General features: G+C 67.9%; 53 protein-coding genes (2 of these 53 cut by a window edge). 23 read left to right on the top strand and 30 right to left on the bottom strand.

From position 1 onward, the window contains the following. The 4 genes from dnaJ to AB0E63_RS19060 form a co-directional block, all read right to left on the bottom strand. Window positions 1-370: the beginning of a molecular chaperone DnaJ gene (gene dnaJ / locus AB0E63_RS19075; RefSeq protein ID WP_360367401.1), read on the bottom strand. The gene continues 773 nt to the left of window position 1, outside the view; the window shows 370 of its 1,143 coding nt (coding positions 1-370); its start codon is at window positions 368-370; its stop codon lies off the left edge, out of view. 25 nt (window positions 371-395) lie between these two features. After that, the gene (hrcA, locus tag AB0E63_RS19070; protein ID WP_360367398.1) at window positions 396-1,418 is read right to left on the bottom strand and encodes a heat-inducible transcriptional repressor HrcA; all 1,023 of its coding nucleotides are present in this window, start codon (window positions 1,416-1,418) and stop codon (window positions 396-398) included. Between the two features lie 106 nt (window positions 1,419-1,524). After that, complete coding sequence (locus AB0E63_RS19065; protein WP_360367395.1) at window positions 1,525-2,628, bottom strand: Gfo/Idh/MocA family oxidoreductase; 1,104 nt, start codon at window positions 2,626-2,628, stop codon at window positions 1,525-1,527. Continuing rightward, a complete protein-coding gene (locus AB0E63_RS19060; protein WP_360367392.1) occupies window positions 2,613-3,254 on the bottom strand; it encodes a ThuA domain-containing protein in 642 nt (213 codons plus the stop codon). The genes AB0E63_RS19065 and AB0E63_RS19060 overlap by 16 nt, the downstream gene beginning before the upstream one ends. A gap of 122 nt (window positions 3,255-3,376) precedes the next feature. Between AB0E63_RS19060 and AB0E63_RS19055 the strand changes: the two genes are divergently transcribed. From AB0E63_RS19055 to AB0E63_RS19040, 4 genes are all read left to right on the top strand, one after another. Continuing rightward, the gene (locus AB0E63_RS19055) at window positions 3,377-3,724 is read left to right on the top strand and encodes an EF-Tu/IF-2/RF-3 family GTPase (protein WP_360367389.1); all 348 of its coding nucleotides are present in this window, start codon (window positions 3,377-3,379) and stop codon (window positions 3,722-3,724) included. A gap of 10 nt (window positions 3,725-3,734) precedes the next feature. After that, the gene (locus AB0E63_RS19050) at window positions 3,735-4,505 is read left to right on the top strand and encodes an MBL fold metallo-hydrolase (RefSeq protein WP_360367386.1); all 771 of its coding nucleotides are present in this window, start codon (window positions 3,735-3,737) and stop codon (window positions 4,503-4,505) included. A 224-nt stretch (window positions 4,506-4,729) separates the two neighbouring features. After that, window positions 4,730-6,265 (top strand): NCS1 family nucleobase:cation symporter-1, encoded by a 1,536-nt coding sequence (locus tag AB0E63_RS19045; protein ID WP_360367383.1) that lies wholly within the window; start codon window positions 4,730-4,732, stop codon window positions 6,263-6,265. 564 nt (window positions 6,266-6,829) lie between these two features. Next, window positions 6,830-7,654 (top strand): DUF3097 domain-containing protein, encoded by an 825-nt coding sequence (locus AB0E63_RS19040; protein ID WP_360367380.1) that lies wholly within the window; start codon window positions 6,830-6,832, stop codon window positions 7,652-7,654. Here the strand turns inward: AB0E63_RS19040 and AB0E63_RS19035 are convergent. Next, window positions 7,629-10,214, bottom strand: coding sequence for a DUF3376 domain-containing protein (locus AB0E63_RS19035; protein WP_360367377.1), 2,586 nt, complete (start codon window positions 10,212-10,214; stop codon window positions 7,629-7,631). The genes AB0E63_RS19040 and AB0E63_RS19035 overlap by 26 nt on opposite strands. Before the next feature lie 130 nt (window positions 10,215-10,344). Between AB0E63_RS19035 and AB0E63_RS19030 the strand changes: the two genes are divergently transcribed. From AB0E63_RS19030 to AB0E63_RS19005, 6 genes are read left to right on the top strand one after another with little or no spacing between them, the layout of a single operon-like run. Continuing rightward, complete coding sequence (locus AB0E63_RS19030) at window positions 10,345-10,926, top strand: hypothetical protein (RefSeq protein WP_360367374.1); 582 nt, start codon at window positions 10,345-10,347, stop codon at window positions 10,924-10,926. 20 nt (window positions 10,927-10,946) lie between these two features. Next, window positions 10,947-11,774 (top strand): hypothetical protein, encoded by an 828-nt coding sequence (locus AB0E63_RS19025; RefSeq protein ID WP_360367371.1) that lies wholly within the window; start codon window positions 10,947-10,949, stop codon window positions 11,772-11,774. Beyond that, a complete protein-coding gene (locus AB0E63_RS19020) occupies window positions 11,767-12,603 on the top strand; it encodes a hypothetical protein (RefSeq protein WP_360367368.1) in 837 nt (278 codons plus the stop codon). Before AB0E63_RS19025 ends, AB0E63_RS19020 begins: the two co-directional genes overlap by 8 nt. A 57-nt stretch (window positions 12,604-12,660) precedes the next feature. Then, window positions 12,661-12,954 (top strand): hypothetical protein, encoded by a 294-nt coding sequence (locus AB0E63_RS19015; RefSeq protein WP_360367365.1) that lies wholly within the window; start codon window positions 12,661-12,663, stop codon window positions 12,952-12,954. Then, window positions 12,951-14,936, top strand: a complete 1,986-nt coding sequence (locus AB0E63_RS19010; protein WP_360367362.1) for a TOMM precursor leader peptide-binding protein — start codon at window positions 12,951-12,953, stop codon at window positions 14,934-14,936. The genes AB0E63_RS19015 and AB0E63_RS19010 overlap by 4 nt, the downstream gene beginning before the upstream one ends. Window positions 14,937-14,945: 9 nt before the next feature. Further along, complete coding sequence (locus AB0E63_RS19005) at window positions 14,946-15,731, top strand: SagB/ThcOx family dehydrogenase (protein WP_360367359.1); 786 nt, start codon at window positions 14,946-14,948, stop codon at window positions 15,729-15,731. On the opposite strand, the gene AB0E63_RS19000 is transcribed toward AB0E63_RS19005, so the two are convergent. The 6 genes from AB0E63_RS19000 to hemW form a co-directional block, all read right to left on the bottom strand. Beyond that, the gene (locus AB0E63_RS19000) at window positions 15,688-18,696 is read right to left on the bottom strand and encodes an AAA family ATPase (RefSeq protein ID WP_360367356.1); all 3,009 of its coding nucleotides are present in this window, start codon (window positions 18,694-18,696) and stop codon (window positions 15,688-15,690) included. The genes AB0E63_RS19005 and AB0E63_RS19000 overlap by 44 nt on opposite strands. Before the next feature lie 19 nt (window positions 18,697-18,715). After that, window positions 18,716-19,078 (bottom strand): hypothetical protein, encoded by a 363-nt coding sequence (locus AB0E63_RS18995; RefSeq protein WP_360367353.1) that lies wholly within the window; start codon window positions 19,076-19,078, stop codon window positions 18,716-18,718. A 39-nt stretch (window positions 19,079-19,117) separates the two neighbouring features. Beyond that, entirely contained in the window at window positions 19,118-19,498 is a 381-nt protein-coding gene (locus tag AB0E63_RS18990; protein WP_360367350.1) for a hypothetical protein, read from the bottom strand. 141 nt (window positions 19,499-19,639) lie between these two features. After that, a complete protein-coding gene (locus tag AB0E63_RS18985) occupies window positions 19,640-20,647 on the bottom strand; it encodes a LacI family DNA-binding transcriptional regulator (protein ID WP_360367347.1) in 1,008 nt (335 codons plus the stop codon). Between the two features lie 93 nt (window positions 20,648-20,740). Then, the gene (locus AB0E63_RS18980; RefSeq protein ID WP_360367344.1) at window positions 20,741-22,060 is read right to left on the bottom strand and encodes an extracellular solute-binding protein; all 1,320 of its coding nucleotides are present in this window, start codon (window positions 22,058-22,060) and stop codon (window positions 20,741-20,743) included. Window positions 22,061-22,277: 217 nt separating this feature from the next. Further along, a complete protein-coding gene (gene hemW / locus AB0E63_RS18975) occupies window positions 22,278-23,483 on the bottom strand; it encodes a radical SAM family heme chaperone HemW (protein WP_360367341.1) in 1,206 nt (401 codons plus the stop codon). A gap of 86 nt (window positions 23,484-23,569) precedes the next feature. Here hemW and AB0E63_RS18970 point away from each other — a divergent pair, with 86 nt between their 5' ends. Together AB0E63_RS18970 and AB0E63_RS18965 are read left to right on the top strand one after the other, a co-directional pair. Continuing rightward, window positions 23,570-25,585, top strand: a complete 2,016-nt coding sequence (locus tag AB0E63_RS18970) for an MDR family MFS transporter (RefSeq protein WP_360367338.1) — start codon at window positions 23,570-23,572, stop codon at window positions 25,583-25,585. A gap of 107 nt (window positions 25,586-25,692) precedes the next feature. Further along, on the top strand, window positions 25,693-26,160 hold the full coding sequence (locus AB0E63_RS18965) for a carboxymuconolactone decarboxylase family protein (protein ID WP_360367335.1): 468 nt from the start codon (window positions 25,693-25,695) through the stop codon (window positions 26,158-26,160). Between the two features lie 55 nt (window positions 26,161-26,215). Here AB0E63_RS18965 and AB0E63_RS18960 read toward each other — a convergent pair whose 3' ends face one another. The 3 genes from AB0E63_RS18960 to AB0E63_RS18950 all read right to left on the bottom strand — a co-directional run bounded on the left by AB0E63_RS18960 (window position 26,216) and on the right by AB0E63_RS18950 (window position 28,836). Continuing rightward, on the bottom strand, window positions 26,216-27,085 hold the full coding sequence (locus AB0E63_RS18960; protein WP_360367332.1) for a hypothetical protein: 870 nt from the start codon (window positions 27,083-27,085) through the stop codon (window positions 26,216-26,218). A 74-nt stretch (window positions 27,086-27,159) separates the two neighbouring features. Further along, window positions 27,160-28,017: a hypothetical protein gene (locus tag AB0E63_RS18955; RefSeq protein WP_360367329.1), complete on the bottom strand. Its 858-nt coding sequence runs from the start codon at window positions 28,015-28,017 to the stop codon at window positions 27,160-27,162. A gap of 105 nt (window positions 28,018-28,122) precedes the next feature. Next, window positions 28,123-28,836, bottom strand: a complete 714-nt coding sequence (locus tag AB0E63_RS18950) for an IPT/TIG domain-containing protein (protein WP_360367326.1) — start codon at window positions 28,834-28,836, stop codon at window positions 28,123-28,125. Window positions 28,837-29,453: 617 nt separating this feature from the next. Here AB0E63_RS18950 and AB0E63_RS18945 point away from each other — a divergent pair. The 4 genes from AB0E63_RS18945 (at window position 29,454) to AB0E63_RS18930 (ending at window position 33,545) form a co-directional block, all read left to right on the top strand. Next, on the top strand, window positions 29,454-30,140 hold the full coding sequence (locus AB0E63_RS18945) for a Crp/Fnr family transcriptional regulator (RefSeq protein ID WP_360367323.1): 687 nt from the start codon (window positions 29,454-29,456) through the stop codon (window positions 30,138-30,140). A gap of 111 nt (window positions 30,141-30,251) precedes the next feature. Then, on the top strand, window positions 30,252-31,139 hold the full coding sequence (locus AB0E63_RS18940; RefSeq protein ID WP_360367320.1) for an MBL fold metallo-hydrolase: 888 nt from the start codon (window positions 30,252-30,254) through the stop codon (window positions 31,137-31,139). Then, window positions 31,136-31,564, top strand: a complete 429-nt coding sequence (locus AB0E63_RS18935; RefSeq protein WP_360367317.1) for an SRPBCC family protein — start codon at window positions 31,136-31,138, stop codon at window positions 31,562-31,564. The genes AB0E63_RS18940 and AB0E63_RS18935 overlap by 4 nt, the downstream gene beginning before the upstream one ends. 91 nt (window positions 31,565-31,655) lie before the next feature. Beyond that, window positions 31,656-33,545 carry a M6 family metalloprotease domain-containing protein gene (locus AB0E63_RS18930; protein ID WP_360367314.1) on the top strand — a complete coding sequence of 630 codons (1,890 nt, stop codon included), beginning with the start codon at window positions 31,656-31,658 and terminating at the stop codon, window positions 33,543-33,545. A gap of 88 nt (window positions 33,546-33,633) precedes the next feature. Here AB0E63_RS18930 and AB0E63_RS18925 read toward each other — a convergent pair whose 3' ends face one another. From AB0E63_RS18925 to AB0E63_RS18900, 6 genes are all read right to left on the bottom strand, one after another. Next, on the bottom strand, window positions 33,634-35,469 hold the full coding sequence (locus tag AB0E63_RS18925; protein WP_360367311.1) for a long-chain fatty acid--CoA ligase: 1,836 nt from the start codon (window positions 35,467-35,469) through the stop codon (window positions 33,634-33,636). A 134-nt stretch (window positions 35,470-35,603) separates the two neighbouring features. After that, a complete protein-coding gene (locus AB0E63_RS18920; protein ID WP_360367308.1) occupies window positions 35,604-36,221 on the bottom strand; it encodes a hypothetical protein in 618 nt (205 codons plus the stop codon). A 206-nt stretch (window positions 36,222-36,427) separates the two neighbouring features. Continuing rightward, the gene (locus AB0E63_RS18915; protein WP_360367305.1) at window positions 36,428-37,453 is read right to left on the bottom strand and encodes an aspartate-semialdehyde dehydrogenase; all 1,026 of its coding nucleotides are present in this window, start codon (window positions 37,451-37,453) and stop codon (window positions 36,428-36,430) included. A 124-nt stretch (window positions 37,454-37,577) separates the two neighbouring features. Continuing rightward, on the bottom strand, window positions 37,578-37,766 hold the full coding sequence (locus AB0E63_RS18910; protein WP_360367302.1) for a tautomerase family protein: 189 nt from the start codon (window positions 37,764-37,766) through the stop codon (window positions 37,578-37,580). A gap of 46 nt (window positions 37,767-37,812) precedes the next feature. After that, window positions 37,813-38,064 (bottom strand): hypothetical protein, encoded by a 252-nt coding sequence (locus tag AB0E63_RS18905; RefSeq protein WP_360367299.1) that lies wholly within the window; start codon window positions 38,062-38,064, stop codon window positions 37,813-37,815. After that, window positions 38,016-38,189, bottom strand: a complete 174-nt coding sequence (locus AB0E63_RS18900; protein ID WP_360367297.1) for a hypothetical protein — start codon at window positions 38,187-38,189, stop codon at window positions 38,016-38,018. Before AB0E63_RS18900 ends, AB0E63_RS18905 begins: the two co-directional genes overlap by 49 nt. 148 nt (window positions 38,190-38,337) lie before the next feature. On the opposite strand from AB0E63_RS18900, the gene kduI reads away from it, so the two are divergent. The 3 genes from kduI to AB0E63_RS18885 are packed head-to-tail and all read left to right on the top strand — an operon-like array spanning window position 38,338 to window position 40,707. Then, window positions 38,338-39,174: a 5-dehydro-4-deoxy-D-glucuronate isomerase gene (gene kduI / locus AB0E63_RS18895; protein ID WP_360367294.1), complete on the top strand. Its 837-nt coding sequence runs from the start codon at window positions 38,338-38,340 to the stop codon at window positions 39,172-39,174. Then, entirely contained in the window at window positions 39,171-39,932 is a 762-nt protein-coding gene (locus tag AB0E63_RS18890; protein ID WP_360367291.1) for an SDR family oxidoreductase, read from the top strand. Before kduI ends, AB0E63_RS18890 begins: the two co-directional genes overlap by 4 nt. A 10-nt stretch (window positions 39,933-39,942) precedes the next feature. Next, on the top strand, window positions 39,943-40,707 hold the full coding sequence (locus tag AB0E63_RS18885; protein ID WP_360367288.1) for an IclR family transcriptional regulator: 765 nt from the start codon (window positions 39,943-39,945) through the stop codon (window positions 40,705-40,707). On the opposite strand, the gene AB0E63_RS18880 is transcribed toward AB0E63_RS18885, so the two are convergent. From AB0E63_RS18880 to lepA, 7 genes are read right to left on the bottom strand one after another with little or no spacing between them, the layout of a single operon-like run. Then, on the bottom strand, window positions 40,686-41,897 hold the full coding sequence (locus tag AB0E63_RS18880) for an MFS transporter (RefSeq protein ID WP_360367285.1): 1,212 nt from the start codon (window positions 41,895-41,897) through the stop codon (window positions 40,686-40,688). The two genes, AB0E63_RS18885 and AB0E63_RS18880, sit on opposite strands and share 22 nt — an antisense overlap. A 24-nt stretch (window positions 41,898-41,921) precedes the next feature. After that, a complete protein-coding gene (locus AB0E63_RS18875) occupies window positions 41,922-43,097 on the bottom strand; it encodes an MFS transporter (protein WP_360367282.1) in 1,176 nt (391 codons plus the stop codon). A 50-nt stretch (window positions 43,098-43,147) separates the two neighbouring features. After that, window positions 43,148-43,774, bottom strand: a complete 627-nt coding sequence (locus AB0E63_RS18870; protein WP_360367279.1) for an MOSC domain-containing protein — start codon at window positions 43,772-43,774, stop codon at window positions 43,148-43,150. Window positions 43,775-43,814: 40 nt separating this feature from the next. Continuing rightward, window positions 43,815-45,191 (bottom strand): MFS transporter, encoded by a 1,377-nt coding sequence (locus AB0E63_RS18865; RefSeq protein ID WP_360367276.1) that lies wholly within the window; start codon window positions 45,189-45,191, stop codon window positions 43,815-43,817. Beyond that, a complete protein-coding gene (locus AB0E63_RS18860; RefSeq protein WP_360367273.1) occupies window positions 45,188-45,769 on the bottom strand; it encodes a TetR/AcrR family transcriptional regulator in 582 nt (193 codons plus the stop codon). The genes AB0E63_RS18865 and AB0E63_RS18860 overlap by 4 nt, the downstream gene beginning before the upstream one ends. 58 nt (window positions 45,770-45,827) lie before the next feature. Beyond that, a complete protein-coding gene (locus tag AB0E63_RS18855) occupies window positions 45,828-46,712 on the bottom strand; it encodes an aminoglycoside phosphotransferase family protein (RefSeq protein ID WP_360367493.1) in 885 nt (294 codons plus the stop codon). A gap of 27 nt (window positions 46,713-46,739) precedes the next feature. Beyond that, on the bottom strand, window positions 46,740-48,626 hold the full coding sequence (gene lepA, locus AB0E63_RS18850) for a translation elongation factor 4 (RefSeq protein ID WP_360367270.1): 1,887 nt from the start codon (window positions 48,624-48,626) through the stop codon (window positions 46,740-46,742). A gap of 131 nt (window positions 48,627-48,757) precedes the next feature. Between lepA and AB0E63_RS18845 the strand changes: the two genes are divergently transcribed. Next, window positions 48,758-49,657: a hypothetical protein gene (locus tag AB0E63_RS18845; RefSeq protein ID WP_360367267.1), complete on the top strand. Its 900-nt coding sequence runs from the start codon at window positions 48,758-48,760 to the stop codon at window positions 49,655-49,657. Between the two features lie 38 nt (window positions 49,658-49,695). Here the strand turns inward: AB0E63_RS18845 and AB0E63_RS18840 are convergent, their stop codons facing one another. Next, window positions 49,696-52,698: a S8 family serine peptidase gene (locus AB0E63_RS18840; RefSeq protein WP_360367264.1), complete on the bottom strand. Its 3,003-nt coding sequence runs from the start codon at window positions 52,696-52,698 to the stop codon at window positions 49,696-49,698. A 177-nt stretch (window positions 52,699-52,875) separates the two neighbouring features. Here AB0E63_RS18840 and AB0E63_RS18835 point away from each other — a divergent pair, with 177 nt between their 5' ends. Continuing rightward, window positions 52,876-53,604, top strand: coding sequence for an SRPBCC family protein (locus AB0E63_RS18835; RefSeq protein WP_360367261.1), 729 nt, complete (start codon window positions 52,876-52,878; stop codon window positions 53,602-53,604). A 143-nt stretch (window positions 53,605-53,747) separates the two neighbouring features. Next, entirely contained in the window at window positions 53,748-54,008 is a 261-nt protein-coding gene (rpsT, locus tag AB0E63_RS18830; protein WP_360367258.1) for a 30S ribosomal protein S20, read from the top strand. A 353-nt stretch (window positions 54,009-54,361) separates the two neighbouring features. Here rpsT and holA read toward each other — a convergent pair whose 3' ends face one another. Continuing rightward, on the bottom strand, window positions 54,362-55,345 hold the full coding sequence (holA, locus tag AB0E63_RS18825) for a DNA polymerase III subunit delta (RefSeq protein WP_360367255.1): 984 nt from the start codon (window positions 55,343-55,345) through the stop codon (window positions 54,362-54,364). 182 nt (window positions 55,346-55,527) lie between these two features. Here holA and AB0E63_RS18820 point away from each other — a divergent pair, with 182 nt between their 5' ends. Further along, a complete protein-coding gene (locus tag AB0E63_RS18820; RefSeq protein ID WP_360367252.1) occupies window positions 55,528-56,097 on the top strand; it encodes an isochorismatase family protein in 570 nt (189 codons plus the stop codon). A 190-nt stretch (window positions 56,098-56,287) separates the two neighbouring features. On the opposite strand, the gene AB0E63_RS18815 is transcribed toward AB0E63_RS18820, so the two are convergent. After that, on the bottom strand, window positions 56,288-57,671 hold the 3' portion of the coding sequence (locus AB0E63_RS18815; protein ID WP_360367249.1) for a ComEC/Rec2 family competence protein. It continues 1,133 nt past the right edge of the window; only the last 1,384 of its 2,517 coding nucleotides appear in the window; its start codon lies off the right edge, out of view — the gene reads right to left on this strand; the stop codon is at window positions 56,288-56,290.

Below are 57,671 nucleotides of genomic sequence, written 5' to 3'. Positions count from 1 at the left end.
CGATCCGCAGCGGGATCAGCGCGTCCTGGCCGCGCCGGGTCCGCGGCCGCGGCCCGCGGGTGGCCCCGCCGGTCTGGCCGAAGAAGGCGTCCATGATGTCGGTGAACGTGAAGGCCTGGCCGAACCCGGCACCGCCGGCGCCGGCTCCCGCGGTCGCGAACGGGTCACCGCCGAGATCGTGCATCTGCCGCTTCTGCGGATCGCTCAGTACCTGGAAGGCGCGGCCGATCTCCTGGAACTTGTGGTGCGCGTCCTCGGAGTCGTTCACGTCCGGGTGGTACTGGCGTGCCAGCTTGCGGTACGCCTTCTTGATCTCGTCCGGTGTCGCGTCACGGCTGACGCCCAGGACGGCGTAGTAATCGGTGCTCATACTCCAGACCAGGGGGTTGGTGTTGTCATGAGTCGGCCAGGATCTGACTGACGTAGCGCGCGACGGCGCGGACAGCGCCCATCGTGCTCGGATAGTCCATGTGGGTCGGGCCGACGATGCCGAGGGTGGCCAGCGCCTCCGACTTCGACCCGTACGCGGTCGCGACCACCGAGGTGGTGGCCAGCTCCTCGAACGGGTTCTCGTGGCCGATACGGACGGTCAGAGTCTGTGGGTTGGTCGCCTCGCCGAGCAGCTTGAGCAGAATGACGTGCTCCTCCAGCGCCTCCAGCACCGGCTTCACGTTCCGCTCGAAGTCGTCGCCGTACCGGGTCAGGTTGGCCGCGCCGCCGACCGCGATCCGCTGCTCGACGAGGTCGTCGGTGAACGCCTCCAGCAGCGTCGTCACGATCGCCGCCACCAGTGGGCGGTCGGCCGGCGCGAACATCTCGGTGACCTGTACCAGCGACGTGGTCGCGTCGGTCAGCCGCTGGCCGGCCAGCACGGTGTTCAGCCGGGAGCGCAGGTCGGCGATCAGCTGCTCGTCGACGTCCTGTCCCTGCTCGACGATCCGTTGCTCGACCCGGCCGGTGCTGGTGATCAGGACCAGCAGCAGCCGGCGAGGGGTCATCGTGACGACCTCGATGTGCCGGACGCTCGACCGGTTCAGCGACGGATACTGCACGATCGCGACCTGGCGGGTGATCTGGGCGAGCAGCCGGACAGTACGGCGTACGACGTCGTCCAGGTCGACCGCGCCGGCCAGGAAGGAGGTGATCGCCTTCTTCTCGGCCGGCGTCAGGGTCTTGACCGTGCTCAGCTTGTCCACGAACAGCCGGTAACCGGCGTCGGTCGGGATCCGGCCGGCGCTGGTGTGCGGCTGGGTGATATACCCCTCCTCCTCCAGCGCGGCCATGTCGTTGCGCACGGTCGCCGGCGACACCCCGAGGTTGTGCCGGTCGACCAGCGTCTTGGAGCCGACCGGCTCGTGGGTCGCCACATAATCCTCGACGATGGCGCGGAGAACATCGAGCTTTCGTTCGTCCAGCACGCGCACCACCCTCTCTCACCGTCGACCCTTGGCACTCCGGAGTTCAGAGTGCCAGTCTACCGAGCCGTAGTAGCTCGCACCGACGCGCGACGGCGTGGGGCGGGTCTCAGGCGGATTCGGGAGACGCTCCCAACGGTACGGCGCTGGGGCGGTCGACCGTGCTCGCCACGTCCACCGGCTGGTCCTGAACGGCCGCTTCCAGCAGCGACTCGAGTACGTCGAGCACGTGGTAAGCCAGCGCGCCGTCGGCCCGGTGCGGCTCGCCGTTGCGCAGTGCGCGAGCCATGTCCGCGACCCCGACGCCCCGACCGGCTCCGGCGTACCCACCGGCGACAGGGACCTCGGTCCAGTCACGGTTCGTGGCCGTGGCGATCTCCACCGTGCCGTCGAACCCGTTCGGGTCCGGCACCGACACACTGCCCTCGGTCCCGTGCACCTCGATCCGCGGCAGCCTCGCCGCCCAGGTGTCGAACGACATGAACACAGTGGTCAATGCACCCGACTCGTGCTCCAGTACGCCGGTTACGTGCGTCGGCACCTGCACTGGGAAGGTCTCACCAGCCCGCGGACCGGTGTGGACCTTGCGCTCCTGCTTGGACTGCCCCGCTCGCGCCGTGACCCGGCGCACCGGCCCCAGCAGGGTCACCAGGCTGGTCACGTAGTACGGACCCATGTCGAGGACCGGACCGCCACCAGGCTGGTAGTAGAACTCCGGAGCCGGGTGCCATAGCTCGTGTCCGGGCGTGAAGAACGACGCAGTCGCAGCATGCGGTACGCCGATGTCGCCGCGGTCGATCACCGCACGCGCGGTCTGGGTGCCGGTGCCGAGGACAGTGTCCGGCGCACAGCCGACCCGGAGGTTGTTGGCGGCGGCGTACTTGAGCAGCGGCTCGGCCTCGGCGCGGTCGACGGCCAGCGGCTTCTCGCCGTACACATGCTTGCCCGCTTCCAGCGCGGCCTGGTGCACCGGCGCGTGGGCGGCAGGGATGGTCAGGTTGACCACGATGTCCACGTCGTCGGCGGCGTACAACTCGTCCGGGGACAGCGCGCGGATGCTCGGGTTCTTGTCGGCGATCGCCTGGGCGCGGGTGACGTCCAGGTCGGCGACCGCAACGACGTTCACGCCCGGGAGCTTCGCCAGGTGGTCGAGGTAGGTGCCGGAGATGACTCCGGTGCCGACGATGCCGATACCGGTCACTTGCTCGCCCACAGCAGCCCCCGCTCGATGATCGTGCGTACCTCGGGCACCGCGAGGTCGTCCAGCTTGTGGCCGACGGTGCACACGAAGACCTTGCCCTTACCCCAGGTGCGGGTCCAGACGGCCGGCATCACCGCGCCCTCGATCCACGGATAGTCCGGGTGCGCGGCGAACGTGGTGGTCGCGAGCACCGTGTCCGTCGGGTCGTAGTGGACGTAGTACTGCTCGGTGTGGACGTCGAAGTGCGTGATGCCCTCGACGATCGGGTGCTCGGCGACCACGTCGACGCGATAGTCGGTGAACCCGTGCGGGTGCGAGATGAACTGCCCGCCGACGATGAAGTTGTAGTCCGCGCTGTTGCGGAACGAGTCCGCGATGCCGCCGTGCCAGCCGGCCAGGCCGGTGCCGTTGCGGATCGCCGCGTCCAGGCCCTTGACGTGCTCGGCGGGGATCTCGCTCATGGTGACGCACTGCAGCACCAGGTCGACGCCGTCCAGGTCCAGGTAGCTCTCGGTCGTGTCGGAGACGGTGACCTCGTAGCCTTTCTCCTTGAGGTACGGGATGAACAGGTCGGTCGCCTCGACCGGGGAATGACCTTCCCAGCCGCCCCGGACCACCAGTGCACGTCGTGTCGTCAAGACATCCACCCTTCGAAAGTTTTCGGAACCGAGACAGAAAGATTGCGAACCACCCTCGTGACACTAGGCGCGTCCCGACCGGCCTTCAAGTCCGATTCCGCCACCTGGATTAAGGTCGATCAATGGGATGGAAGTTCTGGAAGCGTTCGAGCGAGCCGGTGGACACCTTTCCCGGGGTGCGGCCGCAGGACACGCTGCCGGTCGGGGCGTTCGGGCTGACGGTCGAGGACGTGTTCTCGATCACCGGGCGCGGCACGGTGGTGACCGGCCGGGTGATGGCCGGCACGGTGACCGTCGGCGAACAGGTCCTGCACAGCCGGGCCGGTCAGCCGCTGGCGCAGGTCGAGGTGACGGGCATCGAGATGTTCCGCAAGACGGTCACGACGGCCAAGCCCGGCGACAACGTCGGCCTGCTGCTCCGCGGCCTCCAGCGGGACCAGGTGCTCAAGGGCGATGTACTGAGCAAGTAACCTCAGGGCCATGAGTGCGTGGGCCGAGGTCGGGGATCGTTGCTGGGTTCGCCGGTACGACGAATTTGACCTGAACATCGGCCTGGTCGTCGGGTCCGATGGCGCAGTGCTGATCGACACCCGGGCCACGACCGAGCAGGCCGAGGAACTGCGGAAACACATCCGCGAGGTGACCGACGTACCGGTGCGCTGGGTCGTCAACACTCACGCGCACTTCGACCACGTCGTCGGCAACAGCGTCTTCGACCAGGCCGAGATCGTCGCGCACGAGAACACTGCCGCTGCCGCGATGCTGACGGCAACCACGTTCGCGGTGGCGAAGGTGATCGACCTCGGGGATCGCAGGGTCGAACTCCTGCATCTGGGCAACGCCCACACCGATGGCGATGCCGTGGTGATCGTCCCCGACGCGGACGTCTTCTTCGTCGGTGACCTGATCGAGGAGTCGGCACCTCCGTCGTACGGCGACGATTCGTATCCCCTCGAGTGGCCTGACACGATCGACCGGGTGATCGGTCTGCTGTCCGACACCGCGAAGGTCGTTCCGGGACACGGGGCCGTGGTGGACGCCGAGTTCGTCCGCGATCAGGCCGGCGATCTGGGCACGGTCGCCAACACCATCTCGGGTCTGCACCACGCCGGTACGTCGCTGGACAAAGCGCTCACGCACACCGACGACTGGCCGTGGCCGCTGGAGAAGCTCCAGGACGCGATCAAGCGCGGCTACGAGTCACTCGGCGCGCCGCCAAGGCCGACCCTCCCCTTGCTCGGCCCAAGCTGACTGCTCGACCGTTGCCCCCTCCCTCTCTTCGGCTTTGGTTACCTGCCTGAAGGAGCACGGCGGCTCTGCCGTAGCCCCCTCCCTCTCTCTTCTTCAGCTTTGTTTGCGTGCCTGAAGGAGCACGGCGGCTCGGTCGTTTTGGTAGTTGTCCGTTGACACGACGTCACGTCGTACCGCACGTTGTTGCGAAACGGATGTCTCGACCGGATCAGGTGGTGGGGCCAATGACCACGACAGAGCAGACCGTTCATCCCGACGGACGGGTCGAACTGACCAATCCGGAGGCAGTCGCGAACAGCCCGTACGGGAACGCCGAACTCGCGCCGACCCGGTTGCCCGAGCGGACCTGGACGACGTACAACTACGCCGCACTCTGGATGGGGATGGCGCACAACATCCCCAGCTACCTGCTGGCGGCCGGTCTGGTCGCGCTCGGGATGAACTGGCTGCAGGCCTTCATCACGATCACCTTGGGGAACCTGATCGTCCTGATCCCGCTGCTGCTGAACAGCCACGCGGGGACGAAGTACGGCATCCCGTTCCCGGTCTTCGCGCGGGCGTTCTACGGCGTCCGCGGTGCGAACTTCCCGGCGTTGCTGCGGGCGTTCATCGCGTGTGGCTGGTTCGGTATCCAGACCTGGATCGGCGGGCAGGCGATCTACGTGATCGTCGGTGAACTGTTCGGGAAGGGCTGGACCGACGCGTCCGCGATCGGCGGGCACCCGTGGACGCTGTGGCTCAGCTTCGCGTTCTTCTGGGTGCTCCAGATGGTGCTGATCTGGCGTGGCATCGAGGGTCTGCGCCGCTTCGAGAACTGGGCCGCGCCACTGGTCACCGTTGCGTTCCTGGCGCTGATGATCGCGATCCTGGTCAAGGCCGGCGGGCTCGGGCCGATCCTGGACCAGCCTTCGAAACTCGGCTGGGGCAGCGATTTCTGGAAGATCTTCCCGCCGGCGCTCATGGGCATGATCGCGTTCTGGGCGACGCTGTCGCTGAACATGCCGGACTTCACCCGGTTCGGAAAGGGCCAGCGGCAACAGGTCTGGGGGCAGATCATCGGTCTGCCGACGACGATGTCGTTCATCGCGCTGGTCTCGATCGTCACCACCTCGGGCACCGTGCTGGTCTACGGCTCGGCGATCTGGGACCCGGTCGAGCTGACCCGCCGGTTCGAGAACCCGGTGGTCGTGACGATCGGCCTGGTCATGGCGATCCTGGCGACGATGTCGTGCAACGTGGCCGCGAACGTGGTCAGTCCGTCGTACGACTTCGCGAACGCAGTCCCGCGGTGGCTGAACTTCCGTACGGCGGGGCTGGTCACCGGTGTGGTCGGCATCGTGATCCAGCCGTGGCGGTTGATCTCGGACCCGTCGATCTACATCTTCGTCTGGTTGTCCTTCTACGGCGGGCTGCTCGCGTCGGTGGCCGGCGTACTGATCGCTGGGTACTGGCTGATCGACCGGACCCAGCTGCATCTGGCCGATCTCTACTTGCCCAACGGCCGCTACTGGTACGCCGCCGGCTGGAACTGGCGGGCCGTAGTCGCCACCCTCTTCGGCTCCCTGCTGGCGGTCGGCGGCGCCTACTCCAACCCAGGCGCCGGCCCCTTCCCCGAGGACGGCCTGATCCCCTTCCTCAAACCCCTCTACGACTACTCCTGGGCAGTAGGCCTCGTCGTCGGCTTCCTCACCTACCTACTCCTCACCGCCACAGCCCCCGCCCGCCAACCATCCCCAACCCAAGCCGCCGCCACGTTGTAGGTCGCGCCGACCGCGTACACACCAACGGGTAGTCCTTCCCTCCTCCGACGCTTTTCCCGCTGGCTGCAGCGCTGACCAGTCCGGGTTCGGCGCCCACTACCCGTCCGTCGGTACGCGGCCGGGCTGCTGCGGGTGTCGTCAGTACCTCTGGCGTCTCCGCGATACCCGTGGCAAAACAACTGATGGTGGTGGCGCGGCTCCGGGCTGCGTGAGGGTGCTGGTCGGTGGCTCACCCGAGTGGTCGCAGTACTACGTGATGCGGTGGAGCGCCCGTGGACACGAGCATGCGCGGAGTCGCGTGATCATCGGGCAGTGCCGCGCGGTTGCCGGGGTACAGCCGCGGGAGTTGTGGGGGCCTTGGACAGGTTGTGGGGGGATGACAGTAGTTATTCCTTGTCTTTGGCCACCAGTGGGGGTCCTAGCCCACGGTAGTTGGGCGGTTCGGTCCGGATGCCGGGACTGCCGGTCTCAGACGCAGGAGGTCGAGCTGAGGTCTCTGGAGGTGTGGTTTCTGGGGGTGTGTGGTTGGGGTGGAGGGCGGGTTGGGGCGCTTACGGTTGGGGGGTGGCTGATCGGTATGGGAATGATGTGCTCAGTGGGGATTGGCGGAAGCCCAAGAATGGGCGGACCGTTGAGGTGGAGATCGAGAAGGGGATGGTCGTCGAGGAGCCGAGTTCGGGGTTTGTCGGGGCGATCGTGCGGTGGGAGCACGGGGTGGTCGATCTCGAGGACCGGTTCGGCAAGATCAGGACGTACCCGCTCGGGCCCGGGTTCTGGCTGGACGGGAAGCCGGTCAGTCTGAAGCCGCCGAAGAAGGCCGGGCCGGCGAAGAAGACGCGGACGGCCTCCGGTTCGGTTGCGGTGGACAACGTACGGGCGAAGGTCGCTCGAGCCAGCCGGATCTACGTCGAGGGCCGGCACGACGCCGAGCTGGTCGAGCGGGTCTGGGGTGACGACCTGCGGATCGAGGGCGTGGTGGTCGAGTACCTCGAGGGTGTCGACGACCTGCCCGGGATCGTCAACCGGTTCCAGCCCGGTCCGGGCCGGCGCCTTGGCGTCCTGGTCGACCACCTGGTCGAAGGCTCGAAGGAGTCGAAGATCGCGGCCCAGGTCACCAACAAGCATGTGCTGGTCGTCGGTCACCCGTTCATCGACATCTGGGAGGCGGTCAAGCCGTCGTCGGTCGGCATCAAGGCCTGGCCGAAGATCCCGCACGGGCAGGACTGGAAGAAGGGCGTGCTGAAATCGTTCGGCTGGCCGGCCACCGACCAGGCGGACGTGGCCGCGGCCTGGAAGCACATCCTGTCCAAGGTGAACAGCTTCGCCGATCTCGACCCGGCCTTGCTCGGCCGGGTCGAGGAGCTCATCGATTTCGTGACGCTGGACTGAGCTCCGGCATCCGGCGTTCGATCCAGGCCCGGATCCGCCGTCGCGCGCGCCGGACGTACCAGGTGACCAGGCCGAGCATCGCGGTCGCCGCGAGTACGGCTCCGGCCAGCACGGCGGCGATGATGCGTACGGCGGCGCCGTCGACGACCCCGGCGACGACGAGCAGCACCACCCCCAGCGCGAAGGTTGCCAACGGCAACCATGGCTCGAACAACAGCGGCCGTTGCGCCGGGCTCAGCTTCGCCCCCCGCACCATCCGCGCCCACACCGACTCCCGGGCCGGCTCGGTGAACCAGCGGGCACACCTCAGCAGCCATGACCGGGGTTGATGCTTGCGGCCCGCGGCCGCCTTCACCCAGTCGCCGACCTGCGACCCGAGGCCACCGGAGACGTCGACCATCCGGTCAGCCAGGCCTTTGGTGGTCGCGCGTCCCTCGGCCGACTCGTTGAGCTCGTCCCGCATCGTCACCAGCGCCCCCAGGCCGGCGTCGACCGGGAAGTCCTCGGCCAGCCGCTGGATGCGTTCGGCAACCGCCCCGATCTTCCAGTCCTCCGCCGCGAGAACCTGCCGCTGCGTCTCGCGGATCCAGTCCGCGTCGGCGCCGAGCATCGCCCCGAGGTGAGCGACGCAGTGCAACCGGCCCATCAGCCAGTCCCACCGCCGCCAGTCCGCCGCACCGAACGCGCCGAAGTGCCCGACCTGCGACCCGTAGAGGATGCGGTCCTTGAGGTCGTTGGCGATCGACCCCTCCGGCTGGTCGTCCAGCAACGTCAGCGGAATGTCCGGCCCGAGCCGGAGGAACTGGAACGGCGCACTGCGCTGCTGCGGCGTCCGCGCCGACGTGCACCGGGACACGATCTCGACCTCGAGCGCCGTGTCGATGAGCTCCCACCCGATCGAGGCGATCAGATCGAGGAAGACGTCACCCAACGCGCGCTGGATCTGCAGCTCGTCGAAGATGTCCGCCAAGCCGATCGCCACGGCTTCGGCGCCGCCGGCCGGCCGCAGGTCGAGGTCGGCCTTGGCCAGTTCTTCGCCCAGCGCGTCCCGCACGGCCAGCACATGCAAGAGGCAATCGCTGGCCGCCTTCAGCCGCCGCTCGAGCTCGGGCCGCTGGTCCGGCTGCGCGTCGCTGATCTGGTTCCGCAGGGAGCGCAGGATCAGCCGTACGACGCGCTCCGCCGCCCCGGTCCCCCACAGCCAGCTCGGGTGCCCGTCCGCGTCATCCTGCAACGCGGCCGTCGAGCCGTCCGGGTTCGGCACCCAGGGATGCTTGGCGGCCAGGACCTCGTCGATCTCCGGCTCCGACAATGCGGTCGCGGCATCCAACACAGTCGACTGGTCGTGGCTCGCGATCGTCACCGCCTCCCACACACCGCCGGCCGCACGGCCCCGCGAGTACACCGGCTGCAAAGCTTCGGCGGCCGCCTTCAGCCGAACCCGCTCTTCTGGTTGCTGCATGCAACGATCGAAGAGCCGCTGGGTGTCGGACCAGGATGCGTCCGCCTCCATCAGCAACCGCTCGAGCTGCTCGACATCGGACCGGAAGTCCACCTCGCGCGGGAACTGCACGGCCGACAACGCGGACACGCGCCAGCTCGGCTCCTTCGCCTCGGGTAGCGCCGTCGCCGCACTCCCGATCCCTGCGGACGGTACGACGTACAGCACATAGCGGCTCGCTCGTCCGGCGACCGGCCGGCGTGCGACGACGTCGAGGACCGGCCCGAACGGCGCGTTGTCGAGCACACCACCGTCCACCAGCCACGCACCGGATCCGGCGCTGGAGGTGGGTTGCATCCGCGGCGGCGCCGCGGCCAGCTTCGGCGTCTCGAGCACCGGTCCGAAGGCGGCCGGGAACGACGCGGATGCGCGCGCCGCCCGGGCGAGCAGCTGGGTGTCCTTCAGCCCGTTCTTGTCGGCGACCGAGTACTTCCGCGTACTGCCGTCGTACTTCTCCGCGTTCTCGCTGGTGAACGCGTACAGGTACCGATGATCGGGTACGACGAAGGCCTGCCCGGCAGCGTCCTTCGCCTCGAACTGCTGCACGCCGAGCCCGGACGACGTGACGAACAGCGTGACCGGCTCTTCCGCCGCGGTCTCGCCCGCGTCGGCGACCCCTTTGATCAGGCTGTCCAGCTCCTGCAGGAAGTACTTGCCGTCGAGCACCGACGTGGACTTCTCCCCCACCGACGGCACCAGCTTGCCGACCTCGAGCGATCCGAGTCCGACCCACTTCTGCCGCAGCCACGGACCGTTGGCGCCGTCCGGGTCCAGCGTCGAGCCGTTCGAGATCGCGGTCGCGAGCAACGATCCGTTCAGCCCGCCGGCGCTCGTCCCGGCGATCACGTCGACCACCAGCCGCCGGTCGTCGTCACCGCGCCGGCACAACTCACGCCAGCGTTTCGCGAGCTCCTCGTCGTACGGCTGCGACTTCGGTGCCTTGCCGTCGCCGGACGCGCGCCGGATCAGATCCAGCTCGTGCGTCACTCCGCCCATCCACACGGCCAGGCTGACTCCACCGTTCAGCACCAGCGCGATCCGGATCTCGTGATCGGTCATGCAGTCCGTCCCCCTTTCACTCAGAGATACCACGGTCGTCACCTGCTTCAACAGTTGTCGCAGCGGAGAGTGAACAAAAGGTTGTCGCACTCTGCACGCAGGGTCATTCTGTTGCTTAGGGGTGGTCGTTATGCGTGGACTGACAGTGGCGGTCACGATCGCCGCGGTACTGCTGACGGGCTGTGCGGACACGCCAAGTGACGGCGGTACGCCGACCCCTGAGGTCACCAGCGCGAACACCGGCGAGCCGTCGCCTGAGCCGACCGATCCGGAGAGCACGCAGACGGAGCAGAAGCAGCCGACGATCAGCATCGTCTCCGCACCGATCGGCGGCGACATCCAGACCGACGACCTGCAGCAATGTGCCGAGGTCAACTGGCTCGGGCGGAACCCGATCCCGGACGGCACGAGGATCAAGCTCGGCTCACCCAGCCTCGACCCGGAGGGAGTCTTCGAGTTCTACCAGGCGGCTTGTTCAGGAGATCTCCGGCCGTGCGCGGACGTCGAGTGGCAGTCGGAGAACTTCAAGCCGTGCTACGTCGGTGTCCGGCAGATCGCGAACGCCGAGGAGGGCGTCGACGAGATCGATCTGGTCATCTCTGTCGACGCGACCTGCGCGACCCAGGACGACTGCGACAGCCTCGCCGCCGGCAAGGGCGAGACCCAGATCAAGTTCCGGCCGAACATCCTCCCGACCCCGAGCGGCGGGTGATCGTCATGCTAGGTCCGCGGATGATCGCAGCAATCGGGATCCTGGCTGTCCTCGGCGCCTGCTCCGGCAAGCCCAGCAACCGGTCCGAGTCAACGACCGACTCTCCCACCACCGAGACGACAACGGGAACGACGACCGGTACGCCCACCGGCACCACCAGCGTTCCGACGACCAGTCCGACAACCGGAACGACCACCGGTCCGACAGTCGGGACGACCACCGATCCGACGACCGGGCCGACCAGCCGTCCGACAACCGGGACGACCACCAAACCGACGACCGGGACGACCACCGAGCCAAGGACTGAGCCAAGCAGCGAACCAAGCACCGAACCGGAGCCCGGCCCCGAGCCAACCGACCCCGAAACCGCCCAGCCGACCCGGAAGCAGCCGTCGATCCGGATCGCCGAGGCACCGATCGGACCAGGTGCCGACGGCGGCCAGCCGGACGATCCCGCCGACCAGTGCACCGGGGTCACTCTGACCGGGCTGCAGCTTCCGGCCGGCACCACGATGACGTTCGGCACTCCCGAGCTCAAGCCGGGCGGCGTCTTCGACATCCACCAGTCTGCCTGCGGCAGTCATGGCCCGTCGTGCGCCAAGTATCGCCTCCAACCCGACTCCGGTCCTTGCTACGTCGGAGTCCGGCAGGTGACGAAGACGTCTGGACAGCACGTCACGCTGATCATTGCGGCAACGGCCACCTGCGCAAGCGCGAAGGACTGCAGCTCCCTGGAGGGCCACGGCGGAAGCCAGATCGGCTTCGACTCGCAGGACCTGGGGGAACCGACCGCGACCACGACCACCGAGGCGGAGTCGCCGTCCGAGACTCCGTCCAGCGATGGCTGACGAACGGTCCCAGGCTGAGCGCTGGGTGAGTTTCGCCACCGGCATCGTTGCGCCGGTGACGCTGATCAGTGCGTTGTTGTTCTACTTCGGGTACGTCTCGTCGCGGTCGCAGTACGCGTACTTCGGAATCGACGTCGACACCATTGGCCTGAGTACGCAGGACTACGTGATGCGAAGTCCGCAGCCGTTGCTGGTGCCGCTGCTCGTGATCACATTGCTCGCGGTTGCCGGGCTGCTCTTGCACAACGCGATTCATCCGACGGCTTCCGGCGTACGGCGAGCCGCTCAACTGGCTGTCGTCGTACTGGTGCTGGGTGTGGCCGGGCTACTCGCGTATCCGTTGATCGGGAGCCTTCCGTACTACGCCTTGATCGTGCCGGCGGTGATCGGTCTGGCCGCGGCGGCGCTCGCGTACCTTACGTACCTGCGCCGCAAGGTCGATCCGCAGCTCGGCACCCAGCGAGTGCTGATCGCGCTGCTCGCTCTCGTCACGGTGACGTGTGCGTTCTGGGCGACCGCGACGACGGCGCAGTACTCCGGGCGTGGGCTGGCGAAATCCGATGCGCGGCACCTGGATCGCTTTCCTGTGGTCATTCTGGACACGAAGGAGAAGCTGGCGCTGAGGTCACCGGGTATCGAGGAGACTGCGCTCCGTTCCGGTGCCGGGCAGACGTTCAACTATCGGTACCGCGGTCTGCGCCTGCTGGTGGTCGGCGAGGATCGACTCTTCCTGGTGCCGCAGAACTGGACCGCGTCCAATACGACGGTCGTCGTACCGCTGGACGACTCGGTCCGGGTGCAGTTCCAGTTCCAGAATGACCCTCCTTAACCCTCGACGGGCGGCCGACGCCGGGCTGATACTCGAGACAGACAACAGGGGGGAAACATGGCGACTCCGCAGGATGTGATCGAACTCAAAAAGCAGATCGTCGAACTGCAGAACCAGTTGCAGACGATTACCGATGATGATCTGAAGGCCTACGTCAAGGTCCGCGACATCCTGGCGCTCGGCTCTGGTCTCAGTCTCGGGGGCGCTGAGGAAGCGACCGGACCGACCGCCTTCTTCGGCAGAGTCGTGCGGTGCGCGATGGTGGGGATCTTCGAGCCGGCCGTTGGATCGGGCGCGGTCGGTGGGTACGACGCCGGCGCCGTGCAGCGGTTCGCTGATCTCGGCGGATGACCTCGTTGCGGGCGGCCCCGGTTCCAGATTGGCTGTCCGTGGTGTCGTCGTCACCTCGCGAGCAGGAGGTGCTCGCGAGTCGGCTGGCCCCGCTTCGCGTCGTACTGATCGGGCGCGCGGACATCACTGACGCCCTGCACGTCGCCTTGACGGGCTCAGGGATCCAACCTGACCGGATGGTCCGCGTTCCGTATCCAGGACAGCGCGACGAACTGCCGGCCCTGATGACGGGTGCGGATCTGGTGATCGCGGCCGGTGATGGCGCGCTGCCGGTCCTGCATCAGTGGGTCAACACGACCGGACTGATGTTGGACGTACCAACGGTGCACGCCGACCTCCGCGGCACCCAGGCGACCGTCGGTCCGCTGGTGCTGCCCGGTGAGGGCCCCTGCTTCCTGTGCTGGCGGATGCGTGCCCTGGCCTGCGCGGATGACTTCGCGGCGGCGATGGCACTCGAGGAGGAGCTCGACGCCCGCCGGATCCCGGATGGCGCGGCGAGGCCCGTGATGCCGGCGCTGTTGCCGATGGTCACCGGCGCGCTCTTGGCGGAGTTGTTCGCGCTGACGCTGGCGATCGCGCCACCGCGGCTGACCGGTGGCGTGCTGACGCTCGACGTGCACAGCGGTGAGAAGTTGCACCCGGTCCTGCCGCGCCCGGATTGCCCAGCCTGTTCAAAAAAAGGCCGTCGGCCGGCGAAGGCCGACGGAACTGAAACCGCGGTCGACTCTTTGTGCGGTGTGGTCCGCCGGCTCGAGATGATGCCGAAGGGCCTGACCGACCCCGAGCGGCCCTTCATTGCCGGCGCTGAGCTGGCCAACGCCCACTTCCACACCGGCGATGCTGCCTTCCTGGTGTGCTCCGGTAAGGGTTGGACCCGGCAGCAGGCGCGCGACGGTGCGCTCGGCGAAGCCCTCGAACGGTACGCCGCGATGACCTGGCAACCCGAGCGCCGCATCACTTCGACGTACGACGATCTGGGCCGACCCGCGGTGCATCCAAGCGACCTCGTGCTGTTCGCCGACCACCAGTACGACGCTCTGCCGTACCAGCCCTGGCGGCCCGAGACCGAGCTGGAGTGGGTGCCGGCGAACTCACTGGTGACCGGCGGTGAAGTCTGGACCCCCTTGCTGGCAACGCATCTGGGGTACCGTCCGCCGACTGCAGCCGCACTGTTCCCGGCCACGTCCAACGGATTCGCGGCCTGGCCCGACCAAACCGGCGCGACGCTGCGCGCCTTGCTCGAAGTGGTCGAGCGAGACGCGTTCGCGATCGCGTGGTCGCATCGGCTGCCCGGGCGTTGTGTGGCCGCTGCGGACGTCCCGGACGACCAGACCCGCGCGATCGCCTCGTCGTACGAGCGTCGCGGTGTCGAGGTCGTGGTGCATCTGTTGCCATCCGACACGGTGGCGACGGTCGCCCTCGCGATCATGTGGTCCGAGCAGGCGCCGGCCGCAGTGATCGGCGCTAGTGCGGCGCTGGATCCGGTCGTCGCCGCCCGCTCCGCGGTGCTCGAGGCCGGGCAAGTGCGGCCGATACTGTGCATGCGCCTCCGGGAATCCGCGATCCAGGATCGGATGGCGGAGTTGGCCGCCACGCCGTCCAAGGTCGCGGTCATCGACGACCACGACTTGCTGTACGCCGACCCGCACACGGCCGCGACCGGGATGCGCTTCCTCCGTCAGGCACCGCATGAGCCGTGGCCGGACGCACCACTCGTTGCCCCGAGCAACGATGACCTGATCAGGTCGCTCGCCGACGTAGCGCCCGACGTACTCGCCGTGGACCTCACGCCGCCGGATGTGGCCGGCCTCGGGATCCGCGTGGTGCGCGCGGTGGTACCGGGGTTCGTCCCGCTCTGGTTCGGCGCGGGCCAAGCCCGGCTCGGTGGACGCCGGCTGCTGGAGCTGCCAAGCCGGTTGGGACTGCAACCGCGGCCTGCTCGGTTGGACGAGTTGAACCTCGACCCACACCCACTCGCCTGAGGTCGACCGATGCCCACCTTCCGCAAGGCTCAACCGCTCGCCTGGACCTACCACCGTGGCAGCGCCCGCGTGCTCCTCGAGACTCCGCAGACGACCTCAGCGCAGCACGGGCCGGGGCGGGAGGACCCGACCGCACCGTGGATCCCGTTGCCACCCGGCGTACCAATCGACGCACCGCTGACCGACCTGATCCGCGAGCGGGTGTCATGCCGAGCGTTCCGCGACAGACCGCTCGGACTCGCTGAACTGGCCACACTGCTGCGGACCGGATACGGCGTCACCGGAGTGACCGACGGTGGCCCGGTACACATCATCGATCGCGCGCCGCCGTCGGCCGGTGGGCTCTACCCGCTCGAGGTGAGTGTGCTGGTGCGATCGGTGGACGGCCTACCCGCCGGGATCTACCACTACGTGCCGTTCGCCGACGGCCTCGAACAGGTCCGCGATGCTGCAGTGCCCCCGGCTCTGGTCAGCCGGCTGTTCCTGGGGCAGCCGTGGGCAGCCGAAGCCGCGGTCGTCCTGGTGCTGTCCGCGGTCTGTGAACGCAGCCTGACCAGGTACGCCGACCGCGGCTACCGCTATCTCCTCCTGGAAGCAGGACACGTGGCGCAGACCCTCGTACTCGCGGCAACCGGTCTCAACCTCGGCGCAGTCACTCTCGGCGGCTTCCTGGACGACGAGCTGTCCAAGCTGCTGGCCCTCGACACCGAGTCGGAGATCGTCTTGTACGGCGCGGCTGTCGGTCACCCGGTCACCGGGAGCCGTCTCGCGCGCCGGGCTCTCGACCGGCTGTAGCGGGGCCGAGCCTGACCGCGAGAGCGGCGACCTCACGCCGGGACGACGTCCCGGTCTTGTGCAGCAGGTTCGACACATGCACGCTGACCGTCTTCTCACTGATGAACAGCGCCTTCGCGATCTCGGCGTACGTCCGGCCCGCGACCAGATGGGACAGCACCTCCTGCTCGCGCCGGGTCAAAGACTCGAACGGCGCCGGCACCTGGACGGGCGCCGTTGTCGCCGGTTCCTCGAGCCGGATCCTGGCGAGGGCGGCGAGTGTCTCGACCTGCTGCCGGAGCGGGATCGCGCCGACCTCCTGCGCGAAGCGGTACGCCGATCTGAGCGGTTCGGCGACCGCGGACCGGGTGGCACCCTCCTCGAGTAACGCCTGCGCCCATCGCCAGGAGGCCATGGCCTCGTCCCACCGCAGTCCGGCCAGGCCACACCGGCGTACCGCCTGCGCCCAGAGCGCGGACGTGGGCTTCTCCGCCTTGTAGCGCGCCGTCTCGGCGGTGAACAGCGCCTCCCGCGCCGGCTGGATCAGGTCCTCGGGACCGATGACCTCGAACGGCGCGGGCAGCATGCCTCGCCGGACGGCGAGGAGATTGTCGAAGGCCGCTTGGGTTCTGCCGACATCCGCGCCGTCGCTCCGGTTCCGCGCCTTCTCCATCAGGTCGGCGGCAGCCCGCGCACCCCAGACCAGCATCTCGTCCGCGTCGCGGGTGTCAGCGACCTGGACGACCATCGTGCGCGCCAGCAGGTCGAGCGCCTGCTCGGCCTGGCCCGCGGCCAACAGGTACTCGGCCAGGACGGGCTGCGCCGACAACCCGGCCCGGTCCTCGACGCCCGGCATCAACTCCCTGGCGCGTTGGAGATGCAAGCCGGCGACGTCCAGTTCGCCGCGTCGTACCGCCAGCGAGGCTGCGCCCAACCGGACCATCGCACTCGCGTTCGGCAGCGCCGCCAGGGAGAGCCCTTCGCGGATGACGGCACTACTTTCGGGGAGGCGTCCCAGCATCAAGAGGTGATGGGCCAGCAGTCCGGCGGCGAAGCCCGCGACCGAGAAGGCGCCGACGTTGAGAGCGATGGGGAGGAACTCCCGAGTGACGTCGACGCAGTCCGTCACGCGACCTCGCCGTTCCAGGTAGTTGTGCCTGATCACGAGAACCCGCCACGTCAGTTCCGGGTCGCCGGTCAGCTTGGCGAACCGCAGGCCTTCCGCGGTGTCGGAGTCGGAGTGCTTGCTGCGGACATCGCCGTTGCCACGGACCGCGTACGCCAGGCTCAGCGCCGCGTTGGATTGTGATCGATGGGCTGCCTCGACGGCGTCCTCGGCGTACGTTCGGGAGAGCTCCAGCTCGTTGTTCCACCATTGACACCAACTGAGATACGCCAGCGCATCGGCGTACTCGTCGCTGTCGGGGAACGGCCGGCTTAGGTCGACTGCATGCTCTGCCTCCGCGACCGGTCTGCCCTTGGTTCTGCCAGTGGCCCAGGCCGAATCCGCCCATCGCCGCAGCAGCCGGCATGCGCGCAGTGGGTCGGTGCGCTCGTCGACGAGCTCGAGGGTGCGGCTCCACGCCGCGAAGCTCGCCTCGCCGTCGCCGAGCAGGTCGTTGGCTCGGGCAACACGCTCCAGCAGATCGACCTCGCGATCCGGTTCCTCGCTGTCACCGCGGTGGACCATCGGCCACAGCCGGGCCGCACGGCGGAGATGAACCGCTTCCTCCCGCGGCGATCTGATGCCTCTGGCCAGATCAGCGGCTCGCAGCGACGCCTCGAGACAGGCCTCCAGGTCGCGTGCGCGCTCGTAGTGCAAGGCCAGATCGCTCTGCCGCTGCAACTCGTCGAGGCCGCCGGCAGGACGGGACTCCAGTGTCGCGGCCCAGGCGGCGTGCACCGGCTCGGCCTCACCGGGAACGAACGTCGCATAGAGCAGCTCGGCGAGCAGCGGGTGCCGGAACCAGCACAGGTCGTGCCCTTGCGCCACGCTGATGCCGGCGTTCGTCGCCTCGGTCAATGCACGGGTCAACGCGTCGCGGTCGATCCCCCGCGCCGCGGCGACCTCCCGCAGGTCGTCGATCGACGTCGGTCGCCCGGCAACCGCCATCAACCGCATGACCTCGCGCCCCGGGATCGACAGGCGATGCCAGGCCGCGAGCAGGGCTCCGGTCAGCTCCGCAGCGAGATCAGTGGGGAGTCCTTCGGCACTGCTCGTCAGCCCTTGCACGAGAAGTTCGGTGAGGTACGGATTGCCGTCGGACCGGCGTACGACCTGGTCCACCAACTGGCGGTGCGGCGGACCACCCAGCAGGAGTGCCAACTGTTGCTCGGTCTCGTCCCAGCTCAGCCGGTCCAGCCGCAGATCGGTGACCGACGGCAGCCGGCGCAGGTCGGCCAGCCACGTATGCATCGGATCACCAGACATCATTTCCTCGTCCCGGTAAGTGGTCAGAACGGCCAGCCGCTGACCGCGGAAGCCGGCGACCAGGTAGGCGAGCGCATCGCGTGAGGCCAGATCGGCCCACTGCACGTCGTCCACCACCAGCACTGTCGGACCATGTGAAGCGATCGCCTGGACCAGCGCATCCACCACGGACAACAGCCGGACCGCGCTGTCGGACGTGCGGCCGCCCAGTGAAGGCAACAACTCGCCCGCAGCCGGGACCGCATCGAGTACGGCGGACCGCTCGCGAGGCTCGGCCGATTCGAGCCAGCCCTCCAACGCGCCGATCAGCGGAATGTACGGCGCGTCCACGGCGCCGAACCGTACGCATCGGCCCCAGAGAACCGCGATGCCTTGCGCGGCCGCTTCGTCACATACAGCGGTGACGAGACGGGTCTTGCCCACGCCGGCCTCTCCGTGCACGAACACCGCACACGGTCGTCCTTCGACCGCTCCCCGGATGGCCGCTCCCAGAACCCCGCGTTCCTCGATCCGGCCGACCATCCCGGGCAAGCGCGCGACCGCCGGCCCTCCCACGGCTCCCAGTCTGACCCGATCAGGCCGGACCGGCCACCTTCGGCGGCGTACGGGCGTACGCCTCCCGATCGAACACCGCCTTCGCGGGCGCCAGCGGGTCGCACCTGATCGGGACCCGCTGACCGGCGTGGGGCACCGCGTCCTCGAGCGGGTACAGGACGTCGTTGTGAATCAGCGAGGTCCCGACCACGTAGCGCACCAGCAGGAAGGTGCGGGTGCTGGTGCGCAGGACCGAGACCACTTCGGCGTTCACCCGGCGCCAGTTCTCGATCTCGGTCGCCTGCTCCTGGTCCTGGTCACCGCGACGACGCACGCTGACCAGAACCAGGGCACCCAAGCCCAGAGCCACTCCGACCATCAGTAGCTGAACGATTCCTGACATCGGTCCCTCCCCCTCACGTCAGGGCTTCGCTTTGCCAGGCTAGGCAGTGTGCAGTTGGCGACGGCGGTACAGCCAGACGCCGCTCAGAGCGACGGCCGCACCACCGAGCGCGGACGCGCCCGACTGCAGGAACTCGACTCCGTTGTCGTCGGACTTGCTCTGTACCGACGCCGCATTGGTCGTGGCGGCCTTGGCGGGGGCGGGCACCTCGTACTTCGGGTCGTAGTTCGGGTGGTTGTACTCCGGAGTCGTGTCCTCCGCGCCCGGGTAGCCTGACCCTTCGTCCGGCCAAGGCGCCGGCTGCGACGTTGGTCTGGGCTGCGGGTCTTGCTGCGTCGCCGACGCCTCGGTTGCGGTGAGGACGACGGTGCCCATCGCGAGTGCGGACACTGCGAGGGCTGAGTAGTGCTTGCGGTTCATGACTTCTCCCAGGGGACTGTGCGGCGCGGATCGCCGCTACCCCTTCACCCTCAGCCCGCACCCCAGGCAGCCACATCCGAGGAAACCCCTCAGATGGGCCTCACAAACCCTCAGATCCGGCAGGACCTGGAACAGCAGTTCCTAGGCGGAGTCACGAACGATGAGTTCGGTGTCGTAGATCTCCGGGCTGCGCAGGTCGGCGCCGCCGATCTTGGCCAGCAGGATCTCGGCCAGCCGGGCACCGAGCTGCTCGACCGGCTGACGGACCGTGGTCAGCTTCGGCGTCGTCGTGGTCGCCAGCACCGAGTCGTCGAACCCGACCACCGCGACGTCACCCGGCACCCGCCGGCCACGCTGCGACAGGACGCGGAGCGCCGCGGTCGCCATCAGATCCGACGCGACGAACAGCCCGTCCAGATCGGGGTGCTCGTCGAGCAGCCGGAGGGCCGCCTGCTCACCACCGTCGGCGGTGAAGTCGCCGTACGCAATGGCTTGCGGCAGTCCGGCTTCCTTCATCACGTCCTGGTACCCGGTCAGCCTGTCCAGGCCCGCGGTCATGTCGAGCGGACCGGCGACGGTTCCGATCTTCCGGCGGCCGATCGACAGCAGGTACTCGACCCCGGTCCGGGCACCGGCGACGTTGTCCACGTCCACACTCGCGACCGGTACGTCGACGCCGAGCGGACGAGCGCTGAACACGATCGGCAGGGGCAACTGCGCGAGCTCCTGCAGCACGTTGTCCCGGCCGTGGTGGCTGATGATGATCGCGCCGTCGACGTGCCCGCCGCGCAGGTACCGCAGCAGGCGCTGGTCGTCTCCCTCGGCCGGCTCGATCAGCAGCACGAGCTGCGACGAGGTCGGCGCCAGCGTCATGCTCACGCCGCGCAACATGCCGGCGAAGAACGGGTCGGAGAACACCCGGCTGTCCGGCTCCGGTACGACGATCGCGATCGAGTCGGTCCGGCGGGTGACCAGCGCACGGGCGGCCCGGTTCGGCACGTAGCCGAGCTGGCCGATCGCGCGTTCGACCACGGCCACCGTGTCCGGCAGCACCTTGGGCGATCCGTTCACGACCCGCGACACGGTCGCCCGGGACACTCCGGCGAGCGCGGCGACCTGCTCCAACGTCGGAGAACCAGACTCGTTCATCGGTCCTCCCGAGGTTGGTGGGCTTGCGTTCACACCGTAGTACTTACCCGGTCGAATGCGCGTCAGGAATTGGCCGTGTCCAGTGCGTGGTGCCTAACCGCTCTTGCGTGTGTTGGCCGCTTTGTCGGCCAGGTCGAGGGCTTGCTTCCAGGCTGCGTCCGGTGCCTGCTTGCCTTCGTCGACGCGGGCGAGGGCCGCGCTGAAGACCTGGTTGATCTCGCCGTCGCGCGGACCCTTGTGCTGTTTGAGGATCACGTTCCTGGCCCGGTTGATGAAGATCTGGCCCACTGGCGCGCTGTTGAAGTAGGCATTGACCTGAGACTTCACCTGCGGGTCGCTGTACGCATCCAACGTGGACGGGAACGAACCGACCTTCTTGAACACCTTGACCTGCTGCTCCGGCGCGGTCAGCCAGGCGGCCAGCCGAGCCGCCTCGGCCGGCTGCTGCGACTGCTTCGGCACGGTCAGGTAGGACCCGCCCCAGTTGCCGCCCCCGCCGGGGAAGACGTCGGCGACGTCCCACTTGCCCTTGCCGTACGTGCCGGCGTTGTCCTGGATCACGCCGAGCAGCCAGCCCGGGCAGGCGATCGTCGCGAACTTGTCGGTGCGGAACGCCTGGTTCCACGGGTCGCTCCAGGCCGGCAACCGGGCGGACAGTCCGTCCTCGCTGCCCTCGACCACCTGGTTCCAGGTCCGCTTCAGCAGCGGGTTCTCCGCGCCGAGGAAGCGGTCCTGGTTGGAGTAGTAGGCCTGGATCAGCTGGTTGCGCATGGCTTCCCAGGTCAGCACCGCGGAGTCGTACCAGGCCGAGCCGGGCACCTTCTGCTTGAACGTCCGCCCAGTGGCGAAGTACGACGGCCAGTCCGCGAACAACTTGGCCACCTGCGCCCGGTCGGTGGGCAGCCCGGCCTTCGCGAACAGGTCCCGGCGGTAGCAGATCGCCTCCGGCCCGATGTCGGTGCCGTAGCCGAGGACCTTGCCGTCCTGGGTGGTCGCGCCGGCCACCTTCCAGTCCAGCCAGCGGTCCTTGAGGTCGTTGGCGCCGTAGTCGCGCAGGTCGACGAACTGGTCCGCCTTGGCGAGGTACTTGTAGATCCAGCTGACCTCCATCGCCTCGATGTCGGCCATCCCGGAACCGGAGGCCAGGTTGGTCTCCAGGTTCTTGATGTGCGCGTCCACGGTCGGGGCGCGGCGCTCGACGATCTTGATGTTCGGGTGCTGCGCCTCGTACTCGCGGTAGAGGTCCTCGTAGCCGAACTCGTTGAAGGTGGCGATGGTGAGCTCGATCTTCGGCTCGTCACCTTTGTTGCCGGAGGCATCGGAACCGCCGGGCCCACCACAGGCGGCGGCCAGCAGGACCGTACCGCAGGCAAGCAGGACTGCTATGGGGCGGACGCGGGCACTGGGCCGCATGGGAAAGCTCCCCTGAACTGGACGGAGTTGAGAGCGCTCTCGGATCGCGAAAGTGTGCTGAGTTTTCAGCGTTCCGGCTGGATATGTCAAGCACTCGGCCGTCACGCTGAGACACGGCACTTTCCAGGTCAGTACCTGCGGTCAGCCGTTGTCACGCTGCGAACCACACCGATTACCCAGTGCGCCGCCGCCTGGGAGTTCGCTGTGAGTAATCACTTTACGGCAGCAGGTCCCGCACCACCGCGTCGGCCAGCAGCCGGCCTTTCCTGGTCAGGACCAGCCGGTCGTCCCGCTGCTCGACCAGGTCCGGCAGCTGTCCGGCTGCAGCTCGCCCGGCGTCGTCCAGCACGTCCAGCGGAAGCCCGGCGGCCAGTCGGACCTCGAGGAGCACGCGCTCCACCCGGCGGGTCTCGGCGTCGAGGGTTTCCCGGGCGTACGCCGGACTGACGCCGGCGTCGAGGCGTTCGGCGTACGCGCTGGGGTGCTTCACGTTCCACCAGCGGACGCCACCGACGTGGCTGTGCGCGCCCGGGCCGATCCCCCACCAGGTGTCGCCGCGCCAGTAGAGCTCGTTGTGCCGGCAGCGCGCGTCCTCGGTGCGAGCCCAGTTGGACACCTCGTACCAGTTCAGGCCTTGAGCGGAGAGCATCTCGTCCGCCATCACGTACTTGTCGGCCAGGTCGTCGTCATCGGGCATCGGCAGCTCGCCTCGCCGTACCCGGCGTGCCAACTGGGTGCCGTCCTCGACGATCAGCGCGTAGGCGCTGACATGATCCGGCTGCGCCGACAACGCGGACTCCAAGGAGGCCCGCCACTCATCGATCGTCTCACCTGGTGTCCCATAGATCAGATCCAGATTCACGTGCTCGAACCCGGCCGCCGACGCCTCCTTCACCGCCTCCAGCGCCCGGCCCGGCGTGTGCTGCCGATCGAGGATCCGGAGCACCTTCGACGACGCGCTCTGCATCCCGAAGCTCACGCGCGTGAACCCGGCTTCGAGCAGTGCCTCGAGGTACGCCGGATCCACCGACTCCGGGTTTGCCTCCGTCGTCACCTCGGCGCCGGGCGCCAGACCGAACTCGTCCCGGACCGCGGCCAGCATCTTCCCGAGATCACGAGCCGGCAGCAGAGTCGGCGTACCCCCACCGAAGAACACGGTGTCGACCGGACGGTCCAGGTCCTTGAGGACTCGCCGCGCCTGCAGGACCTCGCCGACCGCGGTGTCGGCGTACGACGCCTGCGATCCGCCACCGCCCAGTTCCTTCGCGGTGTAGGTGTTGAAGTCGCAGTACCCGCAGCGGGACGCGCAGAACGGGACATGCAGGTAGAAGCCCAGCGGGCGTGATCCGGCCTCGCGGACGGCGGCTTCGGGCAGCGACCCATCCCGGGGCGCAACCTCCCCCTCGGGCAGTGTCGACGGCACCCACCCATGGTACGGACCCGTGTTTCGTCACCAGATCTCCGTCATTTCGTGGTCACAGTCCGTCCGGAGATAGCTACATTCGGCTCATGGACACCGAGGCTCAGCCCGTCGGACGCGCCACCCGGAACGCGGTCGTGGTCGCGATCATGCTCGGAATGCTGCTCGCGGCTCTCGATCAGACGATCGTGGCGACCGCGCTGCCGACCATCGTCAGCGACCTGGGCGGCGCCAACCACCTCTCCTGGGTGGTCACGTCGTACCTGCTGGCCGAGACGATCATGACCGCGTTGATCGGGAAGTTCGGCGACCTGTACGGGCGCAAGCCGATGTTCCTGATCAGCGTCGTGCTGTTCCTCGCCGGCTCCGCCCTGTGCGGGATGGCCGACTCGATGCTGTGGCTGGTCGGCTCCCGGGCCATCCAGGGCCTCGGGGCCGGCGGAATCATGGTGACCGCGATGGCGGTGATCGCGGACGTCGTACCGCTGAGTGAACGCGGCAAGTACCAGGGCGTGATGGGTTCGGTCTTCGGCGTCTCGACCGTCGCCGGTCCGCTGCTCGGTGGACTGTTCGTCGACCACCTGAGCTGGCGGTGGGCGTTCTACGTGAACATCCCGCTCGGCATCGTCGTACTGATCGTTGCCTCGATCACGTTGCCGTCGGTGAAGGCGGCGGTCAGTCCGAAGATCGACTACCTCGGCATCCTGTTCATCGGGCTCGCCGCGACCGGGCTGACGCTGGTGACGACCTGGGGCGGCAACGAGTACGCCTGGACGTCGCCGGTCATCATCGCGATGGCGGTCGGTTCGGTGGCCGCCTTGGGGCTGTTCGTCGTGGTGGAACAACGGGCCGCGGAACCCTTGCTGCCGTTGAGGTTGTTCCGGTCCGGTGTGTTCACGGTGTGCGCGGTGTTGAGCTTCATCATCGGGTTCGCGATGCTCGGTGGAGTCACGTATCTGCCGACGTACCTGCAGTTCGTCCACGGTGCCTCGGCGACCGAGTCCGGCTTGCAGATGCTGCCGCTCGTCGGTGGCCTGCTGGTCGCGTCGGTGGTGGTCGGCCAGACCATCAGCAAGACCGGCCGGTATCGGCTGTTCCCGATCATCGGGACCGTGCTGATCGGCTTCGGGCTCTTCCTCCTATCCCTTCTCGATAACCAAACCCCGTATATCGAGATCGCCGGCTTCATGCTCGTGCTCGGAATCGGCGTCGGACTGTGCATGCCGGTGCCGACCGTGGTCGTCCAGAGCACGGTCGACTACACGGACCTCGGCGTCGCGACGTCCGGGGTGAGCTTCCTGCGCACGATGGGCAGCTCGTTCGGTGTCGCGGTGTTCGGGTCGATCTACACCCACCAACTGCCTCAGAATCTTGGTCCTGCCGTCCAAACAGCTCAGATTGACCCCCGGCTCGCGACCACCGTCGACGGTGTCCGGAACTTGCCGGAGCCTGCGCGCTCCTTGGTCACCGCCGCGTACGCCGACTCCCTCCATGTCGTCTTCCTCTGGGCCGTGCCCGTCGCGGCGCTCGGGTTCCTGACCGCGTTGCTCCTGAAGGAGGTCCCGCTGCGCGACACCGCCCGGATGGCCGCCAGCGACGTCGGCGAGAACTTCGCCGCGCCCGCCTCGTTCGACTCCGAGCGCGAACTCGAGAAGCTTGCGGCTCTCGTCGTACAACACCACAAACGCAACCCTGCCCCCGAGGTACTCGCGCAGTCTGGCATCCCGCTGAACGTCGCCGAGGCCTGGATGATCATGCGTGTCTTCCGCGGCGGAGCCGACAGCGGCTCGGCCACCCTGGCCGAGATCACCGGCGACCTCCGCGTCCCACCGGGCGTCTTCGAGCCCCTGGCCGCCCAACTGGTTGCCGACGGCTACCTCTCCGAAACCCTCGGCCAGTACCGCTTCACGACAGCCGGCCTGGAGATGTTCCAGCGCTTCGTCGGCGCCTTCCGGACCTGGATGCTCGACCGCCTCACCGACTGGGACCCCGACAACTCCGAAGCCTTCTCCTGCGCGGTAGACCGCCTCGCCGAACAAATGATCGACCAAGGCCAATCCCTGACCACCGGCAAACACGCCGCAGCGCTAACCCCAGCCCACTAGCCGCACTCGCGCCCTGCACGGGCCGCCGGTTCTCGGGGCCTGTTACCTCTTGGACGGCGATCTCGTCGAAGTGAGTAGAACCTCTACCAACGACGAAGGAGATCGACATGCCCCGGCTGAACCCTCAGGCCACCATCCTCGGCCCGAAGATCGCGAAGCACCTGGTGTCGGCCCACAAGGCCGTCGCCGGCTCGACGTTGCCGATGGCAACCATAGAACTCGTCAACATCCGGGCCAGCCAGATCAACGGCTGCGGCGGCTGCCTCGACATGCACACGAAGGAAGCCCTGCACGCGGGCGAGACGCCGCTCCGGGTGAACCTGGTCGCCGCCTGGCGCGAAACAACCGTCTTCACCGACGCGGAGCGAGCCGTGCTCGAACTCACCGAGCAGTGCACCCGCTTCGCCGACGGCACCGGAGTCACCGACGACGTCTGGGAAACCGCGGCCAAGCACTACAACGAAGAGGAACTCACCGCTCTGGTCTGCCAGATCGCCCTCATCAACGCCTTCAACCGCATGATGGTCACCTTCCAGCAGCCCGGCGGCAACTACCAACCCGGCCAACTCGGCTAGCCCATTCGCGCGGCGTCAGCCCGGGAGGGCGTTGAGGCGCGCACCCAGCGAGAGGTCACTGAGCCGACACATCTGCCTCCTCGCTTTCGCGGTCTGCACCGGGGTCGGGTGGTCGCACGCCGGGCGTCCAGAGTTCCTTGGTCTGCGTGACCCAGAAGGCGAGGAACAGCAGGATCAAGGCGATCTCGACGTGCAGCAGCGAGTATGTCCAGTCCCGCCACCAGCCGACGAAACTGTAGATGACACAGATCGCCATCAAGGCGGCAATCGCCCGGTAGATCCAGGTCACTCGCCGCTTCAGCCTCTGGCCGGTCTCGGGATTGCGGGGTGCGTGGAGCGCATTCAGCCCGACGATCCAGATGATCAGTACGAAGAAGGCGACCGCAGCCACGTAATGCGCCTTGCCCTCGAAGCTGGAGCGAGACACTGCGAACCACAGGACACCTGCGATGAGGATCAGACCCGATGCCACCAGTGCTCTGTTCTGCGGCTTGCCCCACTGCTCCTCCTCCACGCCGCCAGCGCCTTCGATCGCCTTGGCCTTGCGCTTCGCATCGCTCCTGATCCACAACGACAGCAGCAGAGCCAGCCCGCCCGCGGCGAACAAGGCCCAAATGTTGTTGGCGATGTTCGGCGACACGTTGCTCGGCGTGTATTTCTCCGACCAGCAGGTTCCTGCTCCTGGCGTCGGCACCAGCGCCACGACCGGCGCGAACATCCCACCGATATTCAGCAGAACGTCCTCCAGCTTCGTATTCCCCTTGAGCACGATCATGCAGACACCGATCGCGAGCACCGAGCAGACGAACACCGCGTGGGCAGGTGTGTAGTAGTACGCACTGATCGACTCCTGCCAGCATCGCGGCTTTGTCTTGGACTGCTCGATCAGTACCGACACGGTCAACAGCACCAGAACGGCAATCATCGCGAGCCGCACGTTTCGATAAGTCCTTGCCTCAGGACTGGCCATGACACTCCCCTCGCTAACTATCTGTACTGCTATCGGCTGAGATCGCCTGCCGACGACCCAGCCGTACTGAATTCGACGCGTACCGAGCCGTCGTCCGGGAGGGCTATGACGCCGTCGGCGGCGGTTCGCCAGCCGACGGGTAGGAGGTAGAACTTGTCGCCGGTTCGCTGGAGTAGGCGGAGGCCGTCGTACCGGAAGCCGTAGGCGGACGAGGGCTCGGTGATCCGGTACTTCGTCACTCCGGGGCCGCCGAGCTGGATGTCCTGCTTGCTGTACACGACAACGCCCGTACGGTCGTCGAGACCGGCCACGATCTGATGGGCGAGCCCGCGCCCGACCACGCCCGCGAACATCGACAACTCCCAGAAGATCGTGAGTGCGACCAGCGCTCCGACAAGCAGTTTCATCAGCGGCCAATGCCACCTCGCGAGCCGGCCGCCTTCACCGTCAGCCAGAGTCAGAGCGTCGATCCGGCGACACATCACCGATGCGTAGCTGGTGATCAGGATGCCGACGGCCATCGCCAGCGGCACAATCAGCTCCAACCACCTCGGCCACACCAAACCCGCGATCAGGCCGAGCGCCGGCAGCGCGAACCAGCTGAACCTCAACCATCGGAAGCCCTTGCGCCAGCGGGGCAGATCTCGGCCGTGATCGATCGCCGCCGAGATCTGCTCGTGTGCAAGCAACCACGCGATCCCGACACCGCCGACCACCAGCAGCGGCACGAAGAGTGTGTCGATGCTTCTGAGTACGTAGTCGCGCGTGGACATGCCGAGCACGCTCTCCTCGAGCCCCAGCTCACGGGCCTGCTCATCGCTCCTCGCCCAGCCGAAGTAGACGAGCAACGCGGTGGCCACCGTCAGCGGCGGACCGAAGACGCTCACCAGGTTGAGCGCCGACCTCAGGACATCAAGCCCTTCATGACCTGACTCGGGCCTTGTTTGTGGAGCGCTCCCGTGGCGTCGTCTGATTGTGGACAACTTCTCCCCCTAGGACCCACAGTCGGTGGTTGGCGCGGGCAGACCCGCCGCGTATTCGAAGACCGCACCCGAAGGGCTGGTACGACGACCACCCGGCGACTTGACCGTGATGCGGACCTCCCCGGGACCGACACCCGGCGGCGAGCACGCGTACATGAACTGGCCCGCAAAGTCGTTGCCACTGGTGAACTTGGTCGCCTTGACGTCACCGAAGTACACCTCGGACACCTGCACCAGACCCGCGCCGACGATTTTCACTTCGGTCCCACCGGTCACCGGTCCCGCGACCTTCCCGGGAGCGGTCTCGATGGGATCCCGGAGCTCCAGCTTGTCGATGCCCCACGGGCAGGCCGTTCCTGCCGACGGGACAAGGTCCAGCCGAGCCCTCGGCTGCGCACGGTGTGCGGAAACGAGTCGCTCGAGCAGCGACACCACCGAGTGCTCCAAGCAGCTCTGTGGTTGGCCGGCGAGGGCTTGCCGGGACTGGTTCAAGTAGGCGATGGCCGCGGTCCAGCGGGTCGAATCACCGCTCAGAGCACCCAGACAGGCTTCGCCCACACCTCGGTACGCCGACCGCATCCGTCCGAGCGTGTCGCCTTCCACGGCGGCCAAGTCCTCGCAGCGCCGTACGCGTTCCGTACCGGTGGCCAGGACGGCCCGATGCGTCCGGCCGAACCACTCCATCGGCGGCGGCGAGTCCGCGGCGGCTGGGCCGAACGGCACCCAGGTCACCTTGGCAACCGCGACCTTCCGAGGGAACGACCGCCCCTGGCCCGGCTGCGTCGACGTGGTCTGACCTGGTCCTGTCGAGGACGTCTTACCTGGTCCTGTCGAGAACGTCGCACCTGGTTGGCTCGGGGACGTATGGCCTGGTCGGGGCGAGTTCGTGTGACCTGGCTGCGACGTCTGCCCCGGCTGCGACGTCTGCCCCGGCTGCGACGTCTGCCCCGGTTGCGACGTCTGCCCCGGTTGCGACGTCTGCCCTGGCTGCGGCGTCTGCCCCGGCGGGGTTGTAGTACTGCCCGATCCAGTCGACGACGTCCCTGTCGGAGCTGGTGTCGACGGCGGCACAGGCGTCCAGGTCTTCACCGAACTCCCGCCCGGCGTCGGTCGTACCGAACTGCTCCGCGCGGCAGACGGGATCGGGGCGGCGTCAACCGAGCGAGCCGTGGTCGACCCACAACTCGTGACGACCAAACACGACAGCACGGCCAACGACCACACACGCCCCCGAATGCTCATAACTCCCCCTCACTTACCCCGGAGGAGAAATCGAGGCCAAAACGTACATACCCCTCGAAAGAACATCCCTTTGAAGCAATCCGGTGGATGCTTAGGGCGTGGGTGATGAGGATGTGGCCGCGGCGATGGCCGGGAGCTTCCTCGGCGGACTGCCGGCCGAGCTCGTCGGGCGGCTGCTGACCACGGGTGATCGGATCGATTTCCCGGCCGGTAGCACGCTCTACCGGGAGCGGTCGGCGCCGCGGGCGCTGCTGGTCGTCCATGGGCTGCTTCGCGTGTACATGTCGTCGCCGGAGGGCCGTCAGGTGACAGTCCGGTACGCGCGTCCTCGCGACGTACTCGGAGTTGCCGTCCTGGTCGGCGGTCCGGCGGACGTCGGCGTACAGACGTTGGCCGACTCCACCCTGTTCCGGATAGACGCCGGATTGTTGACGACCGCGGCGCGGGACGACAGCCGGGTCGCGTGGGCGATGGCGGAGGAACTCAGTCGCCGCCTGTACGAGAACCTGCAGCAGACAGCGGTCAACGCCTTCGGCACCGTGCGGCAGCGCGTCGCTGCTCACCTGCTGGACCTGGCGTCCACCCAGCAGAGTCCGCGCGGCGAGCTCGTCGCCCGCGTGTCCCAGCAGGAACTCGCGGATGCCGTCGGTTCGGTCCGTGAGGTGGTGGCGCGCGTACTGCGGGACTTCCGGCTGGCCCGGTTGGTCGCGACCTCGGCGGACCGTGTCCACATCCTCGACCCCACCGGACTCCACGACCAGACGTGGAACCCCGACGACGAGTGACCTCGGTTACTCGCGCGCGCTACAAAAGTCACAGACATGCCGCGACCGCAGGCGAAGACTGATGCCCTCGGCCCCGAATCCGTCGGGCCGATCGGTACCTCAGGAGTCCATATGTCCACGGAAGCGACCAGACTGCCGGCGCGCACCGGTGATCCGGTACGAGCGGTGTCGGTGATCAGCACCGGCAGCGTCGAGATCCACCCCGAGCACGCCCACGGCTCGAAGAAGCCGCTCTACTGGTGGCTGCTCACCTCACGCCGGTGGCTGCCGCCCCGCCCGATCAACGTGTACGTCGTTGAGCACGCCAACGGACTGGTGTTGTTCGACACCGGCCAGGACCGCGCCTCGGTAACCGATCCGTCGTACTTCCCGGGCGGGTTCAACGGCATCGTGTACGACCGGCTCGCCAAGTTCCACATCGCCGAGCACGAGACCCTCGACGCGCAACTGGGCACCCTCGGGTACTCGACCGCGGACGTCGACAAGGCGGTCATCTCCCACCTGCACCAGGACCACATCGGCGGGATCCCGCAGCTCGGCCGCAGCGACCTCCTGATCACGCCGGCGGAATGGGACCAGCTGTCCGGGTTCTCCCCCGAGGCCCGCGGTTTCCTCCGCGCGCATATCGACGTACCCGGCGCGCGCTGGAAGCACATCACCTTCGCACCAACGGATCTGGCGCCGTTCACCGAGGCGTTCGACGTCATGGGCGACGGCTCGATCGTCCTGCTCCCGACCCCCGGTCACACGCCCGGCTCGATCTCGATGCTCGTACGCCGACGCGACCTGCCACCCCTCCTGATGGTCGGAGACCTCACCTACGAGGCCGGCCTCCTCGAACGCCGCCAGCTCCCCGGAGTTGGTGACCGCAGCGAACTCGCCCGTACGACCGACAACGTCCTCGCCCTCGCCGAGCACCTCCCCGGCCTGGTAATCCTCCCCGCCCACGACCCGACCGCCGCCCAACGGCTCGTCGACAGCTCCCGGCGGCCGCAATGAAATTCACCAACACCATCACCATCGACCGTCCGCCGACGGAGGTCTTCGCCTACCTGTCAAACCTGGAGAACCTCCCCCGGTGGAACTACGCCCTGGCCGAAACCCGCCAGCTGGCCCCCGGCCCTCCCGGCGTAGGCACCCGCTACCTCCAAACCCGCACGATCCCTGTCCACACAGAAGAATCCCTGGAAATCACCGAGTTCACCCCACCCCACAACCTCACCATCCAAGGCACCCTCAACGCCTTCCCCGCGAACCTCACCTACACCCTCCACCCCACCGCCAACGCCACCACCCTCACCAACACCATCGACCTCCACCCCCCACGCCCCCTCAACCTCCTGGCCCCGATCGCCCTGAGCCGAATCAAATCCGCAGTAGCCGAGAACCTCGCCGTACTAAAACAACTCCTAGAGCACGCCTGAGCACCTCCGGCGCGCCAGGGACGCGCTCCGCCGATGTATCTGACCGGCCGGTCCATGCCTCAGACCTGTACAAGGGTTCTGAGGGGGTCCCATGCCTACACCGTTTTCTGGCGAGCAGTTCACTTTCACCAATCCCGACGGCACGCCTGTCGAAGTGCGCGGTTGGGGAGATCAGTTCGAGGCCGTGTTCGAGACGCTCGACGGCTACACCGTCGTGCAGGACCCGAACACCGGTTTTTACCACTACGCGACTCTGGCGGCCGATCTCACGGACCTGGTGCCTACGGCAGCCCGGGTCGGCGAGACCGCTCCAGGCGATCTCGGCATGGCGCGGCACCTACGGGCACCGCGCGCCACCAGCCGGTCTCGAGCGGCCGCGTTGCAAGCGGAGCTGGAAGCGCGGGGCAGCCGGCCCCGCTGGCAGGTTCGACGAGAGCAGCGGCGGTCCCAGGCCAGGCGGGATGCCGGCCTGGCGGCCGAACCGCACGTCGACGCGGGTCCTCCGGAGCCTGCCGGCACGGTGGGCGACTACCGCGGGTTGTGCGTGCTGGTTCAGTTCCCCGACGTACCGGCGACGATCGCGCAGGGCGAGATCGCGAACTTCTGCAACCAGCCGGGATACACGGGCTTTGGTAACAACGGCTCGGTCTACGACTACTTCCTTTCGGTGTCGGACGGCAAGTTGCGTTACACCAACGCGGTCACGACGTACTACACCGCCGCGCATCCCCGGTCGTATTACACGGACCCGGCGATTCCCTACGGTCAGCGTGCTCAGGAACTCATCGGCGAAGCACTCGCGAATCTCACGGCGAACGGGTTCGACTTCTCCGGGTTGAGCGCGGATGGTGCCGGCTTCGTCTACGCGCTGAACGTGTTCTACGCAGGTGACCGGGTGAACAACTGGTCCCAGGGGCTGTGGCCACACTCGTGGGCGCTGGCCACGCCGTACCAGGCGACGCCGACCAAGAGGCTGTCCGACTATCAGATCACCAATGTCGGCAGTCAGCTGACGCTGCGCACGTTCTGTCACGAGAACGGGCACATGATCTGCGATTACCCCGACCTGTACGACTACGGCGGCGAGGGGTACGGCGTGGGCAACTACTGCCTGATGTGTTACGGCGCGTCGGACACCAACCCGTGCCAAGTGAGCGCCTATCTCAAGGACGTGTCCGGGTGGACGTCGCGACTCACCACGCTCGGGCCGGGCATGACCGCGACCGTCGCGGCAGGCAGCAATGACTTCCTGATGCACCGCCGCGATGTGAACGAGTACTTCATCGCGGAGAACCGGCAACAGAGCGGCCGGGACAGCGCGCTGCCGGATGCCGGGCTCTTGATCTGGCACGTCGACCGGCTCGGCAGCAACAACAACGAGCAGATGACGCCGACCATGCACTACGAGTTGTCGTTGGAGCAGGCGGACGACCGGTTCGATCTGGAGCGCCGAGCCAATCCCGGCGACGTGGACGACCTGTACGGGGCGCCGACGGCCGAGCAGTTCGGTGCGGCGACAGGACCGGACAGCCAGTGGTGGGACGGAACCGCATCCGGGCTGGAGATCGTCAGCGTCTCCGCGCCGGGCGCAGCGATGACAGTGACTACACAAGGGGGAAGTGCAATGGCAAGTGTGGTGGGAACCTGGCCGGTGGTGGCCGTCGACTGGGGATGCTCTGGATCGGTGCTGAAGGCGAGCGCATTCACCTTCAATCCAGATGGCACGTGGACCTACGCCTTCGGCGGCGGCCGCTGGATCCAGGTGGGAAGTAACGCCTTCTGGAACTTCACCAACGCGCCGGGTCTGGTCTACACGGCCTCGGTCTACGCGGACGCGATGTCAGGCATCATGGGGTACGCCTCGGCCCCGCCGAACCCGGGATCTGGCTGCTTCTATGCGCTGCGCGCCGCGTCACCGGCGCCGGCGGAAGCAGGCGTGCCGGGGGCCGCGGCGGTCGCCGACCCGGCTGTCTCACCATAAGCCGAGCATCGCCTACACCGCCTCGACGTAGGCGGATGTTGCCGAGGTAGCCGTATCACAAGCGCCCACGGCTACCTCGGACCCACGTCTATTCGTACATCTTGTCCAGCTGGGCCGCGTACTCGGTTTCTACGTACTTGCGTTTTAGCTTCAGACTGGGGGTCATTTCGCCGGACTCTACGGTGAGGTCGCGGTCCAGGATGGTGAACTTCTTGATGGTTTCCCAGCGGTTGAGGCCCACGTTGAGCTCGTCCACGTAGCCCTGGACCATCTCGCGGGCGGCGTCCGAGGTGACGATGTCGGCGTACGGCTTGCCGGCCATGTCGTTCGCAGCGGCCCACACGACGATGGCGTCGGGGTCGAGGGTGACGAGCGCGGAGACGAAGTTGCGCTTGTTGCCGTGGACAACGAATTGCGAGGCGTAGGGGCAGATGGTCTTGAAGCGGCCCTCGATCACCTGGGGGGCGACGTACTTGCCGCCGGAGGTTTTGAAGAGGTCCTTCTTGCGGTCGGTGATGAAGAGGAACTCGTCCTCGAAGTGCCCGATGTCGCCGGTGTGGAACCAGCCGTCGGCGTCGATCACTTCCGCGGTCTGCTCGGGCTGGTTGTGGTAGCCGCTCATCACGCCGGGGCCCTTGATCAGGATCTCGCCGTCCTCGGCGATCTTCATCTCGGTGGCCGGGAAGATCGGGCCGACGCTGCCGAGCCGGTACTGCGTCGGCCGGTTCAGCGAGGACCCGGCCGCGGTCTCGGACAGGCCGTAGCCCTCGAGGATCAGCAGCCCGGCGGCGTGGAACCACTCGGCCAGCTTCTTGTCCAAGGCGGCCGAGCCGGATACGAAGAACCGGATCCGCCCGCCGAAGCGAGCCCGGATCTTCGACAGCACCAGTCGGTCAGCCGTGGCGTACTGCGCCGCCAGCAAGCCGCTCGGCTCCTTGCCGGTCTGGCGCAGGTCCGAGACCCGCGCGCCGACGCCGAAGGCCCAGTGGAAGAGCTTGGCCTTGACCCCGCCTTCGGACGCGATCATCGTGACGATCCGCGCGTGCGCCTTCTCGAAGATCCGCGGCGCGGCGGCCATGAACGTCGGTTGTACGATCGCCGCATTGTCGACAATCTTATCGATCCGCCCGTCGACCGCCGTGGCGAAACCGATCTGGAACTGTACGGCGAGCAGGACCTGGCCGAACACGTGCGACAGAGGCAACCACAGGAACTGCAGGTCGTCCGGACTGAGCACCCGGATCCCCTCGACCGCCGCCCCCTCGTACGTCCACACCGAGTGCGGCAACCGCACACCCTTCGGACGACCGGTGGTGCCCGACGTGTAGATCAACGTGCACAGGTGATCCGACTTGATCTGATCCAACCGCTCGTCGACAGCCGCGGGGTGATCGGCCAGGTACGACTCCCCCAGCGAATCCAGCGCGGACAGGCTGATCACCCAGTCGCCGTCACTCTCCAACGGAGAGCCGTCGATCAGCACGACCTTACGCAGCGAGGGCGTCTCGGAGCGATGCTCCCGGAGCTTGTCCACCTGCCCCGCGTCCTCGGCGAAGACGACCTGTACCTCGGCATCCGCGACGATGAACCCGACGTCGGAGGACATCGTCGAGGGGTAGATCGTGGTCGTCGCGGCCGCGGCCAGGACGGCGCCCAGGTAGCAGTCGATCCACTCCATCCGGGTGCTCGACGCGATCGCGACCCGCTGCTCGGGCTCGACGCCGAGCGCGATCAGGCCGGCCGCCCGGCGGCGCGCCAGCTCGTCGGTCTCCCGCCACGTCACCGACTTCCATTGATCCCCGGCCGGATACCGGAACGCCTCGCGCTGCGGGGTGGCGGCGACGCGGTCCAGGAACATCTGGGCCATCGTGTCCTTGCGGTTGCTGAGCAGTGCGAGCTGGCCGGAATCGGCGACAGGCTTCATAACTGGCCTCCATCGGGGGTCAAGTAACCGGAGGGTAATAGCTGGGAGGCATGCCTGACCATGGCACTCGCTTGCCCGCCTGAACCTTCTCCATCACGTTTCCGCAACATGCGCATACGGTGGCACGGATCTCACTATCCGTTCTGATCGAGCCTACGACGGACCACCTCGGCGTCGGGGTGGTCCAGCGCCTCGAGGATCTCGAGCGCCTCGGTCCAGCTGACCCAGGCCTCCCCATCCTGACCGGCTCGCTCCTGTACGTCGGCCAACGCCGTCAGACTGTCGGCAGTGTCAAGCCGGCGAGCATCGTCTGCGCATCTCGCACCCGCACCCCGGCCAATGCGGCCGCGGCGCCGACCGTGAGCTCCGCTCCAGGATGCTGCGACAGCAGGCGTAACAGCCCTCCGAGCTCGGGCCGAAGCTGCCGGTAGGACCACGAGCAGGTCGGCGTACAGGATGTTGTCGGGGAAGCTCTCCGCGACGGCTCTCGACCAGTGGATCGCCAGCGAGGTCTTGCCGACGCCGGCCGGGCCGATGATCAGTCCGAGGTTCGCGCCGGGCAGCAGGCTTTCCAGCTGCCGGAGGTGTTCGGTGCGGCCGGAGAACGCCGGGATCGCGGTCGGCAGCTGACGTGGTACGACGAGGCTGTCGGTGGTGACCAGCAGTTCTGCGTGCAGGCGTTGGAGTTCCGGGCCGGGGCCGACGCCGAGAAGATCACGCAGCCGGCGGGAGACTTCGCCGTACGTCGACAAGGCGAGCCTCGCGGGTGAGCGCGCCGGCGCCCAGGCCGGCCAGCGGATCGGCTCGCCAGAGTGCTAAGGCATCGCAGAGCGTAGCCACCGAATCTGGAGACCGAAACCGCAGGCCGGTCGACCCGGCTCCAGCACCCTTGCTCCGGCTCGGCCACCTCCCCCACAGGAGACCTCACCCTGCCGTCAGCCCAGGAGCGTCCCGGGGGTCAGCGGTTGGCCAGGAGTTCGGCGATCTGGACGGCGTTGAGGGCGGCGCCCTTGCGGAGGTTGTCGTTGGAGACGAACAGGACCAAGCCGCGGTTGCCGGGAACCGACTGGTCCTGGCGGATGCGGCCGACGTACGACGGGTCCTGGCCGGCCGCGAGTAACGGCGTCGGGAGGTCGGCGAGCGCGACACCCGGAGCCGCGCCGAGGAGCTCGGTGGCGCGTTCGGGGGTGATCGGCTCGGCGAACTCGGCGTGGATGCTGAGCGAGTGGCCGGTGAAAACGGGCACGCGCACGCAGGTGCCGGCGACCGGGAGGTCCGGGATGTGCAGGATCTTGCGGCTCTCGTTCCGGAGCTTCTGCTCCTCATCGGTCTCACCGGTGCCGTCGGCAACGATCGAGCCGGCCAGCGGGAGCACGTTGAACGCGATCGGTCCGGCGTACACCTTGGGCTCCGGCAGCGTGATGCCGTCCGTGCCGCGGGCGAGCTTGCCGCCGGGCTCGACCAGGGCACGCGCCTGGTCCTCGAGCTCGCTGACGCCGACGCCACCGGAGCCGGAGACGGCCTGGTACGTCGAAACCACGAGCCGGGTCAGCGTCGCCTCGCGGTGCAGCGGGGCGAGCACCGGCATCGCGGCCATAGTGGTGCAGTTCGGGTTGGCGACGATGCCCTTCGGAAGGTGGTCGAGGTCGCCCGGGTTCACCTCGGAGACGACGAGCGGTACGTCGGGGTCCATCCGCCAGCCGGACGAGTTGTCGACCACGATCGCACCGGCCGCGGCGACCTTCGGCGCGAACTCCTTGGACGCCGTCTTCCCGTTGGAGAACAAGGCGAGATCCAGGCCGGCGAAGTCCGCGGTGGCGGAGTCCTCGACGGTGATCTCCGTGTCACCGAACGGAAGCTTGCTCCCCGCCGAGCGCGCCGACGCGAAGTACCGCACCTCGTCCACCGGGAACTTCCGCTCGATGAGCAGCTCCCGCATGACGCTACCGACCTGACCTGTGGCTCCGAAAACACCTACTCGCATGCAGAAACAGTAGTGGGTCGGCGCCCCGATCGCCCGGTTGTTTCAGCATGCGGTGCTGCCCCTGGGCGGTCCGCACAAACGCCCGCCCGGCGCCTTGGGGCGGGGAGGCGCCGGGCCGACTGGGTTACTGCACGTCGGCGGCCAGGGTGCCGCCGTTGGCAACGTCGGTCTTCTCGATCTCGGTGAACACGATCCGGACGGCGTCGCGCTTGGCGCCGAGGATGGCGATGGCGGAGTCGGTGACAGCGGCGACGAACTCCCGGCGCTGGTCCAGGGTGCGGCCGGAGAGGAGTTCGACGGTGATGTTCGGCATACGGGATCTCCTGAGGGTTGGCGGTTCCGTGTCGTGGGACAGTGTTTCAGTTCAGGACGGGAGCCGGGCGGGCGGTGACCTCGGCGGGGTCGGTGTTCAGCGAATCGATCAGCTTGTCCACCTCCGGACGGTTCTCCGGCAGCAGCAGGCCGAGGCCGACGTACACCTCCAGGGAAGTTGCCAGCGGCAACGCGACGACCAGGGTGGTGTCGGTGGAGCCGACGCCCCACTTGACGACTGCCCACGCGATCAGTCCGATCGCCCACGACACCAGCGCGGCGAGATGCCGGACAACCACCAGGGGATCCGGCCACCGGTCGTGAAGTAGTCCACGACCGTCTTGATCTTGGTGCGCGACCAGACTCCGATCAGCACCATCAACACGAAGTACGCGACCAGGACTGTCCAGTCCAGAACGGTCATCGGGATCCTCCCAGGGGCGATGGGGGCGAGTGACTGGAGGGTTCCATCAGCCAGAACTTGGTGTCAAGACACGGAACCTGGAACAGTTCCAGCGCGGGTTCCACAGGCCGCGGTTGACAGGAAGTTCCGTGGAATAGAACCTAGTTCTGTGAACGGACAGCCGCCCCTTCAGGTCAGACACGCCACCCACCCCGCCCAGGTGCCCGGCTTCGACACCGCCGCGCTGCGCTCGCACTACCTGGTCGACGATCTCTTCACCCCGGACACGATCACCGCGGTGCTCACCCACCAGGACCGGATCGTGCTCGCCGGCGCCCGCCCCGCGCGCGGTCCGCTGACGCTCGGCACGTGGCCCGAGCTGCGCAGCGAGTACTTCCTCGAGCGCCGCGAGGCCGGCATCGTCAACGTTGGCGAACCGGGCACGGTCACCGCGGACGGCACCAAGTACGAGCTTCCGACCGGCGCCTGCCTGTACGTCGGCCGCGGCGTCCGTGAGGTCGTCTTCGACGGACCGGACGCGGCGTTCTACCTGTTCTCGGCCCCCGCGCACACCGACTTCCCCACCGCGCTGGTGAATCCCGGCGAGGGCAACCGGCTCGAGCTCGGCGACCAGCGGACCGCGAACCGCCGCACGATCGACCAGTACATCCACGCCGACGGCGTCCGCAGCTGCCAGATCGTGCTCGGCGTGACCACGCTCCACCCCGGCAGCACCTGGAACACCATGCCCGCCCACACCCACGACCGCCGGACCGAGTGCTATCTGTACTTCGGACTCCCCGAAAGCGAGCGGATCGTGCACCTGCTCGGCGAGCCCGACGAGACCAGGCATCTACTGGTCGCCGACCGGCAGGCCGTGATCTCACCGAGCTGGTCGATCCACTCTGGCTCCGGCACCTCGTCGTACAGCTTCGTCTGGGCGATGGCGGGCGAGAACCAGGCGTTCGGCGACATGGACGGCGTCGACGTACAGGACCTGCGGTGACGCCTGACCCGTTCAGCCTGCAGGGATGTACGGCGCTCGTCACCGGAGCCCGGCGGGGTATCGGGGCGGCGATCGCGGCCGGGTATGCCGCGGCCGGCGCCGAGCTGATCCTGATGGCGCGCGACGCGGCTCTCGAGGACACGCTCGAAGCAATCAAGCAGAACGGCGGCGGTGCGGCGACGGTCGTCACTGCCGACTTCGCCGATCCATCAGCGGTGGAGGCAGCCGCTGCCGAGCTGGCCGCGAATCGCCGCATCGACATCCTCGTCAACAACGCCGGCACGATCCGCCGCGCGCCGGCCGCCGAGACGAGCACCGCCGACTGGCAGCACGTGATCGACGTGAACCTCAACTCCACCTGGGCGGTCACCCGGCCGGTCGGGCGGGCGATGGTCGAGCGCGGCGCGGGCCGCATCATCACCATCGCGTCGCTGCTGAGTTTCCAGGGCGGGATCACGGTTCCGGCCTACACTGCGAGCAAACATGCGGTCGCGGGGCTGACCCGGGCGCTGGCTGGGGAGTGGGGACCGGCCGGCGTTCAGGTGAACGCGATCGCGCCCGGGTACATCAGTACCGACAACACCACCTTGCTGCGCGCGGATCCGGCTCGCGAGCCCGCGATCCGGGAGCGCATCCCGGCTGGTCGCTGGGGGCGGCCGGAGGACGTCGTCGGTGCCGCGGTCTTCCTGGCCTCGGCGGCGGCCGGTTACGTCAACGGCCACATAATCGCGGTCGACGGCGGCTGGCTGGCCAGATAGGAGTGGCAGGATGACCGACATGAGCTCGCCTTCGGCCATCGACAAGACGTTGATGGTGCTGGATGCCGTGCTGGAGCACTCGCGGTTCACCGACGTGGTCAACGCGACCGGGCTGGCGAAGTCGACCGTGCACCGGATCATGGCATCGCTGGTGGAGCACGAGTTCGTCGCGCAGGCCGAGGACGGTTCGTACCACCCTGGGCCGAAGGCGTTGCGGTTGGCCGGTCATGCCCTCACCAACGTCGACCTCGCCACGGTCGCCCGGCCGGTACTCGCGGACTTGGTCGCGCAGACCCGGTGCACGGTGCACGTCGGACTGCTCAACGGTGACGAGGCGATCTACGTCGCCCGCCTCGACGGACCGAAGCCGTACCGGATGCCGTCGCGCGTGGGCAAGGCCTTCTGGCTGCACTGCACCGGCATCGGCAAGGCGCTGCTTGCCGAGAAGGACGACGAGGCGCTCGACGCGCACATCACCCGGACCGGTCTGCCCGCCCGCACTCCCTTGACCCACACGACCGCGAGCGCACTGAAGGCCGATCTCGCTCAGGTCCGCGCCCGCGGGTACGCGCTCGACGACGAGGAGAACGAGCCCGGCATCCGCTGCGTCGCCTCGGTCATCCACGACCACACCGGGACCGCGATCGCCGCCGTCAGCATCTCGACCCTGTCGCTCGAGCAGTCGATCGCCCAGGTCGCCCTGATGGCCCCGGCCGCGATCGAGGCCGCCCGCAAGATCTCCGCGGCCCTGGGCTACCGCGAACCCACCAACTGACGCGCCGCGGCCCACCGCACAACGGGAACGAACAGCGCTCCGGTCACTGCGAACCACGCCCCCAGGATGATCCAGCCGGGCACACCAAGGCCGAGCGGCAACAGCGCCATGACGGTCGGGGCCAGCATCGAACTGACCGACGTACTGGTGTTCCAGACGCCTTGATACTGCCCCTGAGCGTGCTCGGCGGCCAGGTCGAAGCCCAGCAGGAACGAACCCGACGACTGCAGCAACTCCCCCGCCACCTGCACCAGCGCGGCCACCACGAGCACGATGATCGCAACCACGGCATCACCCACGGAGGCCGTCGCGAACAGCACCATCGATGCCAGCAGCAACAATCCGGCGGTCCTCGTCGCCCGGGCCGCGGTGGCGGTGTCGACGATCCCGCGAGAGGCCCGGACCTGCAGTACGGCGACGCCGGCGGCGTTCACGATCAGTGGAAGCGCAGCGGCCCAGTGCGGCGCGTCGGTGTGGTCGACCACCCACAGCGGGATCGCTACATCGATGACCGAGTAGTGGATCGAGATCGCGGCGTTGAGACCGGAGACGGCGAGGTACCCACGGTCTCGGAGGGCGACCAGAACCGGCCCGTCGGCCAGTCGCTCTCGTGGCGCGACCCGAGGTACGGCGAGGACGACCAACGCCGAGATCACACCGAGGACGACGTACAGGCAGAACATCAGCCGGTACGACGTCGCCGTACCGAAGGACAGCGCGATCGCGCCGAGGCCGGCTCCCGCGGTGACACCGATGTTGGTCACCGAGCGCAGGTAGGCGCGGGCCGCGACCCTCGCAGCGGAACCTTGCGTCACGCCCGCGATCAGCGCGAACCGGACCGCGTTCGAACCGCGGTCCAGGATCGCGATGACGATCGCGACGGCGAGGAACTGCCAGAAGGTGCCGATCGCCAGGTAGAGCAGCGCGAGCAGTGACAGCAGCAGACTGAGGACGACGAACAACGTCCGCGGACCGCGCCGATCGGCGAGGTGACCGAAGGGGATGCTCGAGAGCAGGCCGAACAACCCGGCGACGGTGAGGCCGAGGCCGACCTCGGCGATGGACAACCCGATGATGCGGTTGAAGTACAGGACGCTGATCGTCATCAGCAGGCCGTTGCCGACCCGGCTGAGCAGCGTCGCCAGAGCCAGCGGGCGCAGCGGACCCGGTGGCGGGAGCAGTTTCCGCACCGCTCCATGGTGGGCTATCTGCGACTAAGTCGCAATAAGCAGTTCACTCTTCCGGGCGGCGGCCCACCGGACGACCGGGACGAACAGGACGCCGATCACAGCGAACCAGACACCCAGGATGATCCAGCCGGGGACGCCGAGGCCGAGTGGGAGCAGGGCGAGAACCGTCGGGGCGACCATGTTGCTGATCGACATGCTGGTGTTCCAGACGCCCTGGTACTGACCCTGCGCGTGGTCGGCGGCGAGGTCGAAGCCGAGCAGGAACGAGGCGGACGACTGCATGAGCTCGGCGATCACCTGTACCAGGGCGCCGAGCGCGAGCAGGCCGACCGCGACCACGGCGTCTCCGGTGGACGCCGTCGCGAACAGCACCATCGATGCCAGCAGCAACAACCCCGCACTCCGGGTCGCCCGGGCCGCCGTCGTCGGATCCGCGATCCCCCGCGACGACCGGACCTGGAACAGCGCGACCACGGCGGTGTTGATGATCAGCACCAGCGCGACCGTCCAGCGGGGCGCGTCGGTGTGGTCGACCACCCAGAGCGGGATCGCGACGTCGAAGATGGCGTAGTGGATCGACATCCCGGCGTTCAGGGCCGCCACGGCGAGGTATCCGCGGTCCCGCAGCGCCACCCACACCGGCCCGTCGTCGCTGCGTGACTGCGGTTCGACCCGCGGCACCGCGAGTACGACGAGGGCCGCGATGATGCTGAGCACCGCGTCGAGCACGAACATCAGGCGGTACGCCGTCCCCGTGTCGAAGTGCAGCGCGAACGCACCGATCCCGGCGCCGGCCATGATCCCGATGTTGGTCACCGCCCGCAGGTACGCGCGGGCCGCGACCCGGCCGGCGCCCTGGGTCACCGCGGCGATCAACGCGGACCGAACGGCACCCGCACCCCGGTCGATCACGGTTACCGCGATGGCGACGACGAGGAACTGCCAGAAGCTCTCGACGAGCAGGTAGAGCAGCGACACTCCACACAGCATCAGACTCAGTACGACGAACAGCGTCCGCGGCCCACGTCGATCCGCGAGATGCCCCAGCGGCACGGCCGACAGCAGACCGAACAACCCGGCGATGGTGAGCCCGAGCCCGACCTGAGCAATCGACAATCCGACAATCCGGGTGAAGTACAAGACGCTGACCGTCATCAGCAGCCCGTTGCCGATCCGGCTGAGCAGAGTCGCGAGCGCCATCGGGCGCAGTGGTCCAGGAGCTGGGAGAATCCCGGTGGACTGCGGCGCGCTCACGCGCGCGCCGCCACGCGGTGCGCGGTGTCGCGGAGCTCGTCCATCAGATCGACGCCGGAATCCAGCATCCCCTGCATCTTCGCCGAATTCTGAGCGCTGAACATCTCACCGATGGTGACCTCGTGGTCCGGCCGGCTCAGGACCTCGATCGGGTCCCCCGCGCCGATCTCTCCGGTCCGGAGGACCTTCAGGTACGCGCCGGGACAGCCGGCCTGGTGGAAGAGCTTCACCCAATGCGGTACCTGCATGCGGTGCTGGAAGGTGATGCAGGGGATGCGGGGTGCGCGGACCACCACCTCGACCTCATCGCCGATCCGCCAGACCTCACCGAGCAGTGCGCCGGTGATGTCGAGTCCCTCGGTGCGCAGGTTCTCGCCGAACAGCCCGGTCGGGATGTCACGGCCCAGCTGCCCGGCCCACCAGTTCGCGTCCTCCTCGGCGTACGCGTAGAGGGCCAGGTCGGGACCACCGTGGTTCTTGACGTCACACACGCGGTCACCGGCGAGGCCGAGCTCGCCCACCGCGACCCGACCCGGCTGCGGTCGCTTGTCGATGGCCGTGAGTCCCGTCTCCTTCGGACCCGGGATCAGCTTCTCCACCACATTGACCGTCAGCAACCGCATACCGGCATCTTCTCCCCCAACGCCGGGCCGGATCCACCGGTTATTCGCGGGATCGGGGTACGGCGGCAACGACCAGCAACGTGATGGCGGTGGTGGCCGCGCCGGCCCAGGCGGCCGTGGTGTAGCCGGTCTCCCGTGGGAAGAGGTCGGTGGTGTAGGCACCGAGGATGAGTCCGCCGAGGGCGCTGCCGATGGAGAAACCGACGCTGCGGACGACCTGGTTGACGCTCATCGCGCTGGCGGTCTCGGCCGAGGGAGTCGCGGCCAGGATGACGGCCGGCATGGCGGCGGAGAACGCGCCGACGCCGAAGCCGAGGATGCTGATCGCGATCACCGGCTCGGCCAGGCGATCTCGAGCGAGCGCGAACAGGACGAACGCCGCCAGCACGACCGCAGTGCTTGCCGCGAGCAACAGACGAACCCCGAGCCGGCCGCGGAGGCCTGGCAGGATCCGGCCGGCCACGAAGCCGAGCACCGAGAACGGCACGAGGACCAACCCGGCCTGGAAGGTGTTCAGCCCGAACCCGTATCCGGCCGACGCAGGCGTCTGGACGTAACGCGTGATCAGGCTGAGCAGCAGATACATGCCGACACCACCGGTCAGCATCACCAGGTTGGCGGCGGCGATCGCAGGGTGACGAAGGAGCCGCACGTCGACCAGCGGATTGTCGGTCCGGGTCTCGACGACTGCCCAGGCGTTGAGCACCAGCACCGAAACCGCGAGTACGACGAGAGCGAGCGCGGTGTGGTCTCGCCAGAGATCGGTCTGGCTGATCACGATGAGCAGGGCGAGGAGCCCGACGGTGAGCAGCACTGCGCCACGTATGTCGACGCGGTTCGCCGGCCGCACCGGTGCGGCCGGGATCCCGACGGCGGCCGCGAGCAGTGCGGCAGCGGTAACGATGAGGCCGAGCGCATAGGCGGCGCGGATACCCCAGAGCTCGGTCAGCAACCCAGCCAACGGATAGCCGATACCGATCCCGGCAGTGGAGGCGACCGACAGGAGCGCGATCGTACTGGCGGAACGCTTGTCGTCGAGGTGGTCGCGGGCGGTCGCCATCATCAACGAGATCAGGCCGAGCCCAGCGCCCTGCGCCGAGCGGCCGACGAGCAGCAGCGCGAACGGGAGCGGGATCACGGTCAGCAGGCTGCCCGCCACGACGACGGCCAGCGTGACCAGTACGACGGTTCGCCGCTGCGGACCGGACCCAAGCCGACCCACCAGCGGAGTGGTGACGGCGCCGGACAGCAGTGCGATGGTCAGCGTCCACTGGGCCGCGGCGAGCGAGACGTCGTAGTGCTCGGCGACCGCGGTGATAAGCGGGGCGCCGAGGCTGCCGATGACAGCGACGAGCAGGCCGATGAAGACGACCACCGCGACCAGGACCCGCGGCGAGGTCTCCGTGCGGACGGTCATCTATTGGTGTCGCTGGTGATGTGGGTGAACAGACCTGGCTTGATCCGCGTGCGCGCCTGCCGCGCCCAGTCCTCGTCGACCTCAGGCAGATCGAGCGCCGCGTTGGTGTTGAGCAACATCCCGAAGGCCAGGAACGCCTTCACGGTTACCGGGTCCAAGCGGGCGGTGTCGGCAACGGCCTGCCAGAGTCGGCCGAAGCTGACTCGCACCGCATCCCGGACCTCACCGTCCCCGGCGGCCGCGGCGGCGGTGCCTTGCAACTGGAGTAGCAGGGTGGTGCGGTCGGCGAGCATCTCGTTGTACTCGTGGCCCATCGCGGTCAGCGCTTCGATCCCGCTCGCACCGCCCGCGGCAGCCAGCATCGCGAGCGTCATTCGCTCGAACGCGGCATCCACACACTCCAGGAACAGCTGCTTCTTCGTGCCGAACAACCGGAACACGTAGGCCTGGGTGATCCCCGCGCGACGGGCGATCGTCTCGGTCGAGGCGCCGTACAACCCGGCGGTGGCGAACTCGTCCTCGGCGATGGCAAGAATCTGCTCGCGGCGCTCGCGCCCGCTCATCCGTGTCGGCGACATGCTCTTAAGTTAGTAGGTAGTAACTACTAACTTAAGCCGACGTGCGGCATCTCACTCTTCAGTCCTGGATCGCCTTCACGATCGCGATGTTGCGGGTGAGCCAGTCCTGCGGGAGGGACTCGTCGGTGCCGGCGTCCTCCAGCGTCCACAGGACGTTGAGCATCTGCCGGACGATGACCCAGTCGCGGGCCCGCTCCTCGTCCAGACCACCGGCGTCGATCGCCGTGTAGAAGCGCTGCCGGACCGCGAACCGAAGGTCGCCGGCGGCAACGACCTCGTCCCAGCGGTTCCAGACCAAAGGCGCGACCTCGAAGTGCGGGTCCCCCGACAGCGGCTTCGGGTCGATCACCAACCACGGTTCGCGCTCCGCGGCCAGCATGTTCTCGTAGTGCAGGTCGGTGTGGATCAACCGTCCGTCGGTCGCCGGGTCCGCGACGAAGTCCTCGGACAGCGAGATCGCCTGCTCGACGTACCGGTGCGGGACCGGCGCCGACGTGGGCAACTGGCGGAACCGCTCGAGCCATCGCGTCAGCTCACCCGACAACGTCCGGTACTGCGGACCCGCGGGGACATGCAGCCGCTTGTAGGTGCTGCCAACGATCTCGCACGCGTCCACAACGTCGATCGTGGTCAGGTCCCGTGGCTCCAACCGCTCGAGCAGTAAGGCGAATCGCCGCGGATCTGCCCGCAGCAACTGCACCGCGCCGTTCCCACCCCACGCCCGCAACGCCAGGTGCTCGGTCTCCGCCTCCCAATGCGGGAACTGCACCTTGAGTACGGCGCGCTGCCCGTCGGCCGTGATCACGGGAACGACCAACGCGCAGTTCCCGTAGAACGACGTACCGTCGACGCGCAGCTGCCACTCCTCCAGCAGATCGCGCGTCAGCCGAGGCAGCCGGTCGAGCCAGTCGGCCCAGTCCGGACCGCGTGAACCGACGACCAGCAGCCCTTCCGGAATATCGACCGGAACTTACTTCTTGGCCTTCTCCGTGGTGTCCGAGGTCCGCAGGGCAGCGATGAAGGCCTCTTGCGGGACCTCGACCCGGCCGACCATCTTCATCCGCTTCTTGCCTTCCTTCTGCTTCTCCAGCAGCTTGCGCTTCCGGGTGATGTCACCGCCGTAGCACTTGGCCAGCACGTCCTTGCGGATCGCCCGGATCGACTCGCGCGCGATGATCCGGGACCCGATCGCGGCCTGGATCGGCACCTCGAACTGCTGGCGCGGGATCAGCTCCTTGAGCTTGCCGGCCAGGGCGACGCCGTACGAGTACGCGTTGTCGCGGTGCACGATCGCGGAGAACGCGTCGACCGTCTCGCCCTGCAGCAGGATGTCCACCTTGACCAGCTGGGCCGCCTGCTCACCGGTCGGCTCGTAGTCCAGCGACGCGTACCCCTTGGTCTTGGACTTCAGCTGGTCGAAGAAGTCGAAGACGATCTCGGCCAGCGGCAGCGTGTAGCGGAGCTCGACCCGGTCCTCGGACAAGTACTCCATGCCCTGCAGGTTGCCCCGCTTGGTCTGGCACAGCTCCATGATGACGCCGATGTAGTCCTTCGGGCTGAGGATCGTCGCCTTCACGACCGGCTCATAGATGTCGGCGATCTTGCCCTCGGGGAACTCGCTCGGGTTGGTGACGACGTGCTCCTTGCCGTCCTCCATCTCGACCCGGTAGACGACGTTCGGCGCGGTCGAGATCAGGTCCAGGTCGAACTCGCGCTCGAGCCGCTCCCGGACGATCTCCATGTGCAGCAGGCCGAGGAAGCCGCAGCGAAAGCCGAACCCGAGCGCGCCCGAGGTCTCCGGCTCGTACTGCAGCGCCGCGTCGTTCAGCTGCAGTCGCTCCAGCGCATCACGCAGCGTCGGGTAGTCGTCACCATCGATCGGGAACAGGCCGGAGTACACCATCGGCTGCGGATGCTTGTAGCCGCCGAGCGGTTGGGTCGCGCCATGCACGGCCGCGGTGACGGTGTCACCGACCCGGGACTGGCGGACGTCCTTCACCCCGGTGATCAGGTAGCCGACCTCGCCGACCCCGATGCTCGGCGACTTGGCCGGCTCGGGCGAGATGACGCCCACCTCGAGCATCTCGTGCACCGCGCCGGTCGACATCATCTTGATCCGGTCGCGGTGGTTCAGCTCGCCGTCGACCACCCGGACGTAGGTGACCACGCCGCGGTAGGTGTCGTAGACGGAGTCGAAGATCAGCGCCCGCGGCGGTGCGTCCTTGACGCCCTTCGGCGGGTCGACCTGGGCAACGATCTCGCTCAGCAGCTCCTCGACGCCCTCGCCGGTCTTGGCCGACACCTTCAGCACGTCGGACGGGTCGCAGCCGATGATGTGGGCCAGCTCGGCGGCGTACTTCTCCGGCTGCGCGCTGGGCAGGTCGATCTTGTTCAGCACCGGGATGATGTGCAGGTCCGCGCTCAGCGCGAGGTAGAGGTTCGCCAGCGTCTGCGCCTCGATCCCCTGCGCCGCGTCGACCAGCAGCACCGCGCCCTCACACGCCTCCAGCGACCGCGACACCTCGTAGGTGAAGTCGACGTGGCCGGGCGTGTCGATCATGTTCAGGATGTACGTCGTACCGTCCGGGGCGAGCAGGCCACCAGCGGACTCCGGTTTCGGCGCGAACGGCAGCCGGACCGCCTGCGACTTGATCGTGATGCCGCGTTCGCGCTCGATGTCCATCCGGTCCAGGTACTGCGCCCGCATCGAGCGGGCGTCGACCACCCCGGTGATCTGCAGCATCCGGTCCGCCAGCGTCGACTTGCCGTGGTCGATGTGGGCGATGATGCAGAAGTTCCGGATCAGCGACGGGTCGGTGCGACCCGGCTGCGGCACGGTCGTGGGGCCTACGGGCACGGAGGGGATCCAGTTCGTCTAGTTAATGCTGGTCAACTTAATGCTGGTCAACCGGTCAATCATCCCATGCGGAGCCAGCGGATTCTAAAATGCCGAGCGACCCGGGGCCTGCGGACCTACCGTAGGGCGGCATGGCGCACGCTGCTGGGGTCCGGTTGCCTTTCGAGGAGGTGCCCGCTCCTGTGCGGGCGTGGGTGGAACGCGCGCTCGGGTCGGAGGTGGTCTCCGCCGAGACCCAGCAGGGCGGCTTCTCCCCCGGCGTCGCCGCCCGCCTGGTGACCGCCTCCGGGCGCCGCGCGTTCGTCAAAACCGTCGGTACGGCGCTCAACCCGAAGACGCCGTCGCTGTTCCGCCAGGAGATCACCGCTGTCCAGGCCATTGGCCCCCTGCCGACGGCGCCCGCGCTGTACGACGTGTACGACGACGGGGACTGGGTCGGTCTGCTGTTCGAGGACATCGAAGGCCGACTGCCGTCCCACCCGTGGGAGCAGCGTGATGCTGATCGCGTCCTGGATGCCGTTTCCGAGCTGTCCGAGGCCCTGGACCCGTCGCCGTGGCCGGACGCGCCGGTCGCCGCCGTACGGAGTCTGGAGTTCCTGAGCCGTTGGGACAACGTGATCGCTGACGGTCTCGACGTACCCGCGTGGGCGGCTGGGCGCGAGGAGGAGTTGGCGGAGCTCGCCCGGACCGGGTTGCGTGCGCTCGCGGAGGGGAAAGCCCTGGCGCACTGGGACCTGCGGGCCGACAACATCATCCTGACCGACGACCGTGTGGTGTTCATCGACTGGGCGCACCCGGCTCTCGCACCACGCTGGGCCGACACCGTCATCCTGCAGGCAGACATGCGTGAGTCGGTCACACTGCCCGCGTTGCCGGACGATGTCGCCATCACCGGGTTCCTGGCCGCTATAGCGGCCGGACTGTGGTGGGGCGCGGCTCAGCCCGCCCCGCCTGGCCTACCGACCATCCGTGCCTGGCAGCGCGAGCACGCCCTCATCCACCTCGACTGGGTCCGCGAACGACTTGGCTGACCTTGGGGCGACCCCAGGTGGCTGGGGCCGCCCGACGGTCAGGCGTCTACTCGGACGATGGTCGAGCCGGAGCCGTCTGCGCCGTCGGTGTAGCGCAGCTGGCCCAGGTACCGGGTGCCGGCGGTCAGGCCGGTCCAGGAGGCGGTGACATTGGTCTGAGCCGCTACCTGGACTGTCTGGCTGGCCGGAGTGGCGGTGAGGTTGCTCTCCGGGTTCTGGAGTTCCCAGTGGTCGAGCTTGACGGTCTGCTCGGCGGCTCCGGCGTACAGGTCGACGTACACGTCGTACGAGCCGCCCGCCGGGGCTGGGAGGTTCGCCTCTTCTTCGGCGGAACCACCGGTGCTGCTGGCGAGCAGAGCCGTCGTACCGGACTTGTAGACGAACACATCGAGGTCGGTGCCGGCCGGGTAGTCCGCGTCGAACGTCGAGAACCGGGCGTACTTCGTGCCGGCCGGGACGTTCACCGTGAACTTGGCGACGTGGTCGTTGACCTGCGGGTTCGTCGTCGGGAACGACACGCCACCCGGATTCTTCAGCGGGGCGTCGTTGATGGTGGCCGGTGTCAGGCCGACGGACGTAGTGCTCAGAGTGCCGGAGTACCCGGCCGTGATCGGCACCTGCACCGACCCCGCGGTCCCGGTCCCGTTGACCTGCACCGGCGCCTTCACCGTCAGCGGCTTGATCGCCAGCGTGCTGCTCACCGCGTGCCGGTTCGACTTCCAGGTGAGCTTGCCGAACGAGTACTGCTCCAGCGGCGCACCGGCGTTCTCGAACGTCACCTTGTACGTCGTACTGCGGCCAGGCAGCGTGATCAGGATCCGCGGCGTCACGGTCACCTTGAGTCCGGTGAGGCCTTCGACCTTCGGGAAGTAGACCTCGGGCAACTGGCCGACGTTCGTCACGGTCCGGGTCACGGTCTGCTTGCCGGCCAGGTCGCCGATCGCGATCGTCGGGTAGTTCAGGTCACTCGGGTCGGTCGAGCCGCCCGCGCACAGCTCATGCGTGCTCGGGACCTGGCCGGATCCACAGACGAACTTCGCCCAGTCGGCGTACGACGAGTCGTAGACCAGGCCCGGGTCGATGCCCTGCTTCGGCTGCACCTCGCCGGCGCCGTACCCGAACGGGTTGGCCTGGGAGCCGGAGTCGTTCTGGATCGGCTTGCCGCTGGTGTCCTTGTCGGTCGCGGTCGTCATCAGCGCCGACTTGATCGCCATCGGGGACCACGTCGGATGCTTGCTCTTCAGTACCGCCGCGATCCCGGCGATGTGCGGCGTCGACATCGACGTACCGCTCATGAACGCGTACTCGCCACCGGCCGCACTGAACACGGTCGTCGCGGCGAGGACGTTCGTACCCGGCGCCATGAGGTCGGGCTTCAGCAGGTCGCCGTTGCCGGCCGGGGACGGGCCGCGGCTGGACGAGCTTGCGACCTTCGGTGCGGTCACGCGGACCGGCGTACCGGCGCCGATCGTGGCGGTCGGGTTCGCCGTACCGCCGACGTACGCCTTGACCGCGGGCGCGGCCTTGTCGTCGAGGTGCACGGTCGGGACCGTGTGCAGGTCGGCGTCCAGCGTGCCCGGGGTGATGTTGAGCAGGATCATGCCGACACCGCCGGCGTTCTTCACCTGCAGGCTCTTGTCGACGCGGGCGTTGACGCCGCGATCGCAGACCACGATCTTCCCCTTGACCTTGGCCGGGTCGAGCGTTCCTGCCTGGCAGAGGACGAGGTTCGTCGGGTTGGCGCCATCGAGCCCCGCGTCCTTGGCCAGGATCACCGGCGTTTGCGGGGTGCCGGCGCCGATGCCTGCGCCGGTGTAGGTCTTGCCGTCGCGCAGCGTCACGGTGGTCTGGATGTCGCGGTCATGGGTGCCGTTGGCAACCGACGTCACCCAGGGGTAGGTCTTGCCGACCGTGGCCTCGCCCGGACCGGTGTTGCCCGCGCTGGTGGCGACGAACACGCCCGCCTTGGCCGCGCGCAGGAAGGCCAGACCGGTGGCATTCACGTACGTCGAGCCGGAGCCGGAGATCGAGTAGTTGATCACGTCAACGCCATCGGCAACCGCGGCGTCGATGGCCGCCACGATGTCGGCGTCGGTCCCGCTGCCGCCACCGGTCGCGTCCACAGCCCACAGGGCCTTGTAGATCGCCAGCCGCGCGTGCGGGGCCATGCCTGAGCCCTTGCCGTAGTCCCGGCCCATGACGCTCATGTCGACGCCATAGTTGCCGGCCGCCGTACTCGCGGTGTGGGTGCCGTGACCGCCGTAATCGCGCGGCGACTTGAACTCCTCCGGGATCGGTCGGGTGCCGATGCCCTTGTCGAAGTACCGGGCGCCGATCACCTTGTTGTTGCAGGTGACGGCCGGCGCCTCCTCACCGGCCTGGCAGGTGCCCTTCCATTTCTTCGCCACGATGGCGTCCGACTGCCTGGTGGTCTTCATCGGCGCGAAGCTCGGCCGCTCCGGGACGAAGCCGGAATCGATCATGCCGATGATCACGCCGTCGCCGCCCTTGTCGACACCACCCGCCTGCTGCCACGCGCCGTCCTTGCCCGACAGGCCGAGGAACCGCGGGGTGTCCACGGTGTCCTCGTGCTGCAGCTCGCTCGGCTCGACGCTCTTCACTCCGGACGACTTGGCCAGCTTGACGGCTTCGTCGTACGACATCTCGGCGGAGAAACCGGCGTACGTGTAGCTGTAGTCGTAGAGCTTCTTTCCTTTGACCTTCTGGAGGAGTTGGTCGCTCTCACTGGTGAGGTGCTTGACGTAGTCGACGACCGGCGCGGCGGTCTTCAAGAGCTTGCCGCCGGGTGCCACTCGTGTCGCGGCCAGGCCGGCGATGGTGCCGTCGTATTCGGCCACCGGGGAGTCGTCGAGCTGGACGATGTACGAGCCGGTGCCGGAGCGCTTGACCTGTGGGTCGGCCGCGTCGGACGGGGTCTGGCTGGCGCTGGCCGCGCTGACCAGGATCGGTACGCCGGCTGCCGCGGCGATCAGTGCGGTGGCGATGACGATCGCCTGGCGCTTGGGGGTACGGCGGGTCACTGAGTTCCTCCAGGGCTGGGACGGCGCGATGGTGGAGCTGGGCTCGCTGTTCGTGACTCCCCGCGCGCACTCAGGCGGCTGCGGTGATCAGCGTCACGCGGGCCTGAGTATGCCGTCAGGCCCTGTCGATGTCACGCTCAGGTAGCCCCATGTCAGCCGACAGCAAGGGAAAACCCGATGGCCGACCTGACGGAGTCCATCCCCGTCCAAGCCCCGGCCGCCGCCGTCTACGCCCTGGTCAGCAACCTCCCCCGCATGCGCGAGTGGAGCCCCGAATGCACGCGCGTCACCTGGTCCTCCCATACGCCGGTCCCCAGCGACCGCTCTTCCGGTAGGTCGGACACCGGGCACGGCGCGTCCGGAGCGGCGGTCCGCCGCGACCGGACCTTCGGTACGTCGGTCCAACCAGAGCGGTCGCCCGATGCGTCGGGCACCGGGCACGGCGCGTCCGGAGCGGCGGTCCGCCGCGACCGGTCCTACGGTAGGTCGGTGCAACCGGAGCGGTCGCCCGATGCCTCGGGCACGGGGCACGCGGCGTCCCGCACGCCCGGCCCGGCCGTGGGTGCGCGGTTCGTGGGTCACAACCGGGTCGGTGTGGTCCGCTGGTTCACCTTCGGGCGAGTGGTCGACGCGGAGCCGGGCCGGCGCTTCGCCTTCACCATCCACTTCGGCCCGATCCCGATCTCGCTCTGGGCCTACGACTTCACCCCGACCGCGACCGGCTGCGAGGTCACCGAGTCCTGGACCGACCACCGCCCGGCCGCCCTCCGCCTCCTCTTCCGCCCGATCTTCGGCAACCGCACCCCCCGCAACCTCCACGGCATCCACACGACCCTCACCCGCCTAAAAACCACCGCCGAAGCCACCCCTTCCCCAACTCCGCCGACCGACACCGCCCAGGAATGAGCCTGGAGCCGCCCGGGGCTGAGTTTGGAGCTAGCGGCCGCTTGTTGGTAATCTGGCTCTTCGCGCGCCCACGGGTGGTGTTCAGCCGTGCGCCGCGACATTTTCCTGTAATGACCGCATACTCCTGATCGAGGCTCTGCTCCGTGGCGAACATCAAGTCCCAGATCAAGCGCAACCGCCAGAACGAGGCTGCGCGACTTCGCAACAAGTCGGTGAAGTCGACCCTCAAGACGGCTGTTCGCCGCTTCCACGAGGCCGTCGACGCCGGCGAGACCGACAAGGCGCAGGACACCGCTCGCAAGGCCGGCCGGCTGCTCGACAAGGCCGTCAGCAAGGGCGTCATCCACGCCAACCAGGCCGCCAACCGCAAGTCGGCCATCTTCAAGAAGGCCGCCTCTCTCTGAAGCAGCCCGCCAACGATCGGCCCGTCCCCGACCGGCCGATCGTTTTTGCGTGCCCGCACAACCCCGAACGCAGACCGCCTCCACCTGATCCGCGAGCACTAACGCCCCACCCCCGCTCCCCGGACCCCAGTCATGGAACCTGGCGCCCCCTCCTATCCCCGAGTCGTGCATCCCGGCGACCCCCTGCCAACTCGAGTCGTGGATCTCGGCGCTCGACACGCCGAACTCCTCAACCACAACCCACGACTCAACACCCCTCCAGCCCCCTGGTGGTGGCAGTAGGAGTGGTGTGATCCCGACCCGACTCAGGCCGGCGGTCGGCGGCGGCTCTCCATGTTGGGTGGGTTGCGGGGTCAGCGACGGCCGTGGGAGCGGCTTACGGTGATGACCATGCGTTCGAGGGCGTAGCCGGCGTCACCGGAGGCGCCCTTCACGTCGGCGTCGGCCTGGGCTACGGCCTTGATCGCGGTCGCCAGCCCACCGGGAGTCCAGCCGCGAGACTGCTGCTTCAACTGCTTGAGCTTCCACGGCGGTACGCCGACCTCGCGCGCCAGATCCGCCTCCCGCAAACCACTCGGCGCACTCGCAAACTTCGCCAGCCCGCGCAACCCACCCGCCATCGCACTCGTCACCAGCACCGGCGCGACCCCGCAGTCCAGCGCCCAGCGCAACTGCTCCAGCGCCGGCTCGGTCCGACCCGCGATCGCCGCATCCGCGACAGCGAAGCTCGTGACCTCCGCACGACCACCGAAGTACTGGCCGATCAGCTCCGGACTGACCGCCTGTCCGCCGGAGTCCGACACCAATTGCGAACACGCCCCAGCCAGCGCCCGAAGATCGTGCCCGACCGCGTCCACCAGCGCCGACGCCGCCCGCTCGTCCACGCTCCCGCCCAGCAACCGAATCTCACCAGCCACGAACTGGGGCAGCTCCCACGCTTTCGGCGCGGTCGCGACCACCTCGTTGACCGATGCCTTCCGCAACTTGTCGAGAACTGCCTTCCCCTTCTGCCCACCTGAGTGCACCAAAACTACGAGTACGTCGTCCACCGGTGCGCCGGCGTACTCGATCAGGTACGGCGCCATCTCACCCGGCAGATTCTCCAGCGCACGCAACACAAGCACCCGCTCACTCGCGAACAGCGAGGGCCCAGTGAGCTCCGCGAACACCCCGACGTCCATCGTGGACGCGTCGATCTCCGTCACCTCAACCTCGGCGCTGCCCTTGGACACCGCCGCGATCGCCGACTTCACCGCCCGATCCGCCAGGAACGCCTCGGTCCCGGTCACCAGCAACACGTCGCCCAGCTTCGGCGCAGAACCCCTACGAGCAGCCACCCCGCCAGCATCCCACGCCCCACCGACAACCCCCGCCCCGGGCAATCTCCCGGCACACCTCATGCCGCACCGACGATCCACACACCGGGCCAAGTCGCGTGGAGACCTCGCGCCGCACCGACAAACCTCACGCCCCGGAAACTGCGTGGAGACCTGTTGCCCGCACGCGTGAAGATGGCGGCATGACCAACACCAAGCCTGTCGACGCGCTCATCATCGTGGACATGCAATCGGCCTTCGTCTCCGGGGCGAACGCCGTACCCGATGCTCCTCCTCTCCTCGACCGCACCACCGAACTGCTCGACCGAGCCCGAGCTGCCGGGGCGGTCGTCGTACACCTCCAGAACGATGGCCCACCCGGCGCGGACGACGAACCCGATACCCCAGGTTGGGAGCTTTACCTCCCGGTCAAGCCCGGTCCCCGAGAGCACGTCATCCGCAAGCCGAGAGACGACGGTTTCGACAGCACACCCCTCGGCGAGGTGCTCGTCAAAGCCGGCGTACGCGCGGTTGCGATCTGCGGCGTCATGTCCGAGATGTGCGTACAGGCGACCGCCCGGACAGCCTTGGCCCGCGGCTACCGCGTAGTCCTCCCCCACGACGCCCACGCGACCTACAACGTCCCCGCCGCCCCCGGCATCAGCGACGAGATCCCCGCCCACACAGTCTCCCGGGTAGCCGCCTGGTCCCTAGGCAACCAACCCGAAACCCCAGTCAACGCAGCCAGCGTCACCTTCACCCCAACACCCTGACCCCCACCCAACCCCCAGCGCCCGCCGCCCACCACCTGCACCACAGCCAGCAGCCGATGGGCCAAGCTTCAGCACCCCGCCTCCTGCACCCGGTGGCGGAACCGGCAGGAGCCCGTCCTCCAGCACCCAATCTCCGGCACCTTCCGGGCTGAAGCTTCCGTCCACCGTCCAGCTTCAGGTGGTGGGAGGTTCAGCGGGTTGGGGATGGGGGTTCGTGGGTGGTTAGGGATAGGTGGTTGTTGGGGTTGGTGATGGTGAGGGTGCCGCTGGTGTTGGTGGTGGCGGTTCGGGTGGCGTCGTGGGAGAGGAGGTCCAGGGTTCGCGGGGCGGGGTGGCCGTAGTCGTTGTTGCGGCCTGCGGAGATCAGGGCCAGGCGGGGGTTGGTGGCGGCCAGGAAAGTCGGGTCCTGTTGGGCCGAGCCGTGATGCGGGACTTTGAGGATGTCGGCGTGAAGGTCCGCACCGGTAGCGAGGATCGCTCGTTGGGACTCGGGTTCCAGGTCGCCGGTCAGGAGGATTCGGAGGCCGGACAGCTCGACCATCATGGCGATGCTGGCGTTGTTCTCCGGTGAACCCTCGTCGGTCGGGGTCGCGGACGACGTACCGGGTGGTGGGAGCGCGGGGACGCGCGCGGGCCAGAGAGTAGTCCAGCTGAGTTGGCCGACGAAGCGCTTCTCGCCGTACGTGACTGTGCGAAGGCTGATTCCGTGATGCGACGCGAGTTCGACCACACGGTTGTGCTCCGCGCGTGGTGAGAAGTACGGCGTCACTTCGATCTCGTCGACGCGCCGATCCTTCAGTACGCCGGCCAGTCCACCGACATGGTCTGCGTGGAAGTGACTCAGCACGAGTACGGGGATGTGTTCGACCCCTAGGTCACGCAGGCAACGATCCATGGCGGCGGGATCCGGGCCTGTGTCGACGACGACCGCCGTACGCTCGCCTGCCCGCAAAACAAGGCCATCGCCCTGGCCGACATCGCACATCACGAACAGCCAGTCGTCCGGCGGCCAGCCTATTGATCCCACCGGACGGAGTACGACGACCGCGAGCAGTACCACCGCGAGGACCATGGCGATCGGTCTGGCCAGGATCCTGTGGAGGCCTAGTACGAGCGCGAGGCAGAGCAGGGTTAGTACGGCGACGCCGATCGTGGTGGCGGGCCAGGCGTTAGCGGCACCTGGGAGATCAGCGCCTTCGCGAGCGACAAGGATGATCCATCGAGCCGGCCAGCCTGCGGCCCAGCCGACGAGTTGGGCCGCAGCTGTACTGACGAGAGCGGCGCCGGCCGCAGTGAAGCCGAGGATGGTCGCCGGGCCGACGGCGGGACCGGCCAGCAGGTTGGCAGCGACTGCGACCAGCGAGACCTGGCCTGAGAGCCAGGCGACGACCGGCGTACACGCGAGTTGCGCGGCGAGCGGACAGGAGATTGCTTCGGCCAACCAGGTCGGCAGCCACTTGGCCAACGCGTCCCGCCAGCCGGGACCGAGTAGGACGATCCCCGCGGTTGCGAGTACGGACAGCGCGAATCCGGCCGATCGCGCGAGCGACGTGTCGAGGAGCAGTAAAGCGATG

The sequence above is a fragment of the Kribbella sp. NPDC026596 genome, assembly GCF_040638415.1.
Lineage (GTDB): Bacteria > Actinomycetota > Actinomycetes > Propionibacteriales > Kribbellaceae > Kribbella.
The sequence above is the reverse complement of the archived record's forward strand: the minus strand, read 5'-3'. Positions and strand labels throughout refer to the sequence as shown.

Excerpts from the sequence above, each read along its gene's own strand:
- AB0E63_RS18915 (WP_360367305.1), bottom strand. The coding sequence starts at position 37,453 with ATGCGAGTAGGTGTTTTCGGAGCCACAGGTCAGGTCGGTAGCGTCATG.
- AB0E63_RS18835 (WP_360367261.1), top strand. The coding sequence starts at position 52,876 with ATGGCCGACCTGACGGAGTCCATCCCCGTCCAAGCCCCGGCCGCCGCC.
- AB0E63_RS18935 (WP_360367317.1), top strand. The coding sequence starts at position 31,136 with ATGAAATTCACCAACACCATCACCATCGACCGTCCGCCGACGGAGGTC.
- AB0E63_RS18940 (WP_360367320.1), top strand. The coding sequence starts at position 30,252 with ATGTCCACGGAAGCGACCAGACTGCCGGCGCGCACCGGTGATCCGGTA.
- AB0E63_RS19005 (WP_360367359.1), top strand. The coding sequence starts at position 14,946 with ATGCCCACCTTCCGCAAGGCTCAACCGCTCGCCTGGACCTACCACCGT.
- AB0E63_RS18965 (WP_360367335.1), top strand. The coding sequence starts at position 25,693 with ATGCCCCGGCTGAACCCTCAGGCCACCATCCTCGGCCCGAAGATCGCG.
- AB0E63_RS18960 (WP_360367332.1), bottom strand. The coding sequence starts at position 27,085 with ATGATTGCCGTTCTGGTGCTGTTGACCGTGTCGGTACTGATCGAGCAG.
- AB0E63_RS19015 (WP_360367365.1), top strand. The coding sequence starts at position 12,661 with ATGGCGACTCCGCAGGATGTGATCGAACTCAAAAAGCAGATCGTCGAA.
- AB0E63_RS18980 (WP_360367344.1), bottom strand. The coding sequence starts at position 22,060 with ATGCGGCCCAGTGCCCGCGTCCGCCCCATAGCAGTCCTGCTTGCCTGC.
- AB0E63_RS18925 (WP_360367311.1), bottom strand. The coding sequence starts at position 35,469 with ATGAAGCCTGTCGCCGATTCCGGCCAGCTCGCACTGCTCAGCAACCGC.
- AB0E63_RS18930 (WP_360367314.1), top strand. The coding sequence starts at position 31,656 with ATGCCTACACCGTTTTCTGGCGAGCAGTTCACTTTCACCAATCCCGAC.
- AB0E63_RS18870 (WP_360367279.1), bottom strand. The coding sequence starts at position 43,774 with ATGCGGTTGCTGACGGTCAATGTGGTGGAGAAGCTGATCCCGGGTCCG.
- AB0E63_RS19045 (WP_360367383.1), top strand. The coding sequence starts at position 4,730 with ATGACCACGACAGAGCAGACCGTTCATCCCGACGGACGGGTCGAACTG.
- AB0E63_RS18990 (WP_360367350.1), bottom strand. The coding sequence starts at position 19,498 with ATGAACCGCAAGCACTACTCAGCCCTCGCAGTGTCCGCACTCGCGATG.
- AB0E63_RS19010 (WP_360367362.1), top strand. The coding sequence starts at position 12,951 with ATGACCTCGTTGCGGGCGGCCCCGGTTCCAGATTGGCTGTCCGTGGTG.
- AB0E63_RS18820 (WP_360367252.1), top strand. The coding sequence starts at position 55,528 with ATGACCAACACCAAGCCTGTCGACGCGCTCATCATCGTGGACATGCAA.
- AB0E63_RS19055 (WP_360367389.1), top strand. The coding sequence starts at position 3,377 with ATGGGATGGAAGTTCTGGAAGCGTTCGAGCGAGCCGGTGGACACCTTT.
- AB0E63_RS19020 (WP_360367368.1), top strand. The coding sequence starts at position 11,767 with ATGGCTGACGAACGGTCCCAGGCTGAGCGCTGGGTGAGTTTCGCCACC.
- AB0E63_RS18910 (WP_360367302.1), bottom strand. The coding sequence starts at position 37,766 with ATGCCGAACATCACCGTCGAACTCCTCTCCGGCCGCACCCTGGACCAG.
- AB0E63_RS18860 (WP_360367273.1), bottom strand. The coding sequence starts at position 45,769 with ATGTCGCCGACACGGATGAGCGGGCGCGAGCGCCGCGAGCAGATTCTT.
- AB0E63_RS18970 (WP_360367338.1), top strand. The coding sequence starts at position 23,570 with ATGGACACCGAGGCTCAGCCCGTCGGACGCGCCACCCGGAACGCGGTC.
- AB0E63_RS19030 (WP_360367374.1), top strand. The coding sequence starts at position 10,345 with ATGCGTGGACTGACAGTGGCGGTCACGATCGCCGCGGTACTGCTGACG.
- AB0E63_RS18885 (WP_360367288.1), top strand. The coding sequence starts at position 39,943 with ATGACCGACATGAGCTCGCCTTCGGCCATCGACAAGACGTTGATGGTG.
- AB0E63_RS18845 (WP_360367267.1), top strand. The coding sequence starts at position 48,758 with ATGGCGCACGCTGCTGGGGTCCGGTTGCCTTTCGAGGAGGTGCCCGCT.
- AB0E63_RS19035 (WP_360367377.1), bottom strand. The coding sequence starts at position 10,214 with ATGACCGATCACGAGATCCGGATCGCGCTGGTGCTGAACGGTGGAGTC.
- AB0E63_RS18985 (WP_360367347.1), bottom strand. The coding sequence starts at position 20,647 with ATGAACGAGTCTGGTTCTCCGACGTTGGAGCAGGTCGCCGCGCTCGCC.
- AB0E63_RS19050 (WP_360367386.1), top strand. The coding sequence starts at position 3,735 with ATGAGTGCGTGGGCCGAGGTCGGGGATCGTTGCTGGGTTCGCCGGTAC.
- AB0E63_RS18875 (WP_360367282.1), bottom strand. The coding sequence starts at position 43,097 with ATGGCGCTCGCGACTCTGCTCAGCCGGATCGGCAACGGGCTGCTGATG.
- AB0E63_RS19025 (WP_360367371.1), top strand. The coding sequence starts at position 10,947 with ATGATCGCAGCAATCGGGATCCTGGCTGTCCTCGGCGCCTGCTCCGGC.
- AB0E63_RS18900 (WP_360367297.1), bottom strand. The coding sequence starts at position 38,189 with ATGACCGTTCTGGACTGGACAGTCCTGGTCGCGTACTTCGTGTTGATG.
- AB0E63_RS18995 (WP_360367353.1), bottom strand. The coding sequence starts at position 19,078 with ATGTCAGGAATCGTTCAGCTACTGATGGTCGGAGTGGCTCTGGGCTTG.
- AB0E63_RS18865 (WP_360367276.1), bottom strand. The coding sequence starts at position 45,191 with ATGACCGTCCGCACGGAGACCTCGCCGCGGGTCCTGGTCGCGGTGGTC.